General features: G+C 64.2%; 49 protein-coding genes (1 of these 49 running past the window's edge). 28 read left to right on the forward strand and 21 right to left on the reverse strand.

From position 1 onward, the window contains the following. The first annotated feature begins 118 nt into the window (after nucleotides 1-118). Together FVP33_RS17200 and FVP33_RS17205 are read left to right on the forward strand one after the other, a co-directional pair. On the forward strand, nucleotides 119-1414 hold the full coding sequence (locus tag FVP33_RS17200) for an O-antigen ligase family protein (protein WP_147784928.1): 1296 nt from the start codon (nucleotides 119-121) through the stop codon (nucleotides 1412-1414). A 59-nt stretch (nucleotides 1415-1473) separates the two neighbouring features. Beyond that, entirely contained in the window at nucleotides 1474-2640 is a 1167-nt protein-coding gene (locus tag FVP33_RS17205) for an acyltransferase family protein (protein WP_147784929.1), read from the forward strand. 652 nt (nucleotides 2641-3292) lie between these two features. On the opposite strand, the gene FVP33_RS17210 is transcribed toward FVP33_RS17205, so the two are convergent. After that, nucleotides 3293-4489, reverse strand: a complete 1197-nt coding sequence (locus FVP33_RS17210; RefSeq protein WP_147784930.1) for a hypothetical protein — start codon at nucleotides 4487-4489, stop codon at nucleotides 3293-3295. A gap of 308 nt (nucleotides 4490-4797) precedes the next feature. On the opposite strand from FVP33_RS17210, the gene FVP33_RS17215 reads away from it, so the two are divergent. The 4 genes from FVP33_RS17215 (at nucleotide 4798) to asnB (ending at nucleotide 10003) form a co-directional block, all read left to right on the forward strand. Next, nucleotides 4798-5733, forward strand: a complete 936-nt coding sequence (locus tag FVP33_RS17215; protein WP_147784931.1) for an NAD-dependent epimerase/dehydratase family protein — start codon at nucleotides 4798-4800, stop codon at nucleotides 5731-5733. Further along, the gene (locus FVP33_RS17220) at nucleotides 5709-6959 is read left to right on the forward strand and encodes a glycosyltransferase family 4 protein (RefSeq protein ID WP_147784932.1); all 1251 of its coding nucleotides are present in this window, start codon (nucleotides 5709-5711) and stop codon (nucleotides 6957-6959) included. Before FVP33_RS17215 ends, FVP33_RS17220 begins: the two co-directional genes overlap by 25 nt. 62 nt (nucleotides 6960-7021) lie before the next feature. Then, nucleotides 7022-8035, forward strand: a complete 1014-nt coding sequence (locus FVP33_RS17225; protein WP_187270783.1) for a glycosyltransferase — start codon at nucleotides 7022-7024, stop codon at nucleotides 8033-8035. After that, nucleotides 8036-10003: an asparagine synthase (glutamine-hydrolyzing) gene (gene asnB, locus FVP33_RS17230; RefSeq protein WP_147784934.1), complete on the forward strand. Its 1968-nt coding sequence runs from the start codon at nucleotides 8036-8038 to the stop codon at nucleotides 10001-10003. Here the strand turns inward: asnB and FVP33_RS17235 are convergent. From FVP33_RS17235 to FVP33_RS17265, 7 genes are all read right to left on the reverse strand, one after another. After that, the gene (locus FVP33_RS17235) at nucleotides 10000-11127 is read right to left on the reverse strand and encodes an MATE family efflux transporter (RefSeq protein WP_147784935.1); all 1128 of its coding nucleotides are present in this window, start codon (nucleotides 11125-11127) and stop codon (nucleotides 10000-10002) included. The genes asnB and FVP33_RS17235 overlap by 4 nt on opposite strands. 73 nt (nucleotides 11128-11200) lie before the next feature. Continuing rightward, nucleotides 11201-12469 carry a nucleotide sugar dehydrogenase gene (locus FVP33_RS17240; RefSeq protein WP_147784936.1) on the reverse strand — a complete coding sequence of 423 codons (1269 nt, stop codon included), beginning with the start codon at nucleotides 12467-12469 and terminating at the stop codon, nucleotides 11201-11203. A gap of 77 nt (nucleotides 12470-12546) precedes the next feature. Further along, nucleotides 12547-13170 (reverse strand): acetyltransferase, encoded by a 624-nt coding sequence (locus tag FVP33_RS17245; protein ID WP_246142400.1) that lies wholly within the window; start codon nucleotides 13168-13170, stop codon nucleotides 12547-12549. Between the two features lie 14 nt (nucleotides 13171-13184). Next, nucleotides 13185-13829, reverse strand: a complete 645-nt coding sequence (locus FVP33_RS17250; RefSeq protein ID WP_147784938.1) for a sugar transferase — start codon at nucleotides 13827-13829, stop codon at nucleotides 13185-13187. Further along, on the reverse strand, nucleotides 13826-14962 hold the full coding sequence (locus FVP33_RS17255) for a DegT/DnrJ/EryC1/StrS family aminotransferase (RefSeq protein WP_222706784.1): 1137 nt from the start codon (nucleotides 14960-14962) through the stop codon (nucleotides 13826-13828). The genes FVP33_RS17250 and FVP33_RS17255 overlap by 4 nt, the downstream gene beginning before the upstream one ends. Next, the gene (locus FVP33_RS17260) at nucleotides 14959-16764 is read right to left on the reverse strand and encodes a polysaccharide biosynthesis protein (RefSeq protein WP_246142401.1); all 1806 of its coding nucleotides are present in this window, start codon (nucleotides 16762-16764) and stop codon (nucleotides 14959-14961) included. The genes FVP33_RS17255 and FVP33_RS17260 overlap by 4 nt, the downstream gene beginning before the upstream one ends. 304 nt (nucleotides 16765-17068) lie before the next feature. After that, a complete protein-coding gene (locus FVP33_RS17265; RefSeq protein ID WP_147784940.1) occupies nucleotides 17069-19447 on the reverse strand; it encodes an FG-GAP-like repeat-containing protein in 2379 nt (792 codons plus the stop codon). 252 nt (nucleotides 19448-19699) lie between these two features. Here FVP33_RS17265 and FVP33_RS17270 point away from each other — a divergent pair, with 252 nt between their 5' ends. Together FVP33_RS17270 and FVP33_RS17275 are read left to right on the forward strand one after the other, a co-directional pair. Next, nucleotides 19700-21139, forward strand: coding sequence for an MBOAT family O-acyltransferase (locus FVP33_RS17270; protein WP_147784941.1), 1440 nt, complete (start codon nucleotides 19700-19702; stop codon nucleotides 21137-21139). A gap of 7 nt (nucleotides 21140-21146) precedes the next feature. After that, on the forward strand, nucleotides 21147-22436 hold the full coding sequence (locus FVP33_RS17275; protein WP_147784942.1) for an alginate O-acetyltransferase AlgX-related protein: 1290 nt from the start codon (nucleotides 21147-21149) through the stop codon (nucleotides 22434-22436). 19 nt (nucleotides 22437-22455) lie between these two features. On the opposite strand, the gene FVP33_RS17280 is transcribed toward FVP33_RS17275, so the two are convergent. Continuing rightward, the gene (locus tag FVP33_RS17280; RefSeq protein ID WP_147784943.1) at nucleotides 22456-24012 is read right to left on the reverse strand and encodes a DUF2142 domain-containing protein; all 1557 of its coding nucleotides are present in this window, start codon (nucleotides 24010-24012) and stop codon (nucleotides 22456-22458) included. 126 nt (nucleotides 24013-24138) lie between these two features. Here FVP33_RS17280 and FVP33_RS17285 point away from each other — a divergent pair, with 126 nt between their 5' ends. After that, nucleotides 24139-25125 (forward strand): glycosyltransferase family 2 protein, encoded by a 987-nt coding sequence (locus tag FVP33_RS17285; RefSeq protein WP_147784944.1) that lies wholly within the window; start codon nucleotides 24139-24141, stop codon nucleotides 25123-25125. A 38-nt stretch (nucleotides 25126-25163) separates the two neighbouring features. Next, the gene (locus tag FVP33_RS17290; protein ID WP_147784945.1) at nucleotides 25164-26429 is read left to right on the forward strand and encodes a hypothetical protein; all 1266 of its coding nucleotides are present in this window, start codon (nucleotides 25164-25166) and stop codon (nucleotides 26427-26429) included. On the opposite strand, the gene FVP33_RS17295 is transcribed toward FVP33_RS17290, so the two are convergent. Genes FVP33_RS17295 through FVP33_RS17305 form a run of 3 tightly spaced genes read right to left on the reverse strand, consistent with a single transcriptional unit; the run spans nucleotide 26391 to nucleotide 28503 of the window. Next, entirely contained in the window at nucleotides 26391-26783 is a 393-nt protein-coding gene (locus FVP33_RS17295; protein WP_147784946.1) for a DUF2304 domain-containing protein, read from the reverse strand. The genes FVP33_RS17290 and FVP33_RS17295 overlap by 39 nt on opposite strands. Next, entirely contained in the window at nucleotides 26783-27520 is a 738-nt protein-coding gene (locus FVP33_RS17300; RefSeq protein ID WP_147784947.1) for a glycosyltransferase family 2 protein, read from the reverse strand. The genes FVP33_RS17295 and FVP33_RS17300 overlap by 1 nt, the downstream gene beginning before the upstream one ends. 29 nt (nucleotides 27521-27549) lie before the next feature. Next, nucleotides 27550-28503: a GDP-L-fucose synthase family protein gene (locus FVP33_RS17305; RefSeq protein ID WP_147784948.1), complete on the reverse strand. Its 954-nt coding sequence runs from the start codon at nucleotides 28501-28503 to the stop codon at nucleotides 27550-27552. A 126-nt stretch (nucleotides 28504-28629) separates the two neighbouring features. On the opposite strand from FVP33_RS17305, the gene FVP33_RS17310 reads away from it, so the two are divergent. The 4 genes from FVP33_RS17310 to FVP33_RS17325 all read left to right on the forward strand — a co-directional run bounded on the left by FVP33_RS17310 (nucleotide 28630) and on the right by FVP33_RS17325 (nucleotide 32595). After that, nucleotides 28630-29439, forward strand: a complete 810-nt coding sequence (locus FVP33_RS17310; RefSeq protein ID WP_147784949.1) for a glycosyltransferase family protein — start codon at nucleotides 28630-28632, stop codon at nucleotides 29437-29439. Between the two features lie 79 nt (nucleotides 29440-29518). Beyond that, nucleotides 29519-30547, forward strand: a complete 1029-nt coding sequence (gene gmd / locus FVP33_RS17315; protein WP_147784950.1) for a GDP-mannose 4,6-dehydratase — start codon at nucleotides 29519-29521, stop codon at nucleotides 30545-30547. A gap of 33 nt (nucleotides 30548-30580) precedes the next feature. Continuing rightward, a complete protein-coding gene (locus FVP33_RS17320; RefSeq protein WP_187270784.1) occupies nucleotides 30581-31627 on the forward strand; it encodes a glycosyltransferase family 4 protein in 1047 nt (348 codons plus the stop codon). Then, nucleotides 31624-32595 (forward strand): GDP-mannose 4,6-dehydratase, encoded by a 972-nt coding sequence (locus FVP33_RS17325; protein WP_246142402.1) that lies wholly within the window; start codon nucleotides 31624-31626, stop codon nucleotides 32593-32595. Before FVP33_RS17320 ends, FVP33_RS17325 begins: the two co-directional genes overlap by 4 nt. 24 nt (nucleotides 32596-32619) lie before the next feature. On the opposite strand, the gene FVP33_RS17330 is transcribed toward FVP33_RS17325, so the two are convergent. Then, nucleotides 32620-33324: an LbetaH domain-containing protein gene (locus FVP33_RS17330; protein ID WP_147784952.1), complete on the reverse strand. Its 705-nt coding sequence runs from the start codon at nucleotides 33322-33324 to the stop codon at nucleotides 32620-32622. Nucleotides 33325-33437: 113 nt separating this feature from the next. On the opposite strand from FVP33_RS17330, the gene FVP33_RS17335 reads away from it, so the two are divergent. The 4 genes from FVP33_RS17335 to FVP33_RS17350 all read left to right on the forward strand — a co-directional run bounded on the left by FVP33_RS17335 (nucleotide 33438) and on the right by FVP33_RS17350 (nucleotide 36928). After that, a complete protein-coding gene (locus FVP33_RS17335) occupies nucleotides 33438-34544 on the forward strand; it encodes a DegT/DnrJ/EryC1/StrS family aminotransferase (RefSeq protein WP_147784953.1) in 1107 nt (368 codons plus the stop codon). Beyond that, on the forward strand, nucleotides 34541-35503 hold the full coding sequence (locus FVP33_RS17340) for a Gfo/Idh/MocA family protein (protein WP_147784954.1): 963 nt from the start codon (nucleotides 34541-34543) through the stop codon (nucleotides 35501-35503). Before FVP33_RS17335 ends, FVP33_RS17340 begins: the two co-directional genes overlap by 4 nt. Before the next feature lie 76 nt (nucleotides 35504-35579). After that, nucleotides 35580-35957, forward strand: coding sequence for a GtrA family protein (locus tag FVP33_RS17345; protein WP_187270785.1), 378 nt, complete (start codon nucleotides 35580-35582; stop codon nucleotides 35955-35957). Nucleotides 35958-35959: 2 nt separating this feature from the next. Beyond that, nucleotides 35960-36928: a glycosyltransferase family 2 protein gene (locus FVP33_RS17350; RefSeq protein ID WP_147784956.1), complete on the forward strand. Its 969-nt coding sequence runs from the start codon at nucleotides 35960-35962 to the stop codon at nucleotides 36926-36928. An 18-nt stretch (nucleotides 36929-36946) separates the two neighbouring features. On the opposite strand, the gene FVP33_RS17355 is transcribed toward FVP33_RS17350, so the two are convergent. Next, on the reverse strand, nucleotides 36947-38536 hold the full coding sequence (locus FVP33_RS17355; RefSeq protein ID WP_147784957.1) for a DUF2142 domain-containing protein: 1590 nt from the start codon (nucleotides 38534-38536) through the stop codon (nucleotides 36947-36949). Nucleotides 38537-38633: 97 nt separating this feature from the next. Beyond that, nucleotides 38634-41543, reverse strand: coding sequence for a rhamnosyltransferase WsaF family glycosyltransferase (locus FVP33_RS17360; protein ID WP_147784958.1), 2910 nt, complete (start codon nucleotides 41541-41543; stop codon nucleotides 38634-38636). A 211-nt stretch (nucleotides 41544-41754) separates the two neighbouring features. On the opposite strand from FVP33_RS17360, the gene FVP33_RS17365 reads away from it, so the two are divergent. The 4 genes from FVP33_RS17365 to FVP33_RS17380 all read left to right on the forward strand — a co-directional run bounded on the left by FVP33_RS17365 (nucleotide 41755) and on the right by FVP33_RS17380 (nucleotide 45766). Next, a complete protein-coding gene (locus tag FVP33_RS17365) occupies nucleotides 41755-42666 on the forward strand; it encodes an ABC transporter permease (RefSeq protein ID WP_246142403.1) in 912 nt (303 codons plus the stop codon). Continuing rightward, nucleotides 42666-43871, forward strand: a complete 1206-nt coding sequence (locus tag FVP33_RS17370; protein ID WP_147784959.1) for an ABC transporter ATP-binding protein — start codon at nucleotides 42666-42668, stop codon at nucleotides 43869-43871. The genes FVP33_RS17365 and FVP33_RS17370 overlap by 1 nt, the downstream gene beginning before the upstream one ends. An 88-nt stretch (nucleotides 43872-43959) precedes the next feature. Continuing rightward, nucleotides 43960-44814: a glycosyltransferase family 2 protein gene (locus FVP33_RS17375; protein WP_187270786.1), complete on the forward strand. Its 855-nt coding sequence runs from the start codon at nucleotides 43960-43962 to the stop codon at nucleotides 44812-44814. A 52-nt stretch (nucleotides 44815-44866) separates the two neighbouring features. Beyond that, nucleotides 44867-45766, forward strand: coding sequence for a class I SAM-dependent methyltransferase (locus FVP33_RS17380; protein ID WP_147784961.1), 900 nt, complete (start codon nucleotides 44867-44869; stop codon nucleotides 45764-45766). A 663-nt stretch (nucleotides 45767-46429) separates the two neighbouring features. Here FVP33_RS17380 and rfbA read toward each other — a convergent pair. Both rfbA and FVP33_RS17390 read right to left on the reverse strand, forming a co-directional pair. After that, a complete protein-coding gene (rfbA, locus tag FVP33_RS17385) occupies nucleotides 46430-47293 on the reverse strand; it encodes a glucose-1-phosphate thymidylyltransferase RfbA (RefSeq protein WP_147784962.1) in 864 nt (287 codons plus the stop codon). A 2-nt stretch (nucleotides 47294-47295) separates the two neighbouring features. Next, nucleotides 47296-47907 (reverse strand): dTDP-4-dehydrorhamnose 3,5-epimerase family protein, encoded by a 612-nt coding sequence (locus tag FVP33_RS17390; protein ID WP_147784963.1) that lies wholly within the window; start codon nucleotides 47905-47907, stop codon nucleotides 47296-47298. A gap of 96 nt (nucleotides 47908-48003) precedes the next feature. Here FVP33_RS17390 and rfbB point away from each other — a divergent pair, with 96 nt between their 5' ends. Further along, nucleotides 48004-48987, forward strand: a complete 984-nt coding sequence (rfbB, locus tag FVP33_RS17395; RefSeq protein WP_147784964.1) for a dTDP-glucose 4,6-dehydratase — start codon at nucleotides 48004-48006, stop codon at nucleotides 48985-48987. A 9-nt stretch (nucleotides 48988-48996) separates the two neighbouring features. Here the strand turns inward: rfbB and FVP33_RS17400 are convergent, their stop codons facing one another. Then, entirely contained in the window at nucleotides 48997-50328 is a 1332-nt protein-coding gene (locus tag FVP33_RS17400) for a hypothetical protein (RefSeq protein ID WP_147784965.1), read from the reverse strand. A 144-nt stretch (nucleotides 50329-50472) separates the two neighbouring features. On the opposite strand from FVP33_RS17400, the gene FVP33_RS17405 reads away from it, so the two are divergent. The 5 genes from FVP33_RS17405 to FVP33_RS17425 all read left to right on the forward strand — a co-directional run bounded on the left by FVP33_RS17405 (nucleotide 50473) and on the right by FVP33_RS17425 (nucleotide 55709). Next, entirely contained in the window at nucleotides 50473-51678 is a 1206-nt protein-coding gene (locus FVP33_RS17405; RefSeq protein WP_147784966.1) for a nucleotide sugar dehydrogenase, read from the forward strand. Next, on the forward strand, nucleotides 51675-52430 hold the full coding sequence (locus FVP33_RS17410) for a glycosyltransferase family 2 protein (protein ID WP_147784967.1): 756 nt from the start codon (nucleotides 51675-51677) through the stop codon (nucleotides 52428-52430). Before FVP33_RS17405 ends, FVP33_RS17410 begins: the two co-directional genes overlap by 4 nt. Beyond that, on the forward strand, nucleotides 52427-53461 hold the full coding sequence (locus tag FVP33_RS17415; protein ID WP_147784968.1) for an NAD-dependent epimerase/dehydratase family protein: 1035 nt from the start codon (nucleotides 52427-52429) through the stop codon (nucleotides 53459-53461). Before FVP33_RS17410 ends, FVP33_RS17415 begins: the two co-directional genes overlap by 4 nt. Before the next feature lie 12 nt (nucleotides 53462-53473). Continuing rightward, a complete protein-coding gene (rfbD, locus tag FVP33_RS17420) occupies nucleotides 53474-54325 on the forward strand; it encodes a dTDP-4-dehydrorhamnose reductase (protein ID WP_147785106.1) in 852 nt (283 codons plus the stop codon). A 244-nt stretch (nucleotides 54326-54569) separates the two neighbouring features. Further along, a complete protein-coding gene (locus tag FVP33_RS17425; protein ID WP_147784969.1) occupies nucleotides 54570-55709 on the forward strand; it encodes a glycosyltransferase family 4 protein in 1140 nt (379 codons plus the stop codon). A gap of 11 nt (nucleotides 55710-55720) precedes the next feature. Here the strand turns inward: FVP33_RS17425 and FVP33_RS17430 are convergent, their stop codons facing one another. The 3 genes in view from FVP33_RS17430 to FVP33_RS17440 are tightly spaced (at most 5 nt apart) and all read right to left on the reverse strand, a layout consistent with a single transcriptional unit that may run on beyond the window. After that, nucleotides 55721-57055, reverse strand: a complete 1335-nt coding sequence (locus FVP33_RS17430; protein ID WP_147784970.1) for an LCP family protein — start codon at nucleotides 57053-57055, stop codon at nucleotides 55721-55723. Beyond that, on the reverse strand, nucleotides 57052-57546 hold the full coding sequence (gene purE, locus FVP33_RS17435) for a 5-(carboxyamino)imidazole ribonucleotide mutase (protein WP_246142404.1): 495 nt from the start codon (nucleotides 57544-57546) through the stop codon (nucleotides 57052-57054). Before purE ends, FVP33_RS17430 begins: the two co-directional genes overlap by 4 nt. A gap of 5 nt (nucleotides 57547-57551) precedes the next feature. After that, nucleotides 57552-57671 carry the final stretch of a 5-(carboxyamino)imidazole ribonucleotide synthase gene (locus FVP33_RS17440; protein ID WP_147784971.1) on the reverse strand. It continues 1035 nt past the right edge of the window, so the window shows 120 of its 1155 coding nt (coding positions 1036-1155); the start codon falls outside the window, past its right edge — the gene reads right to left on this strand; its stop codon occupies nucleotides 57552-57554.

A 57671-nucleotide genomic window follows, 5' to 3' on the forward strand; every position in this document is an offset into this window, starting at 1 on the left:
CTAAACCCAGGCCGAATCAATGTGAGCGACGGCTATCAATGGCTGACCGCGCGATCGAGCGCGACGCGACTGGTTCCGCAGTCTAGCCAGACCAAGCGGCGCTGTACGATCTGGAGTCATGCGACGATTCGACTGGGCGAACATTTGCCGCTGGATGATAACGATCGCCCTCGGCTACGTGATGTTCCTTCCGGTGGGGCACAACACAATTCTGTTGCCATCTCTCGGGTTGATCTTCGCCGCTTCGCTGACTCTCGCAATCAAGGGTCGGCGCACGATCGCGGGTCCAGCAGCCATACCCATCCTCATCGTGATCGCTGTCGGCGTGTACGGGAGCCTGATCGGAATTAGCAATCCCGGTGTGGCAAACGGTGCCCTGGTTTGGATTGTCGCACCGATCCTATTCGGCACGTGGGTGTGGGCTGGTGACAAGAAACTGATCCGTATGGTGATGTTCGCCGCAGTGATCGTCACGATCCTGATCTCAGTGATCGCCGTCGCATATGTCGCGTTGTCGATGGCGGGCATCCGCGTGCCCCAGTGGATCGTGACCCAGTTGGAGTTGAACTACAACGGGAACTCATTCGGGGCGACCGCGATAACTCTTTACGGATTGTCGACTTTGGTTGCGACTGGTCCGATGTGGCTTACCGCCTCATTGCTGCCACAACATCCCCTGCTACCGAAGAAGCCGTTGGTGATGGTCGCTGGAGCTCTGTCGCTTCTCGTGTCGTTGTTAGCCGGCCGGTCAGCGCTCACCGTCGTTGCGATTGTTGTTCCCGTGGGCGCGTGGGTAGTGTGGCGAATCTACTCGCGCCGCCTGCCCCGCAGTCTTCGAATGAAGATCGCACCACTTGGTGTCGTGGTTGTCGTTATCGTCGGAATTCTAGGTGCAGCAGCGGTCGGCACCAACGGCTTCACCCGCGCGCTGAAGCGCCTGATCTCCGTGGTCACGGGAACCGGACAGACGATCAGCGAGAAGATCCGTGCCGAACAGAGCGACCAACTCGTGCACGCATGGTTTAACTCGCCTATCTTCGGGCATGGGTTCGGCGCGACGATCGCCGGCTACTCTCGCGAAGAGGCACGGCCGTGGAACTTCGAGCTTCAATATCACCTGATCCTCTTTCAGGTCGGCTTGCTCGGGGCGGTCGTCCTTGCCATTGGGGTGACGTTCGCGATCTTGGGTCTTTGGCGGGCAGTCCGCATGCAACCGGCTATGCTCGCGCCAGTGCTCGTGGCTGCCGCTGGTGCTGCGGCGATGCTCGTGGCGAACGCAAGCAACCCATATCTTCAAGCCCCAGGCAACATGTGGCCGGTCTACTTCGTACTGATGATGCTCAATGTGAGTCTCGTGCCGAAACGCAATGCCGAGGGCCAAGAGCCAAGCGTTCCGGTGGCCGCTATCAACTAGTCGACCCGCCGACACTCACCTTGGCACGAGACGATTCATCCTCGCCGTAATATGAGCGCATGGGGGATCAGGTTCTACGCGCGCCGGCCATCAATTCGGAGCGATACCGATCGCTTGATGGCCTCCGGGGAATAGCTGCGGTGGTCGTACTGCTCCATCACTCGCTGCTGCTCGTCCCAGCTCTCGCGGCGCCCTACTACCAGACCCACGGTGTTCGCCAGACTGGCTCGTGGGCGTGGTGGTTGGTCGAGACCCCCCTTCACCTGATTTGGGAAGGCAAGGCGGCCGTCTACGTCTTCTTTGTGTTGAGCGGGATCGTCCTGACCCTCCCAGTCTTGAACTCGACAAGGTTCTCGTGGCGCGCGTTCTACCCGCAACGCCTGATCCGCTTGTATCTGCCCGTCTGGGCTGCGGTCGTGTTTGGCGTCCTGACCATAGAGCTTGTTCGACGCTCCGGCGACACCGGGAGCCTGTGGCTGCGGGAACGACTAACCACCGTGACGCCCGGCACATTCATCAAAGACATGACGCTTGTGCTCGGCAACGGCGGACTGGTTTCGCCGTTGTGGTCACTCCGATGGGAGATCCTCTTCTCCCTCGCACTTCCGCTGTTCGTCTGGGCAGCAGCGAAGTGGATCAATCTGAACGTCGCGAAGATTGTACTGTGCCTCGTCGTCGTCTCGGCCGGTGGTGTGACGCAGAATTCGGTCCTCTTGTACCTACCTATGTTCTTGGTCGGCACGGTCATCGCGACAGGCATGCCGGCGCTAAGGCGCATGTCCCAGAGAATTGGTCGGTCACGTTTCGCCGGCCTCACCTGGGGAACCGCGTTCGGGGCTGGGCTGCTTCTGATGACCTCCCACTGGATCGCGCAAGGCCTTGGGGCCTCTGTCGCTGTAGTCGATTCCACGTCCGGGCCAATGCTGGCCGGTGCCTGCGTCGTCGTCGTGAGCGCGATCTTCTGGAAGCCGGTCACCGGGTTCCTCACCAAGCCGGCAGTGCTTTGGCTTGGTCGCATCTCGTTCAGCCTCTACCTGGTCCACGAGCCCATCGTCGTGGCATCTGGCTACTTGTTCGGACCGAATCACGAGTGGCTTGGGATCCTCTGCACGATTCCCGCCGCCGTACTCGCCGGCTGGCTGTTCTACACGTTCGTCGAGAAGCCGAGCCACAGGCTTGCGAAGGTGGTTCGGGCTCGCATGAGTCCACACGCCACCGTCGTTTAGACGGTCGCACTTTTCGATCTCGGCAGCTTCCTTCACACGCCAGCTTCATGACCGCGCCCTCGCGGTTGCAGCGGGATGAGCAACCCGCTCACTGACTAGACCATCCTTTCGATCCATCCAGCCCTGCACACGTCGTGCGGTGCTTTTGCATTTCCACCCGAAGGAGACACCATGCTCAAAACCGAACCCACCGCGCAGGAGACAGTCGAGGAGCAACTCGCGCATGTCGACGAGGAAGGGGACCGCGTCGGCGATACTCTCGGCGGAATCGTGGACCAGCCGTGACCGCCGTGCAGTGGGTCGGCTCGACGCAGTTCCACCCGCAGAACGGCGTCCCGAAGCTCTTGGCGACGCTTCATTCCGACTGTACGATGTGTAGCTAACGGGGCGTTGCCTGATTGCGTTTCAAGTCGCCGCACCCCCGGGGTTCCTTCATCAGCGAGTCGATCGAGCGACTGTTAGCGCTCGCTGGATATCCGATCTGGCTCAGGCGGGTTCAGTCAAAGTCGTAGCACTGACTGTGGGGCCAGCAGAGCCCGGTAAAGAGTCGTGGGTGTTTTGTCACCGAACACTTTTCGAAGCGGTCCGTTTGTTCGATCACATTTCTTGATCGCACAGTCGACACTTTGAGCCAAACCGTCAGCGCGAACCTTCAACTTGGCGCGCGGTCGAGCGGGAGTGCAACATTGGCGGGTTCTTTCACGCCTACACGTCGAACGGGCAACACAGCGATCGGGATAATCATGACTGCAGCTTGGACCCGCAAGCGCTGCATCGTCCCATAGTTGCCGCTGGACACGATCAGGGCAAGGAGGAGAGCCGAAGCTGGAATCAACGCAACCAGAAGGCGGCGACGATGCTTGCTTTGTCTCCAGCCCATAAATACCAGCCACAACAGGAGAATCCATACGATCGCATCGATTGCAAATGCGACGCCAACGCTCGACCACTCCCAGGGGAGCGGCCCGAACAGAACCTTCGGCACGAGCAGGCCGAGAGTTCCGACCGCGGAAACCGGGTCAGCGACTTGGATTGCGGGGAAGTTCCCCGTCCGAGCCGAATGCGCGAGAAGACTCTGGCCGGTGGCGAGCAAATTCGCGCTGTAACCACCGATCACTTTGATCCCCCCGAACAAGACAAGAGCCGCCAGGGCCGCGATGACTATTGGGACGGCGATCCTAACGGCAATGTTGACTTTCCGCGCGAAGACGAGTGCTCCCGCCGCCGCGGCCCCGACTATGAGCGCCGCAGAGCCGCGAACCCACAGCAAAGCGGCCAGGGACGATGCACTGATGAGCAAAGTATGCCAATCAAAGAAACGGTCAACCAAGCAAGCGAAGGACCAGACGATCACCGCGAGCAGTAGCCAAGTAAGAGACTCTCGCAACAACATCCCGCCCCACAGCAAGAAAGGCGGGAAGGCCGAGGCAATCCATGCTCCCGTCTTCGGACTCCCGCCAAAACGCTTCGCGGTGGCGGCGATTACAGGTATCGCAACCGTTGAAGCGGTCACGTTGAGAATAATGCCGAGAGCTGGAATGTGGCCTGCAACGGCGTACAAGGCGGCGAGGAGAAGTGGAAACGCCTCTTTGCCGGCACCCAACGCGGGCAAGGCGCCACTGCCGTGCCACGCGTCCACAATCTGCAGCGCCGAATTGTCGTAGTGGATGGCATCTGGCGCGAAGAGACCCGCAACCACCCAAACACCCAGTGCTGCGACTATCCGCGCACCATATCCAACAAGCATGGGAGTTCGGACAGCAACTCCGATCTCAGAACGCCATGCGATCGCCGCGACGCTGAGCACGCTGAGGATGCAGAAGACCGACACGGGGATAATTTGCTGCACCCGCGCAGTTTAGTCTCGAACCCCTCATGTGCCGGGGAACTACAACTAGCCCCCCTTGGCCGGAGCTCTTCCACACGATCAAGCGGCCTTCGACGGCGACGGCGCCGCACGGTCGCGTGGATCCCGGACTGCAAAGAGGGGTGATGGCAAATTGCATCCCGGCGCAACTGCATGCCAGTCCCGCCAATTCGATTCTCGCGGCGCTGATGCCTTCGCGGCGAGATGCAAAAGCTGAGCGATCTCATGAGACGATGGTTTGAGACGATGCCGGGCCAGTTTTCGGTTCTTCGAATACAGGAAACGAGCACATGAAGGTACTCATCACCGGTGGCGCAGGCTTCATCGGCTCCAATCTCGCACGACACTTCCTTAGGCACGATCCCACCGGAGAAGTGCGGATCCTCGACGACTTAAGCACGGGCCGGATAGAGAACCTAGACGGGCTTGACGTGGACTTCGTCAAGGGTTCGATCCTCGACTACGACCTCTTGGTCGCGACGACTGCAGGCGTAGATTCCGTCGTGCACCTAGCGGCGCTGGGGAGCGTCCCGCGCTCAATTGCGGCGCCTCGCCCCACCCACGAGACCAACATCACCGGAACGCTGAATGTGCTGGAAGCTGCCCGGGAGACGGGGATCGACCATGTCGTTGTGGCTTCATCCAGCTCCGTCTACGGGAGCAATCTCGCGCTTCCCAAGTCGGAATTCGATTGGACTCGACCGATGAGCCCCTATGCGACAAGCAAGTTGGCCACCGAGAGCTATGCGATCGCATACAACTTCTCGTTCGGGTTGAAGACCCTCGCATTCAGGTTCTTCAACGTCTATGGCCCCCGCCAATTCGCAGACCATGTGTATGCGGCGGTGATTCCCAAGTTCATCGACGCCGCTTTGAATGATCGCCCCCTTGTCATCCACGGCGATGGCCTCCAGTCGCGGGACTTCACCTACGTTGGAACCGTGTGTGCTGCCTTGTTTGATGCCGTCAGCAGAAAAGTAACGTCGAAGGATCCCGTGAATTTGGCCTTCGGCACCAACACACCGTTGATCGAGTTGATCCAGGCGATCGAGTCGACCCTCGGCGTCCCGGCACGTGTGCAGCACGTCGAGACCCGCGCAGGAGACGTGCGCGCATCCCGGTCCGACGGGATTCGCATGCGCGAACTCTTTCCTACCGTCGGTCCGACTGCGCTTGGCGTTGGGCTCCGCGAGACGGCCGCGTGGTTTACACAAAGCAGGTCGTGATGGCAGGTGAATCCCGGCGAATTGTGATCGGCGTGACGGTCGACCAGTCGTTCAGGCTCCTCGAAGGCTTCCCTCAGTTCCTTTCTCGCGAAGGCTGGGACGTCCACCTGGTCAGCTCCCCGGGAGCCGGTCTCGAAAAGTTCAGTCACGAGTCGGGGATCACGACTCATTCATTGCCGATGGTTCGGAATCCCTCGCCGCTGAGAGACCTCGTTGCGCTTGCTCGCTGGGTGCGCCTTCTCCGGAGAATTGAACCCGACGTGGTCTCGGTTGGAACCCCGAAGGCGGGGCTATTGGGGTCGATCGCCGGAGCAGCCCTCCGGGTTCCAAATCGTGTCTACATGCTCCGGGGTCTTCGTTTGGAAACGGCGACAGGTGTTGGCTTCGCTGTACTGCGATTCGCCGAGCAGGTGGCCGCTCGTGCCTCACACCGCGTGTTGGCGGTGAGTACGAGCCTTCGCGCAAAAGCAATCGAACTGAATGTCGCGCCCGCGTCGAAGATCGTCGTACTGGGGCGAGGGAGCTCGAATGGTGTTGATATCGCTGCATTCAGTCGAGCCCGCTATGCGTTGTCGGAGCTGCAGGAGCTCTCGCTCAGGCTCGGACTGAAACCAGGGGTGCCGGTAATCGGATTTGTCGGTCGGATGTCCGTCGACAAAGGCCTCCAAGTGCTGACTGAAGCTCGGAAGTTGCTGAGTCAACGGGGAACTGCCCACCAGCTTCTGGTTGTGGGAGGATCGGACACGCAGCCGTCAGTGGCCACAAAGGGGGAAGACCTCCGATCACTTTCGACCGTTTACACCGGGCATGTGCCGGACCCGGAGATCTACTTCCAGGTAATGGACGTGCTGTGCCTCCCTACGTTCCGGGAGGGCTTCCCGAACGTGGTGCTCGAAGCGGGCGCCTCGGGAATTCCGACTGTCACGACGACGGCAACTGGCGCGATCGATTCGGTTGTCGACGGCCGCACCGGACTGATTGCACGAGTGAAGTCGGCTGCAGCCCTCAGCGAGCGACTCGAGGAGATTCTGACGAATGCAGAGCAACGGGAGAGAATGGGGCGTGCCGCCTTCGAATTCGTGAATGACCACTACTCCCGCGAAATCGTCTGGTCACTCACCGAGCAGTTCTACGCATCGATGGTCCTGAACTCCAGCCCCGCGCGAGAGACGCGGAACGATGCCGCATTTCGGCTGGGCCCCGATCGACCAAGAAGCGGCGAATGATGGTTAGTAACCCCTCCCTGGTACTTGTCTCGACGTACGACGAACGAGGGGCGAGTACCCGAGTGCGTCTGTACGACTGGGTGTCTCGACTCAACCTGACGGCGGAGAAGTTCCAGTATCTCGGCCGCCCCACCAACGGTGCCCGTGCCCTCGCGCGAAACCCCCCTGCTTTGGCCAGCGCAGAGATCCGACTTCGCGGGCTGCGTCGGCACATTGGCGAGCAGACCTTGGTGTTGAGTCGCTTGGCCTCCCCACTCAGCTCTGGCACGCTAGAAGAGTCACTCTTGAAACAGGCGAAGCACGGTGTGTACGACTTCGATGATGCCATCTGGTCTGACACCTCCGGGTTGGCGAAGAAGCTCTGGTCGAGAAACTCGTTGTGGCAAAGAGCGGTTCGCGCCGCCGACATTGTGATAGCCGGGAGCGACTACCTCGCTGAGGCAGCTTCAACGATATCTCGCCGGGTCGTAATGATTCCGAGCTGTGTGGAGCCCTCGTTGTACAGTCGAAAGACGACCTTCGATGTGACTGGGCCTCCGAAAGCAGTCTGGATAGGATCGCCGGCCACCGAACAATTCCTCAAACCGCTGCTAACCCCTCTGCTCGAGCTCAACAAGAGATACGGGTTGCGGTTGATTCTCATCGGAGCGACCGCGCCCAATCTCGGCGCAATGGAATCGATGGTCGACCGGCAACCTTGGTCGCTCAGCACGTTCGGGAGCGCGCTGTCGCAGGCCGATTTCGGCATCATGCCCTTGCCAGACAACGAGTACACCCGCGGGAAGTGCTCGTACAAGCTGCTGCAGTACGGGGCAGCGGGCCTCCCGGTAATCGGAAGCCCGGTGGGTGCGAATGCGTCGGTCTTGCAGCGAATGGGCGGCTTGGCCGCGACCACACCCATCGAGTGGTACGACGCCATGGCATCGATTCTGGAAATTGGCGCTGATGAGCGTTTGTTAATGGGGACGCGTGCGCACGAAACAGTGAACCGAGATTTCAGTTTCGATCGCTGGCAGGCTGAGTGGACTGCGGCCGTCGGCCCGGCCTCCGTTCCCAACCCAATTGTCGGTTCCTGAATGTGTGGCATCTGCGGCTATTTTGAAGATCCGCGGGGGCGGAAGACGGACCGCGCCGATGTCCTCCTGATGGCCGATCAGATCACTCACCGAGGGCCGGACGGTGGAGGCGAGTGGATAGACCCCCGAGCGGGTATTGCGCTCGGGCACCGCAGGCTGGCAATCGTTGATCTATCCGAGGCCGGGCATCAGCCGATGGTGTCAGCGTCAGGCAATCTCGTGCTCTCGTACAACGGTGAAATCTACAACCATCTCGATCTGAGGGTGCGCCTGGCCGATTCCGGGCTGGCGCCTGAGTGGAGAGGGCACTCGGACACCGAGACACTCGTGGCGTGCTTCGAAGCCTGGGGCATAGTGAAGACGTTGGACGCCGCAATAGGTATGTTCGCCATCGCTCTCTGGGATCGTGGAGCAAGCGAATTAACGCTTGCACGCGACCGCTTGGGCGAGAAGCCGCTCTACTACGGCTGGCAGGGAGACGCTTTCCTCTTCGGGTCGGAGCTTTCTGCGCTGAAGGCGCACCCGTCGTTCGACGGTGAGATCGACAGGAATTCGATATCGCTACTGCTTCGCCACAACAACGTTCCCGCGCCGTTCAGCATCTACAAAGACATTTTCAAGCTGGAACCGGGTCGCTTCTTCACAATACGGCTAGGGACCGGGCCGCCGGAGGTTGGCGTTGATCAGGCATATTGGAAACTCAACGACGTAGTTGAGAATGGCGAACGAAGTCCCTTCACCGGAAGCGCGGAAGAGTCCGTCGACCTGCTTGAGGACCGACTCGCGACCAGCATCGCCGGTCAAATGATGTCCGACGTGCCGCTTGGTGCGTTCCTGAGCGGTGGAATCGACAGCAGTGCCGTGGTCGCGCTCATGCAGGCTCAATCTTCCACTCCGATTCACACCTTCACCATCGGATCAGACCAGGCGAATTATGACGAGGCGGATCACGCGAAAGCAGTTGCTCGACACTTGGGCACCGATCACACCGAGCTTTACGTCACCTCAGATCTCGCACTGGAGGTGGTGCCGAAGCTCGCGTCCACCTACTCCGAACCGTTCGCGGACAGTTCCCAGATTCCGACCTTTCTCGTGAGCCACTTGGCCTCTCAGTCTGTCACTGTGGCCTTGAGTGGCGACGGCGGCGACGAGCTATTCGGGGGCTACAACCGGTACCTCTCGGCCCAGAAGACATGGTCTCGGATGAGGAAGTTGCCAGCGCCGGTGCGGGCTGCCGCGGTGTCGGCTTTAAGGGGGCTGTCTCCCTCATCGTGGGACCGGCTGGTCGAAGGTCTTGGCCCCTTCCTGCCCCCGTCGCTCCGCATCGCCACGCCTGGCGACAAAGCGCACAAACTGGCCGGGGTAATGCAATCGCCCGACGGACCGTCGTACTACCGGCACCTCACCAGCCACTGGCTGAACCCGGAAGAGGTCGTAATCGGAGCGGACGAACCTGCCACGAAGGTGACGGACTCAACCGCGTGGCCGACCACTGGCTCGCTCGAGACGTGGATGATGGCCATGGACAGCCAGACCTACCTTCCTGACGACATTCTCGCCAAAGTCGATCGCGCGGCAATGGCGAACGGCCTCGAGACACGGGTACCGATGCTCGATCACCGAGTCGTCGAGTTTGCCTGGCAACTACCTCTCGAGATAAAGATCCGTGACGGCGTCGGCAAATGGCCCCTCCGCGAAGTGCTCTTCCGCCACGTGCCGAGAGAGCTAATCGAGCGCCCAAAAATGGGCTTCGGTGTGCCCCTTGACAACTGGCTGCGTGGGCCGCTTCGAGACTGGGCCGAGGCACTACTCGACTCGGATCGTCTAATCGAGGAGGGCTATTTCAGGCCGGCACCCATCCGTGCGATGTGGGCCGATCACCTCAGCGGCAAGCGCAATTGGCAACATCACCTTTGGACAATTCTTATGTTCCAGGCCTGGCTGGAACACGAGAACGCGTTGCGCTAATCGCGCCGGGCAGATCCCGCTCGGAAGGCAAGCCACATCCAGACGAGGCCCGATATGAGGCTCGAGAGGGCAAAGCCCCAGATGGCGCCGTTGAGCCCCAAGACAAGGAAGCCGAGAATCGGCATGAGCACCACGAGCACGGTTTGCACCACACGCCCGCTGACAATCTGAGATCTTGACGCGTTTGTTCGGCAAACAATGTAGTAGAGAGTTCCTACGAGACTGCCGGCGACGAAGATCCCCGATTGCAGGGCAAACGGCTCCAACGAGGTGAGGGTTCCGAGACGGATCCCGATCAACGGCACCAACCAGGCAAGGGCGATGAAGCATCCCGCGGCCAATACGATCGTTGCGGCAGCCACCGCAGCGAGGCTTCGAGGATTGAAAAGCATTCGCGGAGGCGTTCGTCCGAGAGCAGGGCGTATCGGGTCAATGAGCAGCCGGATTGGCAGTGCGACGTTGGAAACGGCACGATAGACACCAAAGCGGGCCGTTCCAAGGAACCCGGCCAGGAGAAATGGCGTGCCGATTGCGCCGAGGTCCATCAGCAAAGAATCAATGAGAAGGGGCTTGATCTGGCTGCCGTGAGACACAACCCAAGACAGCGGTCCGCCGCCGCGGCCGAGTCGAGGTAATCGAAGAAGCACACAGCTAGCAGCAGCGGAGGCGAGCCAAGTAATTGCCACCATTTGCAGACTGTCGAACCCGGCGCCAACGGAGACAACCGCCGAGAGAGCGAACGCGACGATCCCTGCGACATCGGAGAACAACGCTCGCCGGAGTTCGCCTTGTGCCACAGAAAAGTACCGCGCACCGTTTCTATAGAGTGCGCAAATCACTGCAAGGGCGAAGATCCACCAGTGACCGGCCAGGGTGGGCAAGGACACAGCGGCGACAACGACGGCACATCCGAAGACCACGCTCAACGCAAGAAGCGCGCCCGAGAACGCCGGCCACGGCGCCTTTAGTCGCATGCGAGCCCATGCTTCGTTGACGACGGAGTACTGAACTGAGATGCCGAACGCGAAGAGCAAGTACAAGATCGAGAACGCGCCATAACGCGCGGGAGGCAAGACAACGAGGGCGAATACGGCAGTCATCGCACTGTAGACGCCACCGGACACCGCGGATGATGCTAGCCGAAGAACAGAGAATTTCACCGGGGTTATTGCCTCGCCCGAGGGCAGCCGCCCCAAACTACAACCGCTCGACTCTGACACCGGTGATACTGTCCTTCGTGTCGAGTACGGGCGCCGTTGATGCGCTCACGAGCGAGAGGTCAAAATCATCGTGATCGGTGACCACAACCACTACGTCTGAGGAATTGAGCGCTTCGGCTGAGAGAGCGACTCTCCCCACGCCATCCGGCCAGCGATAGTCCTCGACGTGTGAATCCACCGCAGATATTTCAGCCCCGTACTCTGTCAGAAGCTCAATCAGTCGCAGCGACGGCGACTCCCGAATGTCACCCGTGTTCTTCTTATACGCGAGCCCTACCAGCAGTACTCGTGCGCCGTTCAGCGCCTTTTTGTCTCTGTTCAGGATTGCAATCATTCTTTGCACGACATAGTCAGGCATGTGGTCGTTGATATCGTTCGCCAGTTCGATGAATCGGAAGCTCTGCCCTAACTTGCGACGCACCTGCCAAGACAGATAGCTGGGATCGACGGGAAGGCAGTGCCCGCCAACGCCTGGCCCTGGGGTGAACTTCATGAATCCGAAGGGCTTTGTGCCGGCCGCTTCGATGGACTCCCACACGTTCACCCCGAGTTGATGTCCGAAGATGGCGAGCTCGTTCACCAAGGCGATGTTCACGTGGCGAAAGGTGTTTTCAAGAAGCTTCGTCAGCTCTGCTTCCTTGGGCGAACTGACCGGAACCGTTGAGTTGACAAGTCCGTCGTAGAACCCCTTAACTCGCTCAAGGGAAGGCGCGTTGATTCCAGAGACCACCTTGGGCGTTTCGACAAACCCCCAGGTCTTGTTCCCTGGATCAATTCTTTCGGGACTGTATCCAACGTAGAAGTCCACCCCTGCCTTGAGGCCTGATCCCTTTTCCAGAATCGGTACGACGAGTTCCTGCGTCGTTCCGGGGTAAGTCGTCGATTCGAGAATTACGGTCGAACCGATCTTCAGCCGACTAGCGAGGGACTCCGAAGAGCGCTCGATGAAGGTGAGATCCGGGAGCCCCTCGCGAAGGGGCGTCGGAACGGTGATGACCGCGATATCGAAACCCTGAGTATCGTCATAGTCGACCGTTGGCAGGTAACGACCGGTCCCGAGAGCCGTCAACAGCCGCGGGGACGGAACATCGTCGACGTACGATTCGCCCGCTTTGAGACTCGACGTGCGGCGCTCGTCTAGATCGATGCCTACGACGTTGTATCCGACCTCGACGGCGCGCATCGCAACAGGCAATCCGACATAGCCTTGCCCGACGATAACCACGGTTTGGGCGCTGCTTGGCATAAGTCCTCGGTCCTTGATGATTGGGATGGAATGGTAAGTGGTTGGACAACGGAATCGGCGGCTGTGTACCGTCGAATTCAGCGGGCAGGTACGCCCTTTACGGTCGCACCGGGTTCGACGGGGCGAACAACGCAGGCGCTTGCGCCGACGACAGCGTGGTCTCCGACGGTGAGACCTTGAAGAACTACCGCTCCTGCACCGATCAATGCACCCGTGCCGATAGTAACGTCACCCGATATCGTTGCAGCCGGGTTGATCGAGACGTAGTCGCCGATGTCGGCGTCGTGGCCGACCGTTGCGTTGGGGTTCATGTGAACATGAATTCCTACGGAGGAATTCGTGGAGAGCTGGACTCCCCCGCAAACGACCGTTCCTTCGCCGAGCCGGACATGCGAACCAATCCCCGCGCGCGGGTGAACGGCTATAGCTGCCGTGAAACCAAGCCCGTGCAATCGCTCCCCGATACTGCGGCGAATCTCCGGTGATCCGATGCCCACCAGATACTCGACGGAGTTATCACCTTCGATCAACTGATCGATGTCCCCGAGGTACGGAACATCGAGATCACCTAGACGCCGCAGATTCAGCGCGGTGGGAGAATCATCGACAACTCCGAGAACGTCAAAGATCCCGTCCCCGATTCCATTGATGGCTTGCACGACGTCGAGTGCTTCCCGGCCAAACCCGCCTGCACCGATCACTACTAACCTGCGGCTCATTCTGTCTGGGTATTTCGTGGCGAGGACCCGAGGAATTCCGCGGCGGTCGCTTCGCCCTCAGCGGAGATGTCTTCTCTGCGCAACACCGTTTGAACGGTTCGGAGCAGGATTCTCAAGTCCAAGATGAGGCTGCGGCGGTCAACGTATTCCGTGTCAAGGTCGAATTTCTCTTGCCAGGTCAGTGAGTTGCGTCCGCTGACCTGCGCCAGACCGGTGATTCCCGGGCGCACGTCGTGCCTTCGCGCCTGCTCTGGCGTATACCGGTCAAGGTACTGCACAAGCAACGGTCGCGGTCCAACGATGCTCATCTCACCTCTGAATACGTTGACAAGAGTCGGAAGCTCATCCAGGCTCGTAGATCGGAGACCCTGCCCGAACTTAGTGAGGCGCTGTTCGTCGGTGACGAGCCCGCGAGACAGATCGAGGTTCTTCATCGTGCGGAACTTGTAGAGGCGGAATACCTTGCCCTTCAGTCCTGGCCGTTGCTGTGCGAAGAGCACAGGTCGCCCGAGCCTCGCCGCCACAAGCACGCCCACGACGATCATTATCGGCGAGAGCAGAACGAGGGCAATCCCAGACGAACCGATGTCCAGCCCGCGCTTGAGGGCCGAATATGCCGTCCGACGCGCAGAACCGCTCACGCCCGAACGCTCGCGAAGGGTTGGAGGCCTGCGACAACGCGCGAGATCTCGATCTCACTCAACGACGACCCGCTTGGGAGCGTCAAACCCGTCTCGAATAGCCGCTGCGAGTTCCCATTGCGCAGAGAGCCGGAGGCCTCAAACACGGGCTGAAGGTGCATGGGCTTCCACAGCGGCCGGCTCTCGATGTTGTCATCGAGAAGCGCGGCGCTCAACTCTGCCGGGGTCCAGCCGGTCCTCGCCGAATCGACAACGATCGACGTGAGCCAGAAGTTGTCTTCGTGATCGTCCTCGCCACCGAAGACCTCCACTCCATCGACGTCTGCGAAAAGTTCACGATAGACCTCTCGCATCGCCCGCCGTCGCGCGATCATGTCGTCGAGCCGGGTGAGTTGGGCGCGTCCCAGAGCGGCAAGCAGGTTGCTCATGCGGTAGTTGTAGCCGATGTCGACGTGCTCGTAATGAGCAACGGGTTGGCGCGCTTGCGTCGCCAGGTATCGGGTGCGTGCTGCAAGCTCGGCGTCGTCGGTGAGCAGCATGCCCCCGCCAGACGTCGTCATGATCTTGTTGCCATTGAAGGAGATGACGGAAGCAGCGCCGAACGATCCGGCGGCACGCCCTTGATGCCGCGCGCCGAGCGATTCCGCAGCATCCGCCAGAACCGGAATTCCGAACTCCGCCGCAATTGCGCAAATCCGCGTGTAATCGACGGCCTTGCCCAGCAGATCGACGGGCACGATCGCCCCGATGCGCTCGCCGTCGCTCCTGAGTTGCTCGATCGCCTGGCGCAGCAACTGTGGGTGCATGTTGCCGGTCTCGAGCTCGCAATCGATGAAGAACGGTTCCGCCCCGGTGTAGACGATGGCGTTGGCCGTGGCCGCGAATGTCATCGTCGAGGTGAGAACTACGTCCCCGCGCTGGACTCCCAGTCCGAGCAGTCCGAGGTGCAGGGCCGCAGTTCCCGAACTCAACGCCACCGCGTGAGCCACGCCCACTCGCGCGGCGAGTTCGGCTTCGAAGGCGTCTACATCCGGCCCCAGCGGGGCGATCCATCCGGAGCGCATCGCGGCGATCACGTACTGCTCCTCCAACTCCCCGACATCGGGGGAGGACATGTAGATCCGGTCGCTCACCGCGCCGCCTTGCGGCGAGACGATGACGCCGCCGCGAGCGGACGGGTCGGATGACCGCTCAGTCGCGCATGCCAGCCCGCTTTGTCCAAGTGGGTGGGGTCGATCCCGTCGATGGTCGTGTGGGAGATCGACGGGTGCACCGGGCGCTCGTCTGACTCGCGATCACCGATCAACACCTCGTGCAACTTCTCCCCCGCGCGCAAGCCGGTGTAGACGATGGCGATGTCCTTGCCCGACATCTCGATCATGCGCTCTGCCACATCGAGGATGCGCACCGGCTCGCCCATGTCCAGAATGAGCACCTCGCCCGGGCGACCGATTCCGCCGGCCTGCACCACCAGTTGGCAGGCCTCGGGGATGGTCATGAAGAAGCGTGTGACGTCGGGGTGGGTGATGGTGAGCGGGCCGCCCGCCTCGATGAGGGCGGTGAAGGTGGGGAGCATGGAGCCACGGCTGCCGATCACGTTGCCGAATCGCACCGAGAGGTAGCCGAGTCCGGTCTGGTCGGCCGCCCAAGCCGTGAGCTTCTCTGCGACGCGCTTGGAGTGGCCCAGCACGCTCGTGGGATTGGCCGCCTTGTCGGTGGAGATGTTGACGAAGGTGGTGACCCCCACCGCCCTCGCCGCGTTCAGGACGTTGAGCGTGCCGAGCACGTTGGTCTTCCAGGCCTCGTCCGGATACTGCTCGAGCATCGGCAGGTGTTTGAGCGCGGCCGCATGGAACACCACGTCGGGCCGGCGCGCTTGGAAGATCGCCTCGAGCGCCTCGATGTCGCGGATGTCCGCGAGCACCACATCCTTCGTGTCGAGCAGGCCGTGCCCGGAGATCGAGATCTGCGTGCCCTGGAGGCCGGTCTCGTCACGGTCGAGCATGATGAGTTCGCTCGGCTGGAATTTCGAAATCTGGCGACACAGTTCGGATCCGATCGACCCGCCCGCCCCCGTGACGAGCACCTTCTTGCCCTTGAGGTAGCCGGCGATCGACTCCATCTGGGTGTCGACCGGGTGCCTGCCGATCAGGTCCTCGATCGAGATCTCTCGAAGGTCGCGTAGCCGGGACTTGCCGGCGAGTACTTCTTCGAGGGGCGGAAGCACCTTCACGAGCAATCCGGCCTCGGCCGCGTTGTCGGAAATCTCACGCAGGAGGGACGCGTCGGCGTGCGCGATCGTGACCACGAGCACCGTGGCATCCGTGGCTCGCGCCACCGCGTGCAGGTCGGCTCGGGTGCCCATCACCTTCACGCCGTGCACCCACGCGTGTCGCTTGTGCAGGTCGTCGTCGATGATGCCGGCTGGGACGTAGGCCGACCCCTGGTCGGTCTGCATGCGTCGGATGATCGACGCCCCCAGGTGCCCGGCCCCGTAGATGAGCGTCATCTCCGCGCCCTCCGCCGGTTGGGTCGACCGCTCGGCCACCACGCGGCTCACATAGCGGACGCCTCCCGTGAGCACGAAGGCGATGGGCGCCGCAATGAGCACCGTGCTTCGCGGGATTCCGACCTGGTTTCCGAAGAGCAGAATCGGGATGCCGAGGATGACGGTGACGGAGGCCACGGCCCCGAGCAGCGAGACGACCTCGCCGAAGCTGCCGCTGGAGTGGCGGCCTCGGTAGAGGTAGAACGCCCAGCCGAAGACGAATTGCAGCACGACGGCCGCGGCGCAGACGAAGACGAGTGGCAGCCAGGTCACCCGCTCGAGGTCGAGCTCGAAGCGAAGGATGATTCCGATGCCCAGCGCCAAGACCCAGGAGAGCGCATCAAAGGAGTACTGCGTGACGAAACGCGGAACGGTGCCTCTGCGCACACGCGATATCTCGCGCACCACCATATTCGTTTCCTTTTTGGTCCGCCGCCCAGTGGCCTGATTGACGTTCTCGTTCAAGCTGAGTGCCACTCAATTTACCACACGGGCGGATTGCCCCGGAGCCGCGCCCACTCAGAAACGAGCGGATTTCATCAGTTCGGGAAATGCTGTCGAACACGCACCGTCTACTTGGGCTAGACAGAAAAGTGAGTGCACCTGAGTTTGCCACGACTTTGCCGTCCCCACCAATCCCTCGGTGCGTGTTGCTCGAACAGAGGCGGGCAGGAGGCTACGACGACGCGGACTACCCGTTCAGCGTGAAGCCGTTCCAGCCGCTGCCTACCTGCACCTGGGGCAGCCAGCCGCCCTTGCCATCGCCCGGGTACAACCACAGCCGTCCGGCGGAATCGCGGGCCAGCAGATCCTGGTGACCGTCACCGTTGAAGTCGCCGGCGTTCGAGATCGACGTGAACGAACTCCAGCCGCTGCCGACCTGCACCTGCGGCAGCCAGCCGCCCTTGCCATCGCCCGGGTACAACCACAGCCGACCGACCGAATCGCGGGCCAGCACATCCTGGTGACCGTCACCGTTGAAGTCGCCGGCGCCGAAGATGGGGCCGAACGGAGTCCAACCGCTGCCAACCTGTGCCCGAGGCAGCCAGCCGCCCTTGCCGTCCCCCGGATACAGCCACATTCCGCCGCCAGAATCTCGAGCGAGCACGTCTTGATGACCGTCACCGTTGAAATCGCCGACCCCGGATATGGCGGTGTACGTGCTCCAGCCGCTGCCGACCTGCACTCGGGGCAGCCAGCCGCCCTTGCCGTCCCCCGGATACAGCCAGAGGAGCCCTGAGCCGTCGATAGCGAGCGAGTCCCGATGACCGTCGCCGCGGAAGTCACCGACCCCGACGAGGGAGCTGAACTCCTGCCACGATCCGGCCAGTTGCGACGGCGTCAGCCAGCCGCCGCTGCCGTTGCCGGGATACAGCCACAACGCGCCGGTCGAATCCCGGGCGAGAACGTCTTGTTTGCCGTCGCCGTCGAAATCCCCCGTCCCGGGATTGGATAGCACTGGCGCGGCCGCCGCGGGCAACCGCGAGTCGCTCGGGCCGGTCATTGCCGTCATCACATTCCAGCCGGTGCCCACCTGAACCCGCGCCGAGAGCGCACCCTTGCCGTTGCCGGCGAACATCCACAGCGTGCCGCCCGAATCGCGGGCGAAAAGATCCTGGAATCCGTCGCCATTGAAGTCACCGGCATTGACGATGGTCGTGTAAGCACCGAACCCGGCGCCCATCGAGATCGGGGTGAGCCATCCGCCCCTGCCGTCGCCCGGGTAGAGCACGAGCGAGCCCGAGGCGTCACGAACGACCACGTCGGGATGTCCGTCGCCGTTGAAGTCGGCCGATCCGATGATCGTGTCGAAGGCCTGCCAACCGCTGCCGACGCCCCGAGCCGCCAACCAGCCGCCCGTGCCGTTTCCGGGATACAGGATGAGCGCTCCGCTCGTGTCTCGAGCGAGCACGTCGAGGCGGCCGTCGCCGTCGAAGTCGCCGGCGCTCACGATGGCGGAGAATATGTTCCAGCCGCTACCGACTTGGATGCGCGGTGACCATCCGCCCGCACCGTCCCGCGAGTACATCCAGAGCACGCCGCGGGTGTCCCGGGCGAACAGGTCTTGATGCCCATCGCCGTTGAAATCCCCGACGGAGACGAGCGAGGTCATTCCGGTCCAACCGGAACCGACCTGACCCGAGGCGCCAAAGCTTCCCTTGCCGTCCTCGGCGTAGAGCCGAAGGCCGCCCGAGTCATCGCGGGCAAGCATGTACAGGGGTGGCTCGCCGAGACCGGCGTTGGCGAACGCGATCGGCGGTGCACCGACCGTGGAGCCGAACCAGTTGGTGTAGTACACCCAGAAGTTGCGGTTTCCGTAAGAAGAACAGGCATCGCCGGTGCCGGTGACGCTCACCAGCGCCGCGGCGTTCGGCTGGTACGGCGTGTAGTTGTAGAGGGCGGCCGTCGCATAGTTCTGCACGTTGACCAGTCCGCTGCCGCAGGCGCCGTTGGGGCTCCACTGGATGGCGTGGGTGCCGGGCTGCATGCCGAACTTGCTGGCCTTGTAGGTCTTGAGCTGCGCGGTACCGGAATAGACCTGATTACCGAAACCCAGATACTGGGAGTCGCAGAGCGCGGTGTCGGGGCAGGCCATTCCCATCGCGCGGTCGAGCGCCGCCTGGGAGGGCGCCGTCTTCGTCACGAGACCCTGTTCCTTCTGCAGGGTCACCAGAATCACCTTCGCGCTGATGCCACACGCAACCTGGGTGCGATAGATGATCTCCGCCGCGGAGAGCAGGCCACCCGTGAACGTGTCGCACTTGAGCATCCCGGTCGAATCCGACACTGTACGGGGCCTGCTGGCGACATCTGTCACTAGCACGTTGAGACAGGCACCATTCGTACAGGTCCCGATCTTCGCGTTGAGGAAGGCCTGGATGTCGTAGGAGCTCATCGCGCCGGAGTCGTAGAACAGGTCGTCGGAGATGATGGCGCCGGCGTTGAACTCGCTGCCGCTGAGTGCCTCCGCCCTACTCGGGGCGTGCACCGCCAGAACACCCCCGGCCAGCAGCGCCAGCGCCGTCGCCCCCGCGACAAATCGGGCCCGCAAAAACTTTGAACTGTACAACCGGCGACTCCTACCGTATTTCGACGTTCCCCCAGCCAGAACCGTATTCACACCCTAGGCGCAGGAAGGTCGTTTTGTCGTGATTGCGGCACACCTGTTTACCCCCGAAATCTCGGCCCAGATTGAGACTCGCAGGCACCCCGGTTAGGATCGCTTCGGTCAGTTGCGCTCGGTAGCCGCCCTCGGTTGCGCCGATTCCGCCTGCGAACGAGGCCTGTGAGCCTCCCCGTCCCCCACCGCGTTAGGTCCTAGATGTCGTTCGCATCACCGGTATTTCTCTGGTATTTCCTGCCAGCGGTGCTTGCGCTTTACGTGATTCTGCCCAAGACGTGGCGCAACGGTCTGCTGTCGGTGGCGAGTCTGCTCTTCTACGTCTGGGGCGCCGGGGAGTTCGTCTTCCTCCTTCTCGCCTGCATGGCCGTGAATTTCGCCGCGGGCATCCTCATCGATTCGGCCTGGGCGAAGGATCGCCAGAAGAAGAGGCGCGCGATACTGATCGCGGCGATCGTCTTCGACGTGCTCATTCTCGCCATCTGGAAGTACGGCGGCTTCCTCTCGGTGCAGGTGCACAATCTCTCGCAGTCGCTCGGACTCGCCAACACGACGATCATCGCCCTCGCGCTGCCGATCGGCATCTCGTTCTTCACGTTCCACCACATGTCCTATGTGATCGACGTGTATCGCGGATCGCGCACCGCCCAGAAGAGCCCAATCCAGTTCATCACCTACATTGCGATGTTCCCCCAACTCATTGCCGGGCCGATCGTGCGCTACAACGAGATCTCCGACCAGCTCGCCGACACAAATCGCGACCGATGGGCAGACATCTCCCGCGGGCTCCCGCGGTTCGCGCTCGGACTCTCCAAGAAGGTCATCGTGGCCGACTCGGTGTCGCCCATCGCCGATGCCGCGTTCGCCACGGCCAATGGCGACCTCACCTCGTCCGTCGCCTGGCTCGGCGCAATCGCCTACACCGTGCAGATCTACTTCGACTTCTCCGCCTACTCCGACATGGCGATCGGCCTCGGCCAGATGTTCGGGTTCCGGTTGCCCGAGAATTTCAACCGGCCGTACTCCGCCAACAGCATCACCGACTTCTGGCGGCGTTGGCACATGTCGCTTTCGCGCTGGTTCCGCGACTACGTCTACATCTCGCTCGGCGGCAACCGCAACGGCAAGTTCAACACCTACCGCAACCTCATCATCATCTTCTTCCTCACGGGCTTCTGGCACGGCGCGGCCTGGACGTTCGTGGTGTGGGGCATGTACCACGGCGCCCTCATGGTGATCGAACGTCTCACCGGCGTCGGCACCCGCGAGTCAACCAGCACGGCAGAGACGGTCATCAGAAGGGTCATCACCTTCTTCCTCGTCGTGGTGGGCTGGGTCTTCTTCCGCGCCCACGGCATGCAGCAGGTCGGGGCCTTTCTGCACGCCATGTTCTGGCCGACCACCGGACCGATCCCCGACACGATCACGGCCGCCTGGAGCACGCAGGGAGCGATCCTTCTCGCTTTCGGTTTCCTGGTTGTGCTGCTGCCCCCCACCCTCGTCATGGGCCGCGTGATCGAGAACTTCTCCGGCAAGCCCGGCAAGATCTTCCGCGTCGCGGTGATCTGCCTCTTCGCCCCGTACGCGGCGCTCGCCGTCGCCGCGGGCACCTTCAGCCCCTTCCTCTACTTCCAGTTCTGAGACCAGCATGAAAACTCGCAAGCGTCACACCCCATCGCCCACTGCGCGGCGCAGTCGCATCGTCGTGTTCCCGCTGATCGGCGCGCTGGTGCTGTTCTTCGGGCCCGCCGTCGGCTTCGTGCTCGGCGATCGCGCTACCCCGATCGACAACCGGCCGCTCAGCTCGTTCCCCTCCGTGGACGACGGCTGGAAGTTCCTGCCCAAGTTCCAGGCGTGGGCTAATGACTACCTGCCACTTCGCGCCCTGGCCGTGAAGGCCGACACCAAGATCTCCGAGAGGGTCTTCGGAGAAGCCCCCCGCTTCTCGAGCGGCGGAGTCGGCGTCGCCGGGGTGGCCAATGGCACCGGGTCGGGGTCTGGATCCGCCGCCCCCGGCAGCGGCGTGAAGTACCCCCAGGTGCTGACGGGCAGGAACGGCTGGCTCTTCTACGGTTCGGACATCGAGGCGCCGTGCAAGCCCCAGGAAGACATGGCCACTATCGTGGCGGGCTTCCAGAAGCTCTCCGATGCCGCCGCGCAGTCCGGCCGGAAGATGGTGATCGTGATCGCGCCGGACAAGTCGAGCGCGCATCCGGAACTCATGCCGGACACGTATGCCGGCAAGGCGTGCATGCAGAAGCAGAAGACGGCGTTTTGGGCGGCGACCAAGAAGCTCACGGGACCCGGTCTCGTCGATCCGAAGGCGGACCTGGCCGCCTTCGAGAAGAACACCGGACGCTCCGCCTGGCGCAAGTTCGACACCCATTGGGACCCGGAAGGCTCCGCCGTCTTCTCGACGCTCGTCGCCTCTCAGCTCGACCCGTCGTTGCTCTCCTCAACGACCGTCGTACCCGGCCCGGAGGTGCAGAGCGAGGGCGACCTGTCGGCGATGGTCGGCGACCCGAAGTCGGAGCCCGTGGTTTCCGTGACGATTCAGCGGCCGGGCGTGCAGCTCTACAGCAGGGGCAAGCCCATCGGCCCGGACAAGGTACCCGACCTCGGATACTCGCCCCTCACGATCACTGCAAAGTCGACCGGCGCGGCCCTCTACCAGCCGAAGACGGTGCTGCTGGGGGACTCATTCTTCGAGGCGTCACGATCGGAGCTCGCGCCGTTCTTCCGTTCACTGACCTACGTGCACAACATGTCCGGGGACATCCCGGGAGCCACGGCAACCCTGGCTGCCGAGATCGCCGACAGCGACACGATCGTGTACGAACTGGTCGAGCGTGCGGCGGCGGGTGGTTACGTCTCGTACCAGCATCCGGCCAACTTCGACGCCCTCGCCGCGGCCATGCTCAAGAACCCACGAAAGTAGCGCCTCAGGCCGTGCTCGCCTAACGGGCAACCACGCCGAGACCGCTCGCTTCGACGACGACATCGTTCTCGCCGCCCCGTTGGAAGTGCCTGAACACCAGCCACGCGGCGACCGCAGCCCACGCTGCCATGGCCACCGTCAGGGCGATCCAGCCGAGCGGTGGCTGCCAGGCGGGGTTCGTGAGCATGTCGTTGAACGAGCCGTTGACACCCACCGCATAGCGCCGCAGCGTCCACGCGAAGCTCGCCACCTGCCCGATGGCCAGAAGTGCGATCCCCACGGCCGCGAGGCGGCGCGGGCGCCCCGTAACGACCTCCTCCGCCAGGGAGTCGTCGAGAGACAGTCCGCAGGCCACGAGAAGACACACCAGCATCGCGAGCATGTAGCGCCCCTGCCAGATGTATCCGAGCTGGGGGGCGAGGATCGCCTGCACGACCGGTGGCACGACGACCATGACCATGCCGAAGCCGATGGCCACCCATCGTGACCTGCCAGATCCCCATACGAAGGCGACGAGGATCAGCGCCACGATTGCGGCGCTCCACACGATCACACTGAAGGCCGGCGACGGAGTGTCCAGCCAGCCGAAGTCGCCCACGTAGGAACTCGCGAAGTCGAAGGTGCGTACCAGCATGGTTCGAAAGGCCTCAGCGGAACCGGTCGTCTGCGTGCTCGCGAGGTCCGGGGCGAATGGGGTGGGATGGGCGTACCAGAACGCCGCGGCGCCGGATATGGCGGCGGACGCGCCCAGGAGAAGCCAGACGGCGGGAGTTCGGAAGAGTGGCACCAGCGTCTTTCGCGGCGTCACCGCCAGAACCGCACCGACGATCACGAGCGCCCAGAGCAGGGAGATGCTCCGGGTGTTAACCAGCAGAGTGAGGGTCACCAGCGTCAGCACCGTTCTCTCCCAGAGGACCGCACCGCCCAGATTCGACCGCACGAGCGCGAGGAGGGTTGCGAACAGAGCGCCCCCCGAGGCAACCTCTATCGCGTTCGGATTGATGGATCCACACAGGAAGAACACCATCGGGGTGAGACCGACGACCGCGCCAGCCGTCGCCCACCGGGACCGCGAGAGTGTCGACAGCTGCATCACCATCACGGCGAGCGCCGCCGCGCAGAGGAGCGCGTTCACGAACCGCATGCCGTAGAGGGCGACATCGCCATGGAGGAATAGCGTGGGCAGCCCGACGATCGCGTAGTAGACGGGACTATTGTTGCCTGCCGAGGTCCCCGTGGTGACGATGGCCTCCGGGTCGCCGGCAATCGGCACCGCGCAGGCCGGTGTCAGGCGGGGGTGGCGCGCGAAACAGGCCCGCGCCACCATGTCCGCGACGTACGCCGGAACATCGGCTCGCGCCGTCGACGGATTCCCCACCCACGCCTCGGTGACGCTCTCCCCCCGAACCACCGCGGCCGCGCGGATCGCGTGCGCCGGTTCATCCGGCACGGAGGCGAGCGGCGAGCCGAGGGCCCACAGCAACATCGGCGCCAGAAGCACCGCGAACGATACGAGGAATACCCGCCACCGACCGGCGACCCTCTCGGCGTCCCCCGCAATGTGGTCCCCGGTCATCGGCTGACATGCCGGGGGTGTGAGCGCATGGTGGGCAGTCTATCGGTGGCACCCATGGCTCTCGGCCGCTCGACCCGGCCCGGTGCCGCCCGGACTCTGGCGACCGATGGGATATTGTCGGCTGACATGAACACCTTGGTTTCGGTCGCGCTCTGCACCCGAAACGGGGCGGAATTCGTCGAGGCACAACTGCGAAGCATCCTCGACCAGGATCGCCCGCCTGACGAGATCATCGTGTCCGACGATGCGTCCACGGACGAGACCCTCGCCATCGTCGACCGCGTCTTGGGAACACAACCTCCAGGTCGCGCGATTCGCTTTGTGATTCTGCGCAATGCGGTGGCCCTGGGCGTCACCGCAAACTTCGAGAGCGCGATCATGTCCTGCGGCGGCGAGATAATAGCCCTCAGCGACCAAGACGACGTGTGGCACCCGGGCCGTCTCGAGCGCGTGCTGTCGGAGTTCGAGGCGCGCCCTGACGTCGAGTTCTTGTTCTCGGATGCGCGCCTGGTCGATACCGAAGGGCGCGACCTCGGGCTGTCCCTCTTCGACGCCCTCGAGTTCGCGCCGTCCGAGCGCGAACGGGTGCACTCGGGCGACGCCTTCGGCCTGCTCCTCAAGCGGAACCTGGCCACGGGGGCGACAGCCGCCTTCCGCCGGGCACTCCTCACCACGGCGATGCCGATCCCCGAGCCCTGGCTTCACGACGAATGGCTCGCCATTGTCGCTTCTGCCGTCGGCCGAATCGATGCCATCGAGGAACAACTGATCGACTACCGCCAGCACGGGGCGAACGAGATCGGCGTGCAGCGCGCGACGCTGGTGCGCAAGGTGCGAAGGGTGCTGCAGCCACGTGGCTCACGGAACGAAATGCTCGCGCGGCGGTTCGGGGGGCTCGCCCAACGGCTGGAATCACTCGGGCCGCTGGTTCGCCCCGGCGATCTGCAGCGCGCTCAAGTCAAGGCCGCGATGGAGGCGGACCGGGCCGGACTGCCGACATCGCGGTTCGCCCGCCTGCGGCCCGTGCTGGCGAACTATCGAAAGGGCTGGTACGCCGAGTACAGCAGCCAGGGCCGGCTCGACCTGATCCGCGACCTCCTGCAGCCCCATTGATCGGGCGTGTAGCCAACGCCGTCAGTAGGATGAAGCGCGTGACCGACGCGAAACCGGGCCTGGCCCGGACGACCCGCACCTCGGGGTTCACGACCATTGTGATCGCCACAGCGATCGCCGGGGTGGCCGCCTACGCCGTCACCCTCCTCGTACCGAACGCAATCGGCCTGGCCGACTACGCGGTCTTCGCGATCTTCTGGTCCACCATCTACCTCGTTGTGGGTGCTCTCTTCGGAATTCAGCAGGAGATCGCCAGGGGAACTCATCCGCTCCCCGCCGCCGCTGTCCCTCACTCCAACAAGGCGCGCTCGTTCGCCCTGTCGGCGGCGGTGATGGTTTTCGTCGTCGTGGTGGGCTCGGCGCCGCTGTGGGTGACGGCCATCTTCCCCGCTGAGGGCTGGAGCCTCGTCTGGCCGCTCGCGGTGGGAACCTCGTCCTACGTATTGGTCGCCGTCCTGTGCGGATCCCTCTACGGGGTCTCCGCGTGGCGTCCGCTTGCCATGATGATGATCGCCGACGCCGTGCTGCGTCTCGCCGCGATCGGCGCTGTCCTGCTGTTCACGACCAACGTGACGGCCCTGGCCTGGGCCGTCGCCGCGCCCTTCCCCCTCACGATGATCGCCCTCTGGCCGTACGTTCGCAGCTTCGTCGTCGGCAAGTCCACGCTCGATGTGCCGTTCGGCACCCTCTTCTGGAATGTGGCGCGCACGATCGTCGCCGCCGCCTCGACCGGTCTGATGGTGAGCGGCTTCGCCCTGCTCCTCGGTCTGACCTCACCGGCGGAGCCGAGGGCGCTCATCGGCACCTACATCCTCGCCATCACCCTCACCCGCGCCCCGCTCATCGTTGTCGCGATGTCGCTGCAGAGCTACTTCGTGGTGACCTTCCGCAACTCGGAACAACGCTTCTGGAGAATCTTCTTCGGGGTGCAGGCGGTGATCGTTGCGAGCGGCGTGGTTCTGGCCGCGGCCGGCTGGCTGATCGGGCCGGCGGTGTTCCATTTCCTGTTTCCCCGGGTGGCCGTCGAAGGCTGGTTCATCGCCGCCCTCGTGGGGTCGTCAGCCCTGGTCGCAGCGCTGTGCATCAGCGCGGCCGCCGTGCTCTCGCGCTCGCGTCATTTCGTGTACTCGGCGGGTTGGGTGATAGCCGCCGTGGTCACCCTCGGTGTGCTGCTTCTGCCGATCGAGTTCACGCTCAGGACCGTGCTGACGCTACTCTGCGCTCCGCTTGCCGGTCTGGCAGTGCACTGCGCCTATCTCGTCGGGTCAGCGCGCGGCAGTCGAACCGTCGGCCACTCCGCGTGATTCCTTCCGCTTCTCCAACTCATCGATTCGCATGGCCTGCAGAGCCGCCGTTTCGGCGAGGGAACGGATCTTCGCCTCGAGGTTGGTGAGTTCGGCACTGTGCTGGATGCAGACGAGAAAGAGCACCGCAACGCTCACGAAGAAGACGAGATTGAGGGGAACGGTCACGCCGAGGAGCGACGCCGCCCAGCCCAGCACGTTGGGGAATACCCCGACCACAAGCGCCAGGGTGCCGGCGATGAGCCACCAGATAGCGTGGCGCTCACGCAGTCTGCGCCGTCGCAACATCTCGATCACCACCCCCAGCGTCACAAGCGCGGTGAGAACCCCGAGGACGTAGCTCGCTGCGGTCATCAGGGGGAAACCTCTACTCCGTGAAGTCGCGCCGGAGGTCGTATGAGGGCGAACAGCAGGGCGAGAATGGCGCGACCGAGGTAGCCGGCCGCCTTCAATGGATGGTGCGACGGACGTCCGCCGGCACGCACTCGCATCGCCACCGGCACTTGCGCGATGACGCAGCGTGCCCGGACCGCGATCACGAGGGACTCGACGGTGTCACCGAGGTACTCCGCCGGGTAGTGCTCTGCGAAGAGTCGGACGGCTCTTGGCCCGCTCATCCGAAAACCCGAGGTGGTGTCGGTGAGCTTGGTGCCGGCCGTATGGCTGAGGAACTGGGAAAGCAGCACCATGGCCAGACGACGCGGGCCGCGCACGACGTAGTCGCCCTTGCCCGCGAAGCGCGCGCCGACGACAAGGTCGGCCGATTCGAGCCGCTCGAGAAGCGCGTGCACCCCAGCGGGGTCGTGTTGGCCATCGGCATCCACCTGAACGACGTTGTCGAAGCCCTGCTCCATCGCGTAGCGGAAGCCGACCCTCATCGCGCCGCCGACTCCGAGGTTGAACGGCAGGCGCGCCACCAGCGCTCCGGCGGCCAGGGCCTCGGCGGCCGTGTCGTCGATGGATCCGTCGTCGACGACGAGGCACGTAATGCCTGGCAACTTCTCGAAGACTTCCAGAACTACTTGCCGCACGGACGATTCCTCGTTGAAGGCCGGCATCACCACAAGCGTTCGTTCCAACGTGGCGACCATAGGGGAATAGTACCCAATGGGACTCTGGACTATTTCGTGCGCAGGTGATCGATGTTGTGAAGGTACCAGTCGTAGGTTCTCGCGATGCCGTCCGGGAACCCCACGGCGGCCTGCCATCCGAGAGCGGTCAGGCGGCTGACGTCGAGCAGTTTCCGGGGAGTCCCGTCCGGTTGGGATGTGTCCTGCACCAGCTCGCCCTCGAAGCCGACGGTCTCGGCGAGAAGCACAGCAAGGTCGTGAATCGACAGGTCGTCGCCGACCCCGACATTGATCGTCTGGCCGTCGTCGTAGTGCTCGAGCAGGAAGAGGCACGCTCGGGCGAGGTCGTCAACGTAGAGGAACTCACGGCGTGGGGTGCCGGACCCCCAGATCACGACTTCGGAGGCGCCCTGCAGCTTCGCCTCGTGGATGCGGCGCATGAGCGCGGGAAGCACGTGCGAGTTTTGGGGATGAAAGTTGTCACCCGGGCCATACAGGTTGGTCGGCATCGCCGAAATCCAGCGCCGGCCGTACTGTTTGCGATACGCCTGCACCTGCATTATTCCCGCGATCTTTGCGATCGCGTACGCCTCATTGGTGGGTTCGAGCACGCCGGTCAGAAGTGACGACTCCTTGATCGGCTGCGGCGCGTACTTGGGATAGATGCATGAGGAGCCGAGGAACAGCAGGCGATCGACGTCGATTGCGTTCGCGGCGTCCATCAGGTTCGTCTGAATCTGGAGGTTGTCGGTGAGGAAGTCGGCCGGGAACGTGTCGTTCGCGTGGATGCCTCCCACGCGGGCGGCGGCATCGATGACGACGTCGGGATTCGTGTCACGGATGTAGGAGAACACGCGGCCGCGATCGCGCAGGTCGAGTTCAGACGACGAAGCGCCGATCAGGTCCGTGAACCCCTCGGCGGTGAAGTGTCTCCAGATGGCCGAACCGACCAAGCCGTTGTGGCCGGCTATGTAGATTCGGGCGGATCTGTCCAGCGATTCCAAAATTTGCAACCTCGTTATACTCACTAAGCGCGTCGCGCCTTTGCAGAACGCTTGCGGTTCACTGCCGATTCCTGGCTGCCAGCCGTACGACTCATCCGTTGAGTAGCTATTCAGAAAGCAAGAGGGATGTCACACCCCGAGATACTCGTAGTTCTCCCCACTTTAGGCGATCGGCTCGAGACTCTGAGGCAGGCACTCGACTCAGTCAACGAGCAGCGTGCGGAGGTTTCCGTCACCCTGGTCGTGGTCGCGCCGCCGTCGGCGGTGGCCGCGCGGGAACTCGCGGCATCGCTGGGAGCGGTGGTCGTGGACGACCCGAAGGCGGGGATCTCGGCGGCGATCAACTGCGGGCTGTCCGTCAGGACCACCGAGAAGTACTACGCGTGGGTTGGCGATGACGACCTGCTGCGCCCGCACGGGCTCGCCACGCTCAGCGCCGAGCTCGACGCGGTCGAGGAGGCGGTGCTCGCGTTCGGAGGATGCGACTACATCGACACAGAAGGCAGGACCATCGCGGTGAGCAATGCCGGCCGACTCGCGACCTTCCTGCTCCCGTGGGGACCCGACCTCATCCCTCACCCGGGAACGGTCGTACGGCTCGATGCCCTCGAGGCCATCGGCGGGTTCGACCCCGCCCTCAAGTTCGCGATGGACCTCGATGCCTTCCTCAAGCTTCGCAAGCACGGCAGGTTCGTCTGGACCCGAGCTTCGGTGTCCGCGTTCCGCTGGCACCCCGATTCGCTCACGGTGGCCAACCGTCTCGACTCGAGCAGGGAGGCGGAGTCCGTGAAGAGACGGCACCTGCCGTCGGGTCTTCGGCCGATCAGCGGTGCGTGGCACTACCCCATCCGGTGGGCGTCGTCGATCGCAGCGGGTCGCGTCAACGCACGGGCGCGGTCTATCGAGGCTCGGGCGCTCGCGGCACAGGCCGACTGAGATCCCCTGCGCTAGGCTGACACCGTTTTACCGCACTACCTCGAGACGTCGCGTAGATCTGTGCCCTGGGAGCAATTGAATGACTGAGACCACGCCCAGGAAAGCAATCATCACCGGCATCACCGGTCAGGACGGCAGCTACCTGGCCGAACTTCTGCTCGGCAAGGGCTACGAGGTTCACGGTCTCATCCGCAGGTCGTCGACCTTCAACACCGACCGGATCGACCACATCTACCAGGATCCGCACGTCCCGCACCCCCGGCTGTTTCTTCACTACTCCGACCTCACCGACGGCTCCCGGCTCGTCACCCTGCTGAACGAGATCCAGCCGCACGAGGTCTACAACCTCGCCGCCCAATCGCACGTTCGAGTCAGTTTCGACGAGCCGGAGTACACGGGAGACGTGACGGGCCTCGGCACCATCCGTCTCCTCGAGGCCATCAGGGCGCTCGGGCTCGACACCCGCTTCTACCAGGCGAGCAGTTCCGAGATGTTCGGCGCCACGCCGCCACCGCAAGACGAGAACACCCCCTTCTACCCGCGCTCCCCCTACGGCGTCGCGAAGCTCTATTCCTACTGGATCACGCGCAACTATCGCGAGGCGTACGGCATCTTCGCCTCCAACGGCGTGCTCTTCAACCACGAGTCCCCGCGGCGCGGCGACACCTTCGTCACCCGCAAGATCACTCGTGCCGTCGCGCGCATCGCCGCCGGCCAGCAGACGGAACTCTTCATGGGAAACCTCGATTCGGTGCGCGACTGGGGATACGCCCCCGAATACGTCGAGGCCATGTGGCTGATGTTGCAGCATGACACCCCCGGGGACTTCGTCGTCGCCACCAACACCGCCTTCACGGTGAAGGACTTCCTGCAGCTGTCGTTCGAGCACGCCGGTCTCGAGTGGGAGAAGTACGTGAGATTCGACGAACGGTACCTGCGCCCCACGGAGGTCGACTCGCTCATCGGCGATGCGAGCAAGGCAAGAGACGTCCTCGGCTGGACCCCGACCATCCTCACTCCACGCCTCGCCCAGATCATGGTCGATGCCGACATCAAGGCCCTCGAGCTGGGCGGCATCCGGTACGTGGACAGTGTGCAGACGCAGTAAGCCGGCGCGACGATGCTAGAGGTTGCCCTCTCGATGTTGACGCTAGTGCCCGGGGGAATGGGTGGCAGCGAGACCTACGCTCGCGAGCTGACTCGCCAGCTGGCGGGCGTCGAAGACGTCTCTGCCACCGCGTACGTCGGCATCACGGGGCGCGGATTCAGCGAGGGAATTCCCGAGCGAGCGTTTTCCTTTGTGCGGGGTGGGCCATCGACCGCACAACGGCTCAGCGCCATTGCGAGCGCGACGGTCTTCGCCGGTTCCATCAGGCACGCGATGCGGTCGGCCGACGTGGTGCACTTCCCGTTGACGGTTTCCGTGCCGCGCCCCGCCCGCGGAACGGCCGTCGTTCAGACGCTGCTCGACGTGCAGCACCTCGACTTGCCGCACCTCTTCTCCCGTCCCGAGCTCGCCTACCGCCGACGGTTCTACGAGGGCGGCGCGAAGTCGGCAGACGCCGTGATCACGATCAGCGAGTTCGCGAAGCGACGAATGGTGGAACTGCTCGGCCTCGATCCGGAGAAGATTCACGTCGCCCACCTTGGAGTGGACGCGGAGCAGTTCGCCCCGAACTCCGGCGCCCGCGACGACTTCGTGCTGTACCCGGCGCGCGGCTGGCAGCACAAGAACCACGCCCGCCTCATCGAGGCGATGACCATCGTGCGTCTGACCAGCCCGGAGACCCGACTCGTGCTCACCGGGGGCGCTCTCGATAGTCTCGGGGAATTGCCGGACTGGGTGGACCGCCGCGGTCTTGTCAGCTCGCAAGAGCTCAGGGAGTTGTACCGCTCGGCCTCCGTCCTGGCCTTCCCCAGCCTCTACGAGGGATTCGGCCTCCCCCCGCTGGAGGCGATGGCGTCGGGGTGCCCGGTCGCAGCCTCGAACGCCGGATCGATCCCCGAGGTCTGTGGAGACGCCGCCGTGCTCTTCGACCCGACCGAAATCGGCGCGATCGCCGCAGGCATCTCCGACGCGATGCGCCGCGGTCCCGAGCTTGCCGCGGCCGGCCTCCGCCAGGTGCGAAAGTTCACCTGGGAAGGGTGCCGCGATGTGCACCTCGGCGTCTACCGGGGGGTGTCGTGACGACAGGCGAACGATCACTCATCACCGGGGCGAACGGCCAGGATGGCATGTACCTCGTGGACAGGCTTCTCGAGGCGGGCGACGAGGTGCACGGCATGTGCCACTCCGAGCACGGCGCGACACTGCTGCGCGCCCGCCATCCGCGGGCCGTTGCGCACGTCGCCGACCTCGGCGATTCGCCGGCCATCCGCGCCCTCGTGGACGAGGTCGAACCGACCAGGCTCTTCAATCTCGCCGGCAACACCTCCGTCGCGCGGTCCTGGGAATTCCCGGCGGAGGCCGCGGACATCCTGGGCGTTGGGCCTATCAGACTGCTCGAGGCCTCGTGGAAGCTTTCCCAGCGCACGAATAGGCCGGTGCGAATGCTGCAGGCTTCGAGCGCGGAGATCTTCGGAGACACCACCGAGGCGCCACAGACTGAAGAGACGGTGCGGCTGCCGGTGACGCCATACGGTGCCGCCAAGGAATTCGCGCACGAGATGGCTGGTGTCTACCGCAAGCGCGGCATGTACGTGAGCACAGCCATCCTGTACAACCACGAGTCGCCTCGCCGCCCCGAAACCTTCGTTGCCCGCAAGATCGCGGTCGCGGTCGCGCGGATCGCTGCCGGCCTGCAGGAGACGATCACGCTGGGGAACATCGAGGTCCATCGAGACTGGGGCTACGCGCCGGACTATGTGGACGCCATGATCCGCATCATCTCCCATCCGATGAGCGGCGACTTCATCGTCGCGACCGGTGTCTCGCACACGGTCAGGGAGTTCGTGGCCGAGGCCTTCGATGTCGCGGGCGTGAGCCATTGGGAGGACAGGGTGATCATCGACCCGGCCCTCTATCGTCCGGCCGACCCGCAGACTCTCGTCGGCGATCCGTCTCGCCTGCGCTCTCTCGGCTGGGAGCCGAGCGTGTCCTTCCGCCAGCTCGTGCGCATCATGGTCACGTCGGAGCTCGACCGCCTGCGGGGGTGAGCGTCAACGGCTCTGGCGCTGGCCTCAGTGAGCGGCGCGCTCGAGCCACCGTTCGATCAACGGTCGCACGCTCTCCCTCGTGCGCAGCCCCTCCAGACCCGAGCGGGTCAGATCGTTCGCCTCGTAGGCGAGCCTGAGCGCGGTCACCGTGTCGTCGTCGATTCCGAGTCGCGACATTCCGACCGCATTCACCCCGTGCAGCCGAGCCGGATTCCCGAACGACTTGGCGAACGGCGGCACGTCTCTCGTCACCACCGCGCCCATTCCCACCATCGCCCCCGCACCGATGAAGCGCGACTGGTGTACGGCCGCGCCGAGGCCGAGATTCGCGTTGTCGCCAATCTCGACGTGGCCGGCCAGGAGCACGCTCGACGCGAGGGTGATCCGGTCGCCCAGCACGCAGTCGTGCGCGATGTAGACCTGATTCATGACGAAAAGGTCGTCGCCCAGTCGGGTCGTGCCCTTCCAGCCCTGATGAACCTGGGCGTACTCGCGGATCACATTGCGGTCGCCGATCACGATTCCATTGCCGGAACTCATCGCCAGCGAATCGGTCGGATGCTCCCACGAGCGCACCTCGGGCGGGGCGCCGATCACGGCGCCCGTGCCGATCCAGTTGCCGTTTCCGATCGAGACCGGACCGGTGATCACCGCGAGGGGACCGACGGTGTTTCCGGTGCCCATGGTCACGTCACCGGTGATGATCGCCGATGGGTGAATCGAATTCACGTCTGATCCCTTCACCGCGCAGGGGCCCCGAAGCAGAGGCAGCTCGCAGAACGTCTACGTTATAGTTGCATGTTTGCTCGGCTCAAATTTCGCAATCAGCTCCGTGAGGTCCGATGATCCCCATTACATCCGTTCGATTTGGACAAGAAGAAGAAGATCTCGTACTCGGAGTTCTCAGGTCCGGCTCGATCGCTCAAGGACCGATGGTGAAGAGGTTCGAAGAGGAATTCGCGTCAATGTTTGGCCACAAGCATGCGATCGCGGTAAACAACGGAACGACCGCCCTCGTCGCGGCGCTCGAGGTTCTCGATCTGCAGCCCGGCGACGAAGTGATCACGACCCCGTTCACCTTCGTTGCCACCCTCAACGCCATCCTCGAGGCCGGCGCCAGCGTCACCTTCGCGGACATCCGTGAAGACGACTTCAACCTCGATCCGGATTCGGTTGCCTCCCGAATCGGCGAGCACACGCGGGTGATCATGCCCGTTCACCTCTATGGCCAAATGGCCGACATGGCTCCCCTCGAGAAGCTTGCAGCCGTGCACGATCTGCGAATCCTCGAGGACTCGGCGCAGTCCCACGGCGCCACCTACTCTGGTCGACCGGCCGGCAGCTATGGCATCGGAACGTTCTCCTTCTACGCGACCAAGAACATCACTACCGGCGAGGGAGGCATGATCGTCACCGATGACGACGCCCTGGCCGACCGACTCCGGATCTTGCGAAACCAAGGCATGCGGGAACGTTATGTCTACGAGGTCGCCGGCCACAACTACCGACTCACCGACCTGCAGGCCGCAATCGCGATTCCGCAACTGGCGCGGTACGAGAGCACCGTCGCCACCCGCCAGTCGACGGCCGATCGGCTCATCGCGGGCCTGGGCGACGTCCCCGGCCTCATCGTTCCCCGCCAACTCGATGGCCGGTCGCACGTGTGGCACCAGTTCACCATTCGTGTCACGGAGGATGCCCCGCTCGATCGCGACGAGTTCGTTGCCCGCCTTCATGAGGCAGGGGTCGGGGCAGGCGTCTACTACCCGAAGCTGCTCTTCGATTACGACGCCTACCGCGACCATCCTCGGGTCGCGCAGTCCGAGGTTCCGGTCGCCCGGAAGCTCGCGGGCCAGGTCGTGTCGTTGCCCGTGCACAACGCCCTGAGCGAGGACGACATCTCCACCATCATCTCCGTGGTCACCGACGTGATGTCTGGCCGATCATGACGGCGCAACGGCGGGTCCTCCTCGTCGGGGCCGGCAACATGGGCACCAACCACGCCAGAGTCATCTCCCAGTCGGACCGCGCGACGCTCGTCGGCATCGTCGACCCGCGCGATGACGTAGGCAACTCAATCGCCGGGCGATTCAACACACAGTGGTATCCCGAGCTCCCCGACCTCACAAACATCGATGCCGTAGTTGTCGCCGCGGCCACCGAGGCCCATTTCGACCTCTCGATGACGGTTCTGGCTCAGGAGACGGCCCTGCTCGTGGAGAAGCCGGTGGCCGATAGCCTCCTGCGCACGAGCGAGGTGCTTGCTGAGGCTGACCGGCGCGACCTCCCCTTCATGTGCGGCCTTCTCGAGCGGTTCAATCCGGCCGTGCTCACGGCGATGACCCTGATCACCGACCCGTTCCACGTCACAGCAACTCGCCACTCCCCGTACACTCCGCGCATCAAGACGGGGGTCGCGTGGGACCTGCTCGTTCACGACGTCGACCTGGCGATCATGATCCTCGGCTCCAACCCGATCAAGGTCAACTCGAAGCTCGGCTTCTTCCACAAGGAGTCGAACCCCGAGGCGGAAGACGTCGCGGAGACCCTGCTCGAGTTCGAGAACGGTGCGGTGGCGCACGTCTCCGCCAGCCGAGTGGGCCAGCGCAAGATCCGACAGCTGTCCGTCTACGAGAGCGAGAAGCTCGTCGAGGTCGACCTGCTGAGGCGCGACGTGACCGTCTACCGGCACGTCGCCGAATCGGCGGACGACGAGGGCCGTGGGTACAGGCAGCAGACCGTCATCGAGATTCCCGAGCTGATCACCTCGCAGGAGCCGCTGACCACCCAGTTCACGCGCTTTCTCGACATCATCGACGGCAAGGTCGATGCGGCAACCGAGCGTTCATCGATCTTCCCCTCACACTCGGTGATCGATCAGGTCATCGCCGGCCGCTCGAACGGCTGACGTGTCCGAATTGGACCAATCCCGCCGCGAGGAGCGTCTTCGAACACTCCTTGGATCTCTTTCCCGGAGAAGCGGAGTGCGCTATGTCGCGGTCGGCGGCCTGGCGTTCGTCGTGGATTTCGGCCTGGTGTTCGTGTTCTACCGGCTTGTCGGGTGGCCATTGTGGCTCGCCACCGGAGCGGGGTTCGTGGCCAGCTTCGGCGTCAACTACACGCTCCAGCGTCTCTTCTCGTTCAGTTCGAACGCCCCGCACGGCGGAGCGCTTCTGCGGTATTCGCTGCTCGTGGTGGTCAATACGCTGCTCACGATAGGAATCGTCACTCTCTTCGATTCGACTATCGTGGGCTGGGGCGGGGGCAAGGTCGTCGCGACGATTGTCACCACGATCGGCAACTATTTTGCCTACCGGCACTGGGTCTTCCCGTCCCGACGCACAACACCGAAGGAAGACTAGCCGTGTACAAAGGCGCCACCATCGCTGCGGTCGTTCCGGCCTACAAAGAAGAACAGATGATCTCAAAGGTCATCGAGACGATGCCGGACTTCGTGGACCACATCGTCATCGTCGACGACCACAGTCCGGATGACACCTCCGGCGCGGTCATGCGTGCAGCCGACCCCCGCGTGACCCTGATCAGGCACGAAGTGAACCAGGGCGTCGGTGGCGCCATCATCACGGGGCACCACGCTGCCATGGACCTCGGCTCGGACGTCAACGTAATCATGGCCGGCGACGCCCAGATGGATCCCGACTATCTCCCGCAGCTGCTCGATCGGGTGACGGTGGAGGGATTCGGCTTCGCCAAGGCCAACCGTTTCTTCTCCCCGGAGTCCTTCGAAGGCATGCCGAGGCATCGTGTCTTCGGCAACATCGTGCTGTCCTTTATGACCAAGTTGACGTCCGGGTACTGGCACCTCTTCGACCCCCAGAACGGCTACACCGCGATTCGCACCGAAGCCCTCAAACGGGTGCCTCTGCACGCGGTCTCACGCCGTTACAGTTTCGAGAACGATCTGCTCATCCACCTCAACATCCTGCAGGTCTCCGCCGTCGACGTCCCGATTCCGGCCGTGTACGGCAACGAGGTCTCCAGCATCAAGCTCGGCAGGGTCATCCCCGAACTTCTCAACCTGCTGTTCCGCGGATTTTGGCGCCGAATCTGGTACCGCTACGTGCTGTGGTCGTTCTCGCCCATTGCGCTGCTCCTCGTCCTTGGACTCTTCCTGTCCGCGTTCGGACTCGGAGTCGCGGTCTGGGTCTGCTTCCAAATCGCGGGCTCTGTGGTGGCCACGGCGGCGACAGTCATGCTTGCCGCGCTGCCGCTGATGCTCGGCACCCAGATGCTCATCAGCGCACTGCAACTCGACATCCAGGCTAGTCCGTCGTCGCCGACGTTCCTCCCCTTCGAGCCCGCAGAGAAGTAGCGGGTAGTACCGGGCCGTTCAGACGCGATCGATCACCGGTTCCCCGGTCTCGAACGTCGGCTCGGGCAGCTTCTGGGCGGCGTGCCAGAGGGAGATCACCACGACCATTCCGAGGGCGAGCAGCGCAATCCAGGGCAGGGAGCCGCCTGGAGGAGCCCACGTCGGGTTGTGCAGGAAGCCGACGATCGAGGATGCCGCGGTGCCCGAGTAGCGGTTGATGGCGGTCGTCAGGCTGTACACCTGCCCGATGAACACGGCCACGGCGACCACAATCACGAATCCCCCGACGGCCGCCGGCGCACGCTCCGTGACGAAATGACTGCGCCCGATTGCCACCGCCGCGAAAAGGGTGACGAACACGAAGGCGACCAGCGTGTATCGCCCCTGCCAGATGAACCCGGACCTCTCGACGGAGAGCGCCTGAACGACCGGTGGCACGAACACAAGCGCGGCGAGGGCGACGAGGAAGCCCGCGAGGGCGCGCCCCCTCGCGAGCGCGAATACTCCTGCCAGCAGCGCCGCGAACAAGGCGGACCAGACCAAATAGACGAAAGCGGGTGCCGGTGTATCCAGCCAACCGAAGATGCCCACGATGCCGGGGTCGATGGACCGATTGACCAGCATCTCGTAGAAGCCACGGACGAGCGACGTCTTTCCGGCGCCCGGGAAGACGCCCATCGCGCTCAGCGTGCCCGTGCGTAGAAGCCAGACGCCTGCGAAGATCACCCCACCCACCATGACGGTGAGGGCGACGAGAACGCCGCGGTTCGCGAGCAGCGCCCTGATGCGGCTCCACGGAGAGAAGACGAGCACAGCGATCCCGATCACCGCCATCCACAGTGGGGAGAGCCCTCGCGCGTTCGCCATCAGGAATCCCGATGCGGCGACGAAGCCGAGAACCGTGGACCGTCGCAGCCCCTGAGCGCCGAGCACAAGGTAAAGCAAGCCGACCGTGAGGGCGGCACCAGTGGCGATCTCAAGTGAGTTCGGGTTCACCGCCCCGGACAGGAACAGCACCATCGGAGTGAGTGCGGTGAAGAAGGCCGCGCCGGCGATCGCCGGACGAACGAGTCGAAGAAGTCCAGTGAACGCAAACGCGAGAAACAGGCTGGAGAGTATCCCGCTCAGGAACCGCATGGCGAGCACGGATGTCTGAGTGTCGGGGATCACGAGCGACGGCAGGCCGACGATGGCGTAGTAGATCGGGTTGTACAGCCCTGCGCTCGTCTGAGCACTCTTGAGCGTGAGGCCGCTGTCCACTCGGCCGATGCAGTCGGCGCCCGTGGCGGCGTTGAAGGCGTAGCACGGCCAGCTCGACGCCTGCGCGAGCCCGATCGGCACCTGAACTTTCGTGATGGCCGGTGAGGACGTGAGCTCCCCGATGAACTCGCCTCGAACAACCGCGGCCGCCTTGATGATGTGCGCCGGTTCGTCCGGACTGGCGCCAAGAGGGGTCGACCCTGCCCACGCGATGGACGCTATCGACAGCGCGGCCCAGGTCACAAGAAAGGTGAGTCGCCCGGAACGAATGACGACGGTCAACAGCCGTGAAACGGAGTTGGTCGCGCCCCTTCGCTCGCTGCGTGCTGGTACATCGGTTTTAGTCATGAATTATCGCTGACCCCGGATATCGTGCGCTTCGGATGGTGGAATAGAGATCAATTGACGGCGGCACGCCACGCGGTCGCAAGGTCCGCCCATTGCATCAGTTCTGCGGGTTGACCATGTAGCCGAACACCCCGTCTAGCGCGACGTCCCAGTCCGAGTGGTCGGAGGCGATGGTCGCCAGGCTCTCGCGCGACACGCTCTGCCTGAGATCTTTGTCCCGAATGAGCAGATCGATGTTGTTGACGAGGTCGTCATAGGTTCGACGAGTGAGCACGGAGTTCTTCCCGCCGCGGAAAAGCCAACGGAACCAGTGGCTGTCCGGCGCGACCATCGCGACCCCGCTGGACATGAGCTCGAGCGGCAGGTACGACGGGTGCCGGGAAATCTGCATCGTCACGCCGATGTCCGTCTCGCGATACAGGGCCCCGGTCGCCCGATAGTCCAGAAGCCCCATGTCGATGAAGTCCGCGCTTTCTGGCAGGTATCGCGCTCCGGCGGCGACGATCCGCACCCCGTCACCGTGAATCCGCTTGATCTCCGACAGCGCCGCGAACACGAGTTCCCAGCAATTGCGGAAGTGGTCCCGGGCGTAGGCGAAGATCGTCACGGGCTCGTCGTCGCCCTTTTCCCGACGATCGACAGCGTTGTAGATCGACTGGTCGACCGCGGGGGTGAAGTACATCGCCTCCCCCTCGTAGCTCTCGGTGTAGATCTTGTGCATGCTCACCGTGTTGCAGATTCCGTAGAGGCCAAGGCGGTAGCTTTCCTCTGCCATGGCGAACATGGTGCTCGCGGGATAGAAGCCCGGCTCGTAGTCCTGCATGAGGTAGAACTTGCGCTTGACCCCGGGAGCCTTGGCCACATGAGCCGCGGTCAGCCACAACGTGGCGACGGCCGCGTCAGCGGGGGGAATGGTCGCGATCTCGCCGTCGCTCCCGTCGTAGAAGAAAAGCTCGGAACCGGCCAGCCCCGGGAATGCCGCAGCGAGTGCGCCCGCCACGTACGCCTCGTTCCGTGCCGCCATCATCACGAAGCGATTCGCCACGCCATGATCGCGGGCGAGCTTGTCGGCGAGTCGGAACGCCGTGTTGAGTCCGCCGAAAAAGGGCATATCGATATCGGGGACAAACCAGTTGACCGTGCGGATCTCGCGGAAGTCCGCGTTCTCCGCGTGGAGAGCGTGCACGGCATCGACTTCCGCGCTCGAGATCGACGCCTTGTACATGAGGCTGTTCGCCTCCGATGAGATGCCGGAACTCTGGGCGAGGTTGGCGAACACCCGACCGACCGCCTCGAGCGCCAACCGCACCGGCGCCACGTCTTTGCGGTTGTTGAAGGTGGGCCGGGCGCTGAGTCGTGAGACGCTCGGCGACGAGTAAGGGTCGCCGTTCTGCAACCAGGGGTGGTAGCGGAAGTAGCTGGCGTAGAAGTCCTCGGGAGGGATCGCCGTACCGCGGGTCAGCGACTCAAAGTGACGCACCAGATCGAATGGCAGTACCACGTTCCGGCGACCCTGAATCACCTGGTCGAGACCGAGAACCACATCGCTGCCGGTCAGGATGAAGCGCTCATCCAATCCGCCGACCCGCTCGAAGTCGGTTCGACGAACGGCCACGCACGCCCCGGTGACCGCCAACGCGTTGCGATACCAGGAGGTCGGCCCGATGAGGGTGTCGGAGCCTGGCCGCATACCCGAGAAGAGGTTGTCGGCGAATCCGCCGGGCCCGACGAGGACTCCTCCGTGCTGGATGAGTCCCTCCGCCTGGCGATGCTGCACACCCACGGTGCCGACCCCCTCGCGCAGCAGGGCTCCCACCATCTCCCTCAGCCACCCGGGATCGACTATCTGGGTGTCGTCATTCAGAAACAGAATGATCTCGCCGTCGGTGGACCGAGCACCGTGGTTGTTCACCCGGGAGTAGTTGAACGGAGACTCGACCCACCAGTCGACCGCCAGCGAGAGCCCGTGCGAATTTGCCGAGTACCATTCGTCGTTCTCTGTGGTGTGGCCGCCATTGTCGACGACTCGCACGTCGAAGCGTGGGTAGTCGGTGCTGGCGAGACTCGGGAGCAGTCTCCCGAGATTGGCCCGGGAATGACGGGTCGGGATCACGACGGACACCGACGGCCACTGGTCAGGCAGGAATCGAACTCGGGCCACGTCGCCCGAATCGATCGTGACCTCGGTCTTCTCGCCGAGCTCCTCCAGCACGGCTCGCACCATCTCCGCGTCGTCGACGGTGAGTGGCGCTGCCTGTCCCGCCGGTTCAGTGAGCAGCACCCGGGGCAGCCTGCCCACGACGCGGCTCTCGAGCCGAGATGCAAGCAGCACTCGCCAGATGCCGCGGTCCGACACGACCGCGGCCCCAGTAGCCAGAAGAGCGTTCCGCTTGATGGCGAAGGCTCGGCCGAAGTAGTTGACTCCCAGAAGCATCTCCGGCGACCACTCCGGGCGGAATCGGGGGTTGCGCACCATTCCGAGCGGTCCGCGCTCGTCAGAGTCGAACCCGATGAGCTTGAGCGCGGGGTCAACCCGATGCAGCTTGGCAATCTCGGTCAGAGCCCCGCTCGCCAGGAGTGACCCGGCCTTGAGGAACAGCACGAAGTCCTGGCTGACCGGCGCGAGCGCGTCAGCCATCGAGATGCCTGACGAAACGGGAAACACCGTTGCCCGAGTGCCGATCTGACGTTGGACGCTGCGCACCGTCGCCGCGACCGCGACATCCGCCCTGGGGCCGTCACGCTCGATGATCACGGCAAAGGACGTCGCCATGGCAAGGTCGTTGCTTGCCGTGGAGATCTTTCGTTCCTGCCGTCGCCATGCCGCATACGTTCGCAGTCCGCTGCGCTTGCCGCGATAGAGCGGTCGGTCCCGGAGCGCCTTGGCGAAGGCTTCGGAGCCGCCCTTGTATGTCCAATAGAAGGCGGCGAGTAAGCGGCGAGATCGCGAGTTGGCGGGAAACAGTCGGAGGGCGACCTTTCGGAGGAAGGCCTTTGCGCGATTCATCTGGTGTAGCTCCCATGTGGCGCGGTCAAGAGGCACCGGCCGCAGAGCAGGGCACCACGGCGTCGTCTAGTACAAGAGATCGAGTTTAGCCGACAGCCCCGAGCATCTAGTCACGACGAGTGCTACCTCACAGATTGGCACGGAAGGGTGTTGTATCCTCTCATACGCAGCATCATGTCGCTGTTTATTCGCAACGGCTTGGAGCTAATCGATGGCAGGCACAGAAATGTCTTCTCGTGAGCGCGAGGCGGCCCTTGCAGCGGCACCCTGGCAGGACGCAGGAGCGACGGGCAGCCTCTTCCGCGGCACCGCCACCTCGATTTCGGACATCTGGCGGCGCCGGGAGCTGTTGAGCATGCTCACCCGCCGAGAACTCAAGTCTCGGTATAAGGACAGCGCCCTGGGTTTCCTCTGGAGCCTGGCCCGCCCGTTGACGCAGCTGCTCATCTACTACGTCGTCGTCGGCCAGTTCCTCCACGCCGCTCGCGGCATCGACAACTTCGCTGTGTACATCTTTTCCGGACTGACGATCTACACGCTGTTCAGCGAGATCATTCAGACCGGTACCGGGTCGATCATCGCCAACTCCGGACTCGTCAAGAAGGTCTACCTGCCCCGGGAGATCTTCCCGCTGGCCACAATCGGCTCGGCACTCTTCAACTTCTTTATTCAATTCCTCATCCTCGTTGTGGCTGCCCTGGTCATCGGCACTCTCAGCTTTGGGACTCACCTGCTTTTCGCCGTCGGAGCTCTGGGCATCGTCCTCATCTATGGCGCGGCCTTGGCGCTGATTCTGTCCGCGGTGAACGTGTTCCTGAGGGACGTTCAGTACATCGTCGAGGTTGTGCTGCTCCTGCTGATGTGGGGTTCGCCGATCGTGTATTCGCTGAAAGCGGTCTCCGGCTTCTTCCCGAATTGGCTCCTCCAGATCTATATCGACAACCCGGTGACGCTCGCCGTACTCGGGTTCCAGGACGCGTTCTGGTCGCCCACCGGCGAGGGAGGGTCTCCCTCGGATCTGCCACTCCGAATGTTGCTCATCGGGCTTCTCGGGCTCGTCCTACTTTTCGGTGCCCAGCGCCTCTTCACGAGACTCTCCGGTAACTTCGCTCAGGAGCTGTAATGAATTCCCCCGTCAACGTCGTGCAGGTCAATGACGTCTCCAAGCGCTTCATCGTGCGCAAAGACAACAGCATCAAAGAGCGCATCGTCAATTTCGGTCGCGGAGCCCGCTATCGGGAAGACTTCTGGGCCCTTCGCAACGTCGACATCGAAATAGCGGCCGGTTCGACAGTCGGCCTCATCGGCCCCAATGGTTCGGGCAAGAGCACGCTCCTCAAGGCCATCGGCGGGATCATTCAGCCGACCACCGGGTCGGTGCAGCGCCGCGGACGGATGGCCGCGCTTCTCGAATTGGGAGCAGGCTTCCACCAGGACCTCACCGGCCGCGAAAACGTGTACCTCAACGCGTCGATTCTGGGCCTGTCCCGCAAACAGACCGACATGCACTTCGATGACATCGTGGAGTTTTCCGGCATCGAGGCCTTCATCGACACTCAGGTCAAGTTCTACTCGAGCGGCATGTATGTGCGCCTCGCCTTTGCCGTGGCAGTGCACGTTGATCCCGATCTACTCCTCGTCGACGAGGTGCTTGCGGTGGGCGACGAAGCGTTCCAACGCAAGTGCCTGGACAAGATTCGATCCTTCCAGGACGAGGGCCGCACCATCGTGCTCGTCACTCACTCTCTGAATCAGGTGACGGACTTCTGCAATCGAGCGATCGTTCTCGCGCGTGGCAGCGTGGTCTTCGACGGGGAACCGATCGACGCGGTCTCCGTTCTGAGGTCCGGTTTCGAGGCGACATACGAAGCCGACGCCACAGGGCACGGGACCTTCAAACAGCCCGCCGGCGAACGCGGAAAGATCGCCCGAGTGCGCGTTCTGGACGGCCAGGGGCACGAGCAGAGAAACTTCTCCACTGGTGACGATCTCCTCGTCGAGGTCGACGTTGAGTCGGCCACCCCATTGAACAAATGGGCGGTGGGCCTGCACATCGACAACCCCCTCGGTCAACTCGTCACCGGAGCCACCTCCAAGAGCCTCGACGCGAAGTTCCCGACCCTTGACGGTGCGGCCCGGGTGCGCTTCGCCCTTCCTCGAGCCAACTTCGGCGGCGGGGAATACGGGGTCACGGTGGCAATGTTCGGCTCTGACGACCAGGAAATCGCCCGTGCAACCGACGCGGCCTCCTTCTCAATCGGGCAGCACGCGCGGTCCTGGGGGCCCCTCTTTACCGATGTCTCCGTCGGCATGACGCCGATTGACTAGGTCGGGATCCCCCGTCAGCGATCGAGGCATCCGATCTATGATTGGTGAAATGCCCAGCAACTCCGTGTCGTCCACAGCCGCCGTCGGGGTGATCACCGTCAGCTTTGGATCAGACGCTGTGCTGCCGGGTTTTCTTGCCAGCATTTCCGCTTCGTCCGCGAGGCAACTTCGGGTGATTGTCGCCGACAACAAGGCGGACGACGGATCGATTTCCACACTCGTGCGCAGAGCCGGATTCGATTACCTTCCGATGACCGGCAATCTCGGCTATGGAGCGGCGATCAACGCCGCTGTAGCCACTCTCCCCGCCGAAATCGAATGGCTGGTTATCGGCAATCCAGACATCACGATCGACACCGGAGCCATCGACACGTTGATCGCCCGGGCGGAGAGCAACCCGCGAATAGCGCTGGTCGGCCCACGAATAGTGGACGAAGCAGGGGTCATCTACCCATCTGCGCGTTCCATCCCTTCACTTCGAACGGGCGTAGGCCACGCGCTCTTTGCGAACATCTGGCCGACCAATCCATGGAGTAGCGCCTACCACAACGACCGCACCGAGATGCTGAAGGCGCGTACCAGCGGCTGGCTGTCCGGCGCGTTCTTTCTCGCGAGACGATCCGCATTCGAACAACTCGGCGGATTCGATGAGCACTTCTTCATGTACTTCGAGGATGTCGATCTCGGCTATCGAATGGGCAAGGCAGGCTGGTTGTGTGTTTATGAGCCAGCAGCGACCGTTGTGCATTCCGGAGCGCACTCGACCGCTACCGACTCGAGTGCGATGGTGCGCGAGCATCACCTCAGCGCTCGCAAGTTCCTGATGCGGAAATACTCGGGTTGGGCACTCTGGCCGGTGCGCGTCGCGCTTCGCGCCGGGCTGTGGACGCGCCTGGCAGTGGTGCGGCTGCGACGGAGTCGATCGGGGCCCTCGGTTCACTGACCCCGACGCAGGGCGACTCTCTGTAACTGGAGCGTGTCGGTATAGTCGTGACGTGACCGACGCCGTTTCGCCCTACGCCAAGCATGAATTCGCTGCTGGCTCACACAACAACAGCTGGGCCAACCTCTTCGAGTTGATCCCGGAGGGCTCGCGCGTACTCGACGTCGGCTGCTCCACGGGCAACTTCGGAGCCGCCCTCATCCGGGAGCGGGGCTGCACCGTCACCGGAATCGATACAAATTCGGCCGATATCGGCATCGCACGCGAGGTCCTGAATCGGGCGCTGGTGATCGACATCACTCAACCCGAGGCTCTCGAATCGCTGGGCGTCTTCGATGTGGTGATCTTCGCGGATGTCCTCGAGCATCTTCCCGACCCGCGTGCGACGCTTCGATTGATCCGCCCGCGCCTCGCTCCCGGGGGTTTCGTGGCCTATTCGATCCCCCACATGGGACACCTTTCCGTGCGTCTCGATCTACTCTCGGGCGAATTCCCGTACACGGAGACCGGACTGCTCGATCGCACCCATTTCCACTTCTACGACAAAATGGAGATTGCCGACACGTTCGCCTCAGGGGGCTTCGCGATCGTCGATGAACGCCCTGTCGTCGTTCAATATCCCGATTCCTGGCTTAAAGATCGTCTGGCTCAGTTGGGCCTTGTGCCCAACGCACACTTCTTCGACCTCATGCGCCAGACGGAGAGCGAGGTCTTCCAATACATCGGAACCGCCTACCCGCTCGACGCCCCCGAGGTCGGCGAGATTGCCGCCAGGCGACGCCCGATGCCGAACGACGAGATCATCGGCTATGTTCAAGCCCTCATAGACGAAAAGGAGCGCGCGCAGACCTCGCTCGCCGAGCTCCAAACCCGGGTTGCGTCCGCGCGTCGAAACCCTCTCGGCTACGCCTGGCGACAGCTGACCCACCGGCTCCGACGTCGAATCACCTAGCTGCACCGCCCAGGGACGTTAGTTAACCGGCTGATGGGTGGGCCGGCTCCGATCGCGGTGTGGAGCCAGGCCAGGAGGGCATTTCGGCCCGCCTGTCCCCGCCATTGTGCGGCACTCCCTCGCCCGGGCACGCGTTGTGCAGGACGGCTCGGGCGTCCACGGGTGTCCGCCCTACACACTCCAGTTATGCAGGACGGGTTATGCAGGACGGGTTGTGCAGGACGGGTTGTGCAGGACGGGTTGTGCAGGACGGGTTGTGCAGGACGGTGCCGCCGTCCACGGGCGCCCACCCCGCAGACTCCAGTTATGCAGGACGGGTCGCGCAGGACGGCAGGACGGGTTGTGAAGGACGCCTCGGGCGGATAGCGAGGACGAGAGGTGCAGAACCGACGGGAGCGTCCTGCAGAGCGGGACCCTTCGGTTCGCCACCCCCTGCCGTGTCCTGCACAAGCTGTCCTGCACAACTGGAGTCTGCGGGGTAGGCACCCGCACCACCGGGGCCCGTCCTGCAGAACACGGCCCGACCGACGCGGGCGGCACAACTAGAGGGCCGAGAAGGTCCAGCTTCCGGCACACGAGATCCGCAACGTCGCCGACGGCCATACGCGAACGTCCGTGACGGTGCTTGGAGTCACAGCAGTACAACGTCCCCGGGAACTACACCTAGTCCCCGAGCAGTGAGCTCAAGTAGCGACCGTATCCACTCTTCTGTAGGGGCTCGGCAAGGCGACGCAGCTGCTCGTCACCGATCCATCCGGCACGCCACGCGATCTCCTCGATACAGCCGATCTTGAAGCCCTGCCGGTCCTCCACGACCTTCACGAATTCAGTTGCCTGCACCATGGATTCGAATGTCCCAGTGTCCAACCAGGCCGTACCGCGGTCGAGCACCTGCACCTTCAACTTGCCCTGGCGGAGGTAATGTTCGTTGACTGTAGAAATCTCGAGTTCACCGCGGGCGCTCGGTTTGATTGACTTCGCAATCTCGATGACTGAGTTGTCGTAGAAGTAGAGGCCGGGCACTGCGAAGTTGCTCTTCGGGCTCTGCGGCTTTTCCTCGATCGAGATCGCACTCATGTTCTCGTCGAACTCGACAACGCCGTAGGACTTCGGATTGGAGACGTGGTAGGCGAAGATCATCGCTCCATCGATGTCCGCGTTGCCGCGAAGGGCAGACCCGAGGCCGGCCCCATGAAAGATGTTGTCTCCGAGAACCAGGGCGGCGCTCTCGTCGCCGAGGAACTCTTCACCGATGATGAACGCCTGGGCCAGCCCGTCCGGGGATGGCTGCGAGGCGTACTGGATCGTGATGCCGAGGTCCGACCCATCCCCCAGGAGCGCCCGGAACTGCGCGTTGTACTCGGGCGTCGTGATGATCAGGATCTCGCTGATCCCCGCCATGAGCAGCGTTGAGAGCGGGTAATAGATCATCGGTTTGTCATAAATAGGCATCAGCTGTTTCGAGATGCCTTTGGTGATCGGCCACAAGCGCGTGCCGGACCCGCCGGCGAGGATGATTCCGCGCATGCTCAGCTGCCCTGCTGGCCGAGGCTCGCGTAAAAGGACCGGGCGTCCGCCCACGTCGGCAGCAGCCCCATGGCTGCCGCCTCCGAGAGTCCAGGTGCCGAGGTGTCCTTCGGAGACAACAGCAGATCACCGGCCTCCGGAGGGAAGGTCAGCCCGATCTCCTCGTCGAGCGGATTGATGCCATGCTCGCGGCCCGCGTCGAAGGTCGACGTGACGAGATACGACACGGTGGCGTCGGCCGTCAGCGCCACGAAGGCGTGCCCCAGGCCTTCAGCGATGTAGATGGCTTTGCGATCGGTCGAGTCGAGGAGCACAGTGTCCCAGTGGCCGAAGGTCGGTGAACCGACGCGGATGTCGACGACGTAGTCGAGCACTGCCCCGAACTGGCACGACACGTACTTGGCCTGGCTCGGGGGAATGTCGGCGAAATGGATGCCCCTCACCACACCCCGCTTGGACACCGACGTGTTCGCCTGGGCAAGCTGCAAGGAATGCCCGATGGTGGCCTCGAGCCGGTCAAACCGATACCACTCAAGGAAGACGCCGCGATCGTCGGTTAACTGCTTCGGGGTTATCTCGTAGCTGTCAGGGACCTTGAGTTCGCGAATTTGCACGGTTTGGAGTCTAGCAAGGCACCCTTCGCGCGAACCGGGCACGGCAGACGGCTGGCAGCTAAGATCTAGGAGGTCGATCCAAGGAGCTCCCACTACATGAAAATTCTTGTCACCGGCGGCGCCGGTTTCATCGGCTCGAACTTCGTTCGCCGCACCATCGAAGACGCCTACCCGGGACTCGAGGGCGCCGACGTCGTCGTGCTCGACGCCCTCACCTACTCCGGCAACCTGGAGAACCTCGCCTCGGTCGCCGATTCGCCCCGGTACACGTTCGTGAAGGGCGACATCCGTGACGCCGCCCTGCTCGACGAACTGTTCCCCACCGTCGATGCCGTCGTGCACTTCGCCGCGGAGTCCCACGTCGACCGCTCGGTGCGCGACGCGTCGATCTTCGTCGAGACGAACGTGCTCGGCACCCAGAAGCTGCTCGACGCGGCCCTGCGCAGCGGACTCAAGCGCTTCGTGCACGTCTCCACCGACGAGGTCTACGGCTCGATCGCGGAGGGCTCGTGGGACGAGCAGCGCCCGCTCGAACCGAACTCGCCGTACTCGGCGTCGAAGGCCGGCAGCGACCTGCTCGCGCGCAGCTACTTCCGCACCCACGGGCTCAACGTCTCGATCACCCGCTGCTCCAACAACTACGGTCCGTATCACTTCCCCGAGAAGGTGATCCCGCTCTTCGTCACCAACCTCATCGACGACAAGCACGTTCCCCTCTACGGCGAGGGCAACAACATCCGGGATTGGCTGCACGTCGACGACCACACCCGCGGCATCGCGATGGTGCTCACCCGCGGCCGGGCCGGCGAAATCTACAACATCGGCGGGGGAACGGAGCTCACCAACAAGGAGCTCACCCAGCTGCTGCTCGACGCGACCGGCAAGGACTGGTCGTACGTGGACCGGGTCGCCGACCGCCTCGGCCACGACCTGCGCTACAGCGTCGACATCGGGAAGATCCGGGCCGAGCTGGGCTACGAACCGCTCGTCCCGTTCGAGCAGGGACTCGCGGATGTCGTGCAGTGGTACCGCGACAACCGCGCCTGGTGGGAGCCGCTCAAGGCGCGAGCCGCTCTCTAGGGCCCATCTCTAGGGTTTCGGAAACTCGCCCGAGCGATAGAGCGCGAGCAGGTCCGCCCCGAGCAGGTCGGGCGACCAGGTGGCATCTGCCGCCCTCGCAAGCAGTGCCGGGTCGCCGGGGCTCTCCAGCAGTCGCGCGAGATCCGCGTCGATCCGCCGCTCGCTGCCGGTCTCCCGCACCGCCTGGGCGTGAGCCTCGATCACCAGGTCGACGGTGTTGAAACCGATGATCAGCACGAGACCGGCGGCGACCGCCGCGAACGCTCGCCTCCCGCGAGCCGCGAGCCAGGTGAGCTGAAGACCGAGAGCCGGCAGCAGGAACACGATCACGAGGTAGGCGTAGCGCTCGGATGCGGCTGCCGAGATCCCGAACGACATGCGCGAGTAGGTGGTGAGCGCCACGAACACGAGCGACCCGCCCACCATGGCGTAGGCCGCCGCGGCTCGGGACTTCAGGCCGCGTCGCACGGTCCTGATCGCCCAGACGGCCGTCGTGAGCGCGGGAATCACGCCGAGCCAGATCACGGGCAGGCCGCGCCCGAGTCCTCCCCCGTACATCGCCGCCGCGTAGAGCCCGGCCCGGGCCACCCCGCCGATCGAGGTGATCCCCGCGGCCGGCACCGCGTAGCCGCGGGCGACGAGGACGTACCAGACCAGGTAGCTGGCCGCCGTGGGGACCAGCAGCAGACCCGTGCGCCACCAGCCGTGCCGAACCACGCCGACGGCAGCCGCGGCGGCGAGAACCGGAATGGCGGTGCCCGAAAAGGTGGGGGCGAGAAGCGAGAGCACCAGGATGAGCGGGATGTTGAGGCGCGGGCGGTCGAACAGCACGAGCACCCACAGGCCGAGGGCGATCGCACCCATGAAGCCGAACTGGAACGCCCAGAAGATGTTCTCCGATGCCCCGCCGAGAAGCAGGAGCGCGATGCCCAACACGCTCGCGAGCCACGGCTGCACTCCCACCCGGTTGAGGATTCGCCAGACCAGGTGCACGACGGCGACGTGGGCGAGCACGGCGAGCGCGAGGAACGGCAGGTAGGAGCCGAGCCCGAGCCAGTTGCGCAGCGATTGGAAGACGATCGCCGGCGACATGTTCCAGTGGCCGACGTGCGGTACCAGGATGCTCGCATCCAATCGCGGGACGAGGATCGCCCAGTCGTCGCCGAAGAACCACTGGTCGTGTCCGATCCAGAGGATCGCGACGAACCCCAGCACCAGCGACCCGTAGTGCAGGGTCGCGGGGGTCCACGGGGTTCGGCGCCCCTCGCGCACGCCGACCGCCGCTCCCGGCCCAGGCTGGCCGGACGAGTCGGGGACTTCGAGAGTCGGGTCGTGTGGCATCCGGCGTCCAGCCTAGCGGCGGGATCGGAGGCGTCGGCGGGAGCCACCCGTTCTGGCGCTCTCGTCGCACAGGTATATTGGCTGGAAACCCCGCCCAGCCGAGATCCGCTCGTTTCGAGTGCCTCCGCGATCCCGAGGACACCAATGCCACGAGAATTCGACAACGACGTCGTCGTCGTCGGCGGCGCCGGCCACGTCGGCCTGCCGCTCGCGATCGCGCTCGCCGACCGTGGGGCGTCCGTGGTGATCTACGACCTCAGCGAAACCGCGGTCGCGCTGATCAACGGCGGCACGGTTCCGTTCCTCGAGCCGGGGGCCGAGCCGATGCTTCGCGGGGCTCTCCTGGCCGGACGCATCCGCGCCACGACGGATGCAGCGGTCGTCGGCGACGCCCGCAACATCGTCGTCGTGATCGGCACGCCGGTGGACGATCACCTCAATCCAGACCCGAATGCGATCCCCAAGGCACTCGGCGCCTGCAGCCAATACCTGCGTGACGGGCAGCTGCTGGTGCTGCGCAGCACCGTGTACCCGGGAGTGACCGCCCTCGTCGAGAGGATGATCGCGGGTCTCGGGGTGGACGTTCCCGTGGCCTTCTGCCCGGAGCGCATCGCCGAGCACCGGGCGATGACCGAGCTGTTCAGCCTGCCGCAGATCGTCTCCGCCCGCACGTCGGCGGGGCGGGAGCGCGCCGCCGAGCTCTTCGGACTGCTCACCGAACAGATCGTGCACCTCGAACCGGAGGAGGCCGAGCTCGCGAAGCTCTTCACGAACACCTGGCGGTACATCAAATTCGCCGCGGCGAACCAGTTCTACATGATGGCCAATGATCGCGGACTCGACTTCGAGAAGATCCGCGCCGGGCTCACCAAGGACTACCCGCGGGCGAGCGACATGCCCGGCCCGGGCTTCGCCGCCGGTCCGTGCCTCTTCAAGGACACGATGCAGCTCGCCGCGTTCAGCGACAACACCTTCAGCCTCGGGCACTCGGCAATGCTGGTGAACGAGGGCCTGCCGCTCTACCTCGTCAGCCGGCTCGAGAAGCGATTCGACCTGGCGAACGCCACCGTGGGCATCCTCGGCATGTCGTTCAAGGCCGAATCCGACGACATCCGCTCGAGCCTGTCGTACAAGCTGCGTCGGGTGCTCAAGTTCAAGGCGAAGGGCGTGCTGTCCACCGACCCGTACGTCTCCGAGGAGACCGATGACACTCTCCTGCCTCTCGACCTCGTGCTGGAGAAGGCCGACATTCTCGTGATCGCCACCCCGCATCCCGAGTACCGGGACTTGCGCACGGACAAGCCCGTCGTCGACGTCTGGAACATCCTGGGCAACGGGGTATTGGTGTGACGCAGCCGACGCACCGGGTGTCGATCATCATCCCGGCCTACAACGAGGGCGAGCACATTCTGCCCGGTCTGCGGCGCATCGTCGCGGCCGTCACGAGCGACGCCGAGATCCTCGTCGTGGTCGACAGCGCGGACGACACGACGATCCCGCCCACCGAGCTGTTCGCCATCGATCACCCGCAGGTGCGGGTGATCGTCAACGACTACGGGCGCGGACCGGCGAACGCCCTGCGCTACGGCATCGACCACGCGAACGCGCACACGCTCGTCGTGACGATGGCTGACGGCTGCGACGACCCGCGGCAGATCGACGACCTCGTTCTGCTCGTGGAGCGCGGAGTGGTGATCGCCGCGGCCTCGCGCTACATGGCCGGCGGCCAGCAGGTCGGGGCGCCACGCTTCAAGAGCCTCCTCTCCCGCACCGCCGGGCAGTCCCTGCACGCATTCGCGAATGCGGGCACCCGGGACGCCACCAACTCGTTCAAGGCCTACGACGCCGCCTTCGTGCGCTCCGTCGGCATCGACAGCCGGGACGGCTTCGAGATCGGGATCGAGCTCACGGCGAAGGCGCGGCGCCTGCGACTGCCGGTGGCCGAGATCCCGACGATCTGGCTCGACCGCACCGCCGGCACCACCAACTTCCGGGTGGCCGCCTGGATCCCCAAGTACCTGAGGTGGTACCGGTTCGCCTTCGGACCCCGCCTCACGCTCGACCAACTGAACGCCATTTCAAAGAGGAGCCCCACATCATGACCGAACCCACGAAGGTGGTCGTCACCGGCTCGGCCGGATTCATCGGCGGCTACATCGTCGAGGAGCTCCTGCGCGAGGGCCACAAGGTGGTGGGCGTGGACAACTACTCCAAGTACGGCCGGGTCGTGAAGTCCTACGACTCCCACCCCGACTACGAACTGATCGTGGGCGACGTGCAGGACGTCGACCTGATGACCCGCGTGCTTTCCGACGCCGATCACTTCATCGCCGGCGCCGCACTCATCGGCGGCATCTCCTACTTCCACACCTACGCCTACGATCTTCTCGCCCAGAACGAGCGCATCATCGCCTCCTCGGTGGATGCCGCGATCGCCGCCCACAAGGCAGGTCGCCTGAAGAAAGTCACCTACATGTCGAGCTCGATGGTCTTCGAGTCCACCGACCGCTGGCCGAGCAAGGAGGGCGACGAACGCCTGGTCCCGCCGCCCCTGTCGTCCTACGGCTTCCAGAAGCTCGCCGTCGAGTACTTCGCCCGCGCGGCCTGGGACCAGTACAAGCTGCCGTACACGATAGTGCGGCCGTTCAATTGCGTGGGGATCGGCGAGAGCCGGGCGCTCGGCGACGTCGAGATCGACTCCGGAAACGTGACCCTCGCGATGAGCCACGTCGTGCCGGACCTCGTGCAGAAGATCGTCAAGGGGCAGGATCCCCTGCACATCCTCGGTGCGGGCGACCAGGTTCGCCACTACACCTATGGCGGCGACCTCGCCCGCGGCATCGTGTTGACCCTCGACCACCCGAACGCGCTCAACACCGACTTCAACATCTCCACCGCATCCGGGCACACCGTCACCGAACTCGCCGAGGTGATCTGGCGCAAGATCAAGGGCGAGGGCGTTCCGCTTCGTCTCGTGCACGACGAGGGCTACGAGCACGACGTGCAGAAGCGCGTGCCAGACACCACGAAGGCCAGGGACCTGCTCGGCTTCGAGGCGACCACCACCCTCGAGGACATGCTCGACGAGGTGATCCCGTGGATCCAGGCCGCGGTGAAAGATGGCACGATCTAAGGCGTGACCACTTTGCGATACCTCATCACCGGAGCCGGCGGAATGCTCGGCACCGACCTTCGGCTGGCCCTCACCGGGCGGGACGTCACGGCGCTCACCCGTGCCGACCTCGACGTGACCGACCTCGACACGGTGCGCGCGGCGGTGGCGGGCCATGACGTCGTGATCAATGCGTCCGCCTACACGAAGGTCGACGATGCGGAGAGTCACGAGGCCGAGGCGTACGCCGTGAACGCGACCGGGGCGCAGAACCTGGCGATCGCGGCGGCGGAGTCCGGGGCGCGGCTGGTGCAGGTCTCCACCGACTACGTCTTCGACGGCTCGGCGACCTCGCCCTACGACGAAAGCACCCCCCTGAACCCGATCTCGGCCTATGGACGCACGAAGGCGGACGGCGAGCGATTCGCCACGGCGGCCCACCCAGACGGCACGTACATCGTGCGCACGGCCTGGTTGTACGGGGCGAACGGCGGCAACTTCGCGCGGACGATGCTCAAACTCGCCGCGACCCACGACACGGTGAGCGTCGTGAACGACCAGCGCGGCCAACCCACCTGGACCGCGGATCTCGCGGCGCAGATCGTGACGCTGCTCGACTCCGAGGCCGCCCCGGGCATCTACCACGGCACCAACTCCGGCGAGGCGACCTGGTTCGACTTCGCCCGTGAGGTCTTCCGCCTGGCCGGTCTCGACCCGGAGCGCGTGCTCCCCACCACGAGCGACCAGTTCGTGCGCCCGGCCCCGCGACCCGACTACTCCGTGCTCGGGCACGCCGCGTGGCAGCGGGCAGGCATCCCCGAGATGCGCGACTGGCGCGAGGCCCTCTCGGCAGCGAACGACGCCGGAGTGCTCTCCGCCGGTTGATCACCGCTCGGTGATCTCCTCACTGCGCCCCTCACCGAGGTCCCCCTTCGGCAGAATGTGCCCCTGCGTAGCGATCACGCTGGGTCGACGAGCACCATTCGCGACAAACGGGCCCAGTGGCGGGTGGGGGTGGCCGCGGGAACGGATGCCCGGGTCCGGCAGTGGCCCCCATTCGTGGGGCACGCTCGTCGGCTGGTAAAGTCGAGCGGTGGCCCGGCAGGCCCGAAAACTTCATTGGAGCGACATGACGACCCTTCGCGTGATCGTGGACCAGATCGTGGCCCCGATCCCCGGCGGCATCGGCAGGTACACCGAGGAGCTCACCCGCGAGCTGATCCACACGGCGCCGCTCGGCTGTGAGGTGACCGGTGTCGTCTCGGCCTCACCCGAGCAGGACTACGAGCGCATCACCACCCTGCTGCCCGGTCTCGCCGGCCTGTTCAAGAGCGCCCTCGCCCGGCGCGAACTCGAAGTAGCCTGGCAGTTCGGTCTCACCCGCCTGCCCGGCTCGGGAATGCTGCACGCCCCCGGCCTCTTCGCCCCGCTCTCGAAGCACGACCGGCTCAACAACGTGGGCGATCAGACCGTGGTCACGATCCACGATGTCATCCCGTGGACCCACCCCGAGTCGCTCTCGCCCCGACGGTTGGCCTGGTACAAGGCGATGACCAAGCGGGCATACAAGTACGCGGATGCCGTGGTGGTGCCGACGCACGCCGTGGCTATGGAACTGGCGGAGATCTACGACTTCGGCGACCGCATCCGGGTGATCGGCGGTGCGGTCAGCTCCAAGCTGACGACGCCGATCGACCCGGAGGCGCGCGCAGAGCGGCTCGCACTTCCCGACCGGTACATCCTGAGCATGGGCACCCTCGAGCCGCGCAACGGTCTCGTCCCGCTCATCCAGTCGCTGTCCCGCCCGGAACTCGACGGAATCCCCCTGCTCATCGCGGGCCCGGAGGGCTTCAAGGGGCTCGACCTGACCAGCATCGCCGCCGAGGCCGGACTCGAGGAGGGCCGCGTGCGCTCCCTCGGCTACCTCGCCGACGCCGACCTGGCCGTGGCCCTGGGGCGCGCCGCGGTCTTCGTCTTTCCGAGCCTCGCGGAGGGTTTCGGGCTTCCCGTGATCGAGGCGTTCAACTTCGGAACGCCCGTCGTGCACTCGGATGACGCGGCCGTGGTCGAGGTCGCCGCCGGTGCCGGCCTCGTCGTGGCCCGAGACGACCCGGAGGGCTACCCCGACCGGCTGGCCGCGGCCATCTCCACCGTTCTCACCGACCAGGAACTCGCGAGCCGGCTGGGCTTCCTCGGCCAGGACCGCGCGGGCGCGTTCAGCTGGAAGGACTCGGCGGAGAAGGTCTGGCAGCTCCACGCCGACCTCTAGAGTCAGAAACGCTACGGCGCGGGCGTCGCCGTCTTGGGCGCGAGAGCCTGGGCGACGAGCTGACGGATCTTGCTGAAGTCGGGGTTGCCCGGCTGCACGACGGGCGGAACGAGCTCGAGGTGCGCCACCGGGAGCTTGCGCGACTTCTCGGCGAGATCGACGAAGCCGCCGAGCGCCGAACTCGGCACATCGGTCTTCACGACCTGGGCTCCCGCCTGCGCGATCGCCTGGAACTTGCTCACGATGATCGCGGGTTGGAACTGCTTGATGATCGCCTCCTGCACGAGTCGCTGGCGCGCCATCCGCTCGAAGTCGTTGCTGTCGTAGCGCGTGCGGGCGTACCAGAGGGCCGTGGCGCCGTTCATCTTCTGGGTGCCGGCCTCGACCCAGCCGGTGGGCTTCGCCCCGGTGACTCCGCCGATCGGCGTGCGAGTCGGCACGTCCACCGTGACGCCGCCCAGCGCGTCAACGAGGTCGGAGAAACCCTGCATGTCGATGAGGCCGAAGTACTGGATCTTGATGCCGAGCACGCCTTCGACGGCATCCCGCATCGCCTCGATCCCCGGCAGGCTGCCGTTCGTGACGGCCTTCGGGTACAGGGAGGGGTGCTCTTCTCCGTAGGTGTACAGGTAGTCGATGAGGCACTTGTCGCCGCAGTTGTAGCCGTTGGGGAACGGGCCGTAGAGGGGTGAGCCCGTGACGAACGGGATCTGCTCGAGGTTGCGGGGGATGCCGATGATGGTGGTCGCGCCGGTCGCGGCGTCGATGCTCGCGACGGAGGTGCTATCCGGACGGAGTCCCGTGCGGTCGGGTCCCGCGTCCCCGCCGAGCAGCAGGATGTTGTATCGGCCGTTGACGGGCGGGGCCATCGTCGATCCGGCGAAGATCTGGCCGAGTGCCGAGCGGGCGCTCCCGGCCGTCACGGCGGCATAGCTGGCGCCACCGGCCGTCGCCACGAGAGCGAGCACCGCGAGGGCCGCGATGAACGGGCGCGTGATCGGGGCGGCGCGGATCAGCCGCACGAGCCGCAGCGTGTCCAGAGTGAGCACGATCCAGAGGATCGCGTATCCGGCGAGCGCCACCTGCGCCACGGTGAGCACGATCGGGTTGGTCACGATCGTGTAGAACACCGGATGCGCCACGAGGTAGACGACGAGGCTGAGGAGGGCGACCGCCCAGAGCAGGAAGGTCGTGCCGACGCCGAAACGACCCAGCCTGCGGTTGCCCGCGAGGATCTGCGCCGAACCGGGGATGAGGATGTTGAGTCCCACGAGCCACCAGGCCCGCTTGGTCATGACGTTCGGGGAGCGGAGGTCCGGGTCGCGCACCGGGTTGACGGCGGTCACAGCGTCGACTTCAGCGCGGCGTTCTTCTGCGCGACCAGAGCCTCGAGACCCTTCGCGTATTCGGACAGTCGCGTCGCCAGGGACGGGTCCGAGACGGCGAGAATGCGGATGGCCAGCAGGGCCCCGTTCCGGGCCCCACCGATCGAGACGGTGGCGACGGGAACGCCGGCCGGCATCTGCACTATCGAGAGGAGCGAGTCGAGGCCGTCGAGTTTGGAGAGGGCCACCGGCACTCCCACGACCGGGAGCGTCGTGACCGACGCCAGCATCCCGGGCAGGTGCGCGGCGCCGCCCGCGCCGGCGATGATCACTCCGAGGCCGCGACCGGCCGCTTCCTTGCCGAACGCGATCATCTTTTCGGGGGTGCGGTGCGCCGAGAGCACCTCGACCTCGTGCTCCACGCCGAACTCCGTGAGGGTCTCCGAGGCGTCGCGCATCACGGTCCAGTCGGAATCTGAACCCATGACAACGGCGACCCGGGGCTCTGGCATAGGCATCAGCCTAGATTGTCGTCCTGAAAATACGCCGCAGCGGCACGCGCCTGATAGGCCACCTCGTCGAGATCGTCGCCGCCGGCGGTCACATGGCCCACCTTGCGGCCCGGCCTCGGCTCCTT

The organism is Lacisediminihabitans profunda (assembly GCF_008040105.1).
GTDB classification, from domain to species: domain Bacteria; phylum Actinomycetota; class Actinomycetes; order Actinomycetales; family Microbacteriaceae; genus Lacisediminihabitans; species Lacisediminihabitans profunda.

What these genes read in the sequence shown, in the direction of transcription:
- FVP33_RS17200 (WP_147784928.1), top strand. Translation starts at nt 119, where the DNA reads ATGCGACGATTCGACTGGGCGAACATTTGCCGCTGGATGATAACGATC.
- FVP33_RS17205 (WP_147784929.1), top strand. Translation starts at nt 1,474, where the DNA reads ATGGGGGATCAGGTTCTACGCGCGCCGGCCATCAATTCGGAGCGATAC.
- FVP33_RS17215 (WP_147784931.1), top strand. Translation starts at nt 4,798, where the DNA reads ATGAAGGTACTCATCACCGGTGGCGCAGGCTTCATCGGCTCCAATCTC.
- asnB (WP_147784934.1), top strand. Translation starts at nt 8,036, where the DNA reads ATGTGTGGCATCTGCGGCTATTTTGAAGATCCGCGGGGGCGGAAGACG.
- FVP33_RS17240 (WP_147784936.1), bottom strand. Translation starts at nt 12,469, where the DNA reads ATGCCAAGCAGCGCCCAAACCGTGGTTATCGTCGGGCAAGGCTATGTC.
- FVP33_RS17270 (WP_147784941.1), top strand. Translation starts at nt 19,700, where the DNA reads ATGTCGTTCGCATCACCGGTATTTCTCTGGTATTTCCTGCCAGCGGTG.
- FVP33_RS17275 (WP_147784942.1), top strand. Translation starts at nt 21,147, where the DNA reads ATGAAAACTCGCAAGCGTCACACCCCATCGCCCACTGCGCGGCGCAGT.
- FVP33_RS17280 (WP_147784943.1), bottom strand. Translation starts at nt 24,012, where the DNA reads ATGACCGGGGACCACATTGCGGGGGACGCCGAGAGGGTCGCCGGTCGG.
- FVP33_RS17285 (WP_147784944.1), top strand. Translation starts at nt 24,139, where the DNA reads ATGAACACCTTGGTTTCGGTCGCGCTCTGCACCCGAAACGGGGCGGAA.
- FVP33_RS17295 (WP_147784946.1), bottom strand. Translation starts at nt 26,783, where the DNA reads ATGACCGCAGCGAGCTACGTCCTCGGGGTTCTCACCGCGCTTGTGACG.
- FVP33_RS17300 (WP_147784947.1), bottom strand. Translation starts at nt 27,520, where the DNA reads ATGGTCGCCACGTTGGAACGAACGCTTGTGGTGATGCCGGCCTTCAAC.
- FVP33_RS17310 (WP_147784949.1), top strand. Translation starts at nt 28,630, where the DNA reads ATGTCACACCCCGAGATACTCGTAGTTCTCCCCACTTTAGGCGATCGG.
- gmd (WP_147784950.1), top strand. Translation starts at nt 29,519, where the DNA reads ATGACTGAGACCACGCCCAGGAAAGCAATCATCACCGGCATCACCGGT.
- FVP33_RS17320 (WP_187270784.1), top strand. Translation starts at nt 30,581, where the DNA reads ATGTTGACGCTAGTGCCCGGGGGAATGGGTGGCAGCGAGACCTACGCT.
- FVP33_RS17335 (WP_147784953.1), top strand. Translation starts at nt 33,438, where the DNA reads ATGATCCCCATTACATCCGTTCGATTTGGACAAGAAGAAGAAGATCTC.
- FVP33_RS17340 (WP_147784954.1), top strand. Translation starts at nt 34,541, where the DNA reads ATGACGGCGCAACGGCGGGTCCTCCTCGTCGGGGCCGGCAACATGGGC.
- FVP33_RS17355 (WP_147784957.1), bottom strand. Translation starts at nt 38,536, where the DNA reads ATGACTAAAACCGATGTACCAGCACGCAGCGAGCGAAGGGGCGCGACC.
- FVP33_RS17360 (WP_147784958.1), bottom strand. Translation starts at nt 41,543, where the DNA reads ATGAATCGCGCAAAGGCCTTCCTCCGAAAGGTCGCCCTCCGACTGTTT.
- FVP33_RS17365 (WP_246142403.1), top strand. Translation starts at nt 41,755, where the DNA reads ATGGCAGGCACAGAAATGTCTTCTCGTGAGCGCGAGGCGGCCCTTGCA.
- FVP33_RS17370 (WP_147784959.1), top strand. Translation starts at nt 42,666, where the DNA reads ATGAATTCCCCCGTCAACGTCGTGCAGGTCAATGACGTCTCCAAGCGC.
- rfbA (WP_147784962.1), bottom strand. Translation starts at nt 47,293, where the DNA reads ATGCGCGGAATCATCCTCGCCGGCGGGTCCGGCACGCGCTTGTGGCCG.
- rfbB (WP_147784964.1), top strand. Translation starts at nt 48,004, where the DNA reads ATGAAAATTCTTGTCACCGGCGGCGCCGGTTTCATCGGCTCGAACTTC.
- FVP33_RS17400 (WP_147784965.1), bottom strand. Translation starts at nt 50,328, where the DNA reads ATGCCACACGACCCGACTCTCGAAGTCCCCGACTCGTCCGGCCAGCCT.
- FVP33_RS17405 (WP_147784966.1), top strand. Translation starts at nt 50,473, where the DNA reads ATGCCACGAGAATTCGACAACGACGTCGTCGTCGTCGGCGGCGCCGGC.
- FVP33_RS17415 (WP_147784968.1), top strand. Translation starts at nt 52,427, where the DNA reads ATGACCGAACCCACGAAGGTGGTCGTCACCGGCTCGGCCGGATTCATC.
- FVP33_RS17425 (WP_147784969.1), top strand. Translation starts at nt 54,570, where the DNA reads ATGACGACCCTTCGCGTGATCGTGGACCAGATCGTGGCCCCGATCCCC.
- purE (WP_246142404.1), bottom strand. Translation starts at nt 57,546, where the DNA reads ATGCCAGAGCCCCGGGTCGCCGTTGTCATGGGTTCAGATTCCGACTGG.